The 57671-nt window shown below is 35.0% G+C and carries 38 protein-coding genes, 1 tRNA gene and 1 pseudogene (2 of these 40 running past the window's edge); 19 read left to right on the top strand and 21 right to left on the bottom strand.

Translation table 11 applies throughout. From position 1 onward, the window contains the following. The 4 genes from JF259_RS02605 to JF259_RS02620 form a co-directional block, all read left to right on the top strand. Positions 1-417, top strand: partial view of an SCO family protein gene (locus JF259_RS02605; RefSeq protein WP_199113002.1) — the 3' portion only. It extends 300 nt beyond the left edge of the window; 417 of the gene's 717 nt are visible here — the last part of the coding sequence; the start codon falls outside the window, past its left edge; it ends in the stop codon at positions 415-417. A gap of 127 nt (positions 418-544) precedes the next feature. After that, complete coding sequence (locus tag JF259_RS02610) at positions 545-943, top strand: hypothetical protein (RefSeq protein WP_199113004.1); 399 nt, start codon at positions 545-547, stop codon at positions 941-943. A gap of 325 nt (positions 944-1268) precedes the next feature. Beyond that, the gene (locus JF259_RS02615; RefSeq protein WP_199113006.1) at positions 1269-2114 is read left to right on the top strand and encodes a hypothetical protein; all 846 of its coding nucleotides are present in this window, start codon (positions 1269-1271) and stop codon (positions 2112-2114) included. 170 nt (positions 2115-2284) lie between these two features. Beyond that, positions 2285-4285: a TonB-dependent receptor plug domain-containing protein gene (locus JF259_RS02620; protein WP_199113008.1), complete on the top strand. Its 2001-nt coding sequence runs from the start codon at positions 2285-2287 to the stop codon at positions 4283-4285. On the opposite strand, the gene JF259_RS02625 is transcribed toward JF259_RS02620, so the two are convergent. The 4 genes from JF259_RS02625 to JF259_RS02640 form a co-directional block, all read right to left on the bottom strand. Beyond that, positions 4286-4747, bottom strand: a complete 462-nt coding sequence (locus JF259_RS02625; protein ID WP_199113015.1) for a hemerythrin domain-containing protein — start codon at positions 4745-4747, stop codon at positions 4286-4288. Then, complete coding sequence (locus JF259_RS02630) at positions 4719-5930, bottom strand: hypothetical protein (RefSeq protein ID WP_199113017.1); 1212 nt, start codon at positions 5928-5930, stop codon at positions 4719-4721. The genes JF259_RS02625 and JF259_RS02630 overlap by 29 nt, the downstream gene beginning before the upstream one ends. A gap of 206 nt (positions 5931-6136) precedes the next feature. After that, positions 6137-6868 (bottom strand): iron-sulfur cluster repair di-iron protein, encoded by a 732-nt coding sequence (gene ric / locus JF259_RS02635; RefSeq protein WP_199113019.1) that lies wholly within the window; start codon positions 6866-6868, stop codon positions 6137-6139. A 55-nt stretch (positions 6869-6923) separates the two neighbouring features. Continuing rightward, positions 6924-7364, bottom strand: a complete 441-nt coding sequence (locus JF259_RS02640) for an RrF2 family transcriptional regulator (RefSeq protein ID WP_199113021.1) — start codon at positions 7362-7364, stop codon at positions 6924-6926. A gap of 243 nt (positions 7365-7607) precedes the next feature. On the opposite strand from JF259_RS02640, the gene JF259_RS02645 reads away from it, so the two are divergent. After that, positions 7608-10376: a M16 family metallopeptidase gene (locus JF259_RS02645; protein WP_199113023.1), complete on the top strand. Its 2769-nt coding sequence runs from the start codon at positions 7608-7610 to the stop codon at positions 10374-10376. Between the two features lie 138 nt (positions 10377-10514). Here the strand turns inward: JF259_RS02645 and JF259_RS02650 are convergent, their stop codons facing one another. The 10 genes from JF259_RS02650 to JF259_RS02695 form a co-directional block, all read right to left on the bottom strand. Further along, positions 10515-11648: a PepSY-associated TM helix domain-containing protein gene (locus JF259_RS02650; protein WP_199113025.1), complete on the bottom strand. Its 1134-nt coding sequence runs from the start codon at positions 11646-11648 to the stop codon at positions 10515-10517. A 142-nt stretch (positions 11649-11790) separates the two neighbouring features. Further along, positions 11791-14211: a TonB-dependent receptor gene (locus tag JF259_RS02655; protein ID WP_199113026.1), complete on the bottom strand. Its 2421-nt coding sequence runs from the start codon at positions 14209-14211 to the stop codon at positions 11791-11793. Between the two features lie 250 nt (positions 14212-14461). Continuing rightward, complete coding sequence (gene scpA, locus JF259_RS02660) at positions 14462-16582, bottom strand: methylmalonyl-CoA mutase (RefSeq protein ID WP_199113028.1); 2121 nt, start codon at positions 16580-16582, stop codon at positions 14462-14464. Positions 16583-16618: 36 nt separating this feature from the next. Beyond that, the gene (locus tag JF259_RS02665) at positions 16619-17251 is read right to left on the bottom strand and encodes a hypothetical protein (protein ID WP_199113030.1); all 633 of its coding nucleotides are present in this window, start codon (positions 17249-17251) and stop codon (positions 16619-16621) included. A 1-nt stretch (position 17252) separates the two neighbouring features. Beyond that, positions 17253-18638, bottom strand: coding sequence for a methylmalonyl-CoA mutase subunit beta (locus JF259_RS02670; RefSeq protein WP_199113032.1), 1386 nt, complete (start codon positions 18636-18638; stop codon positions 17253-17255). Beyond that, a complete protein-coding gene (locus JF259_RS02675; protein WP_199113034.1) occupies positions 18631-18966 on the bottom strand; it encodes an FtsB family cell division protein in 336 nt (111 codons plus the stop codon). Before JF259_RS02675 ends, JF259_RS02670 begins: the two co-directional genes overlap by 8 nt. Continuing rightward, a complete protein-coding gene (gene udk / locus JF259_RS02680) occupies positions 18966-19571 on the bottom strand; it encodes a uridine kinase (protein WP_199113036.1) in 606 nt (201 codons plus the stop codon). The genes JF259_RS02675 and udk overlap by 1 nt, the downstream gene beginning before the upstream one ends. 66 nt (positions 19572-19637) lie before the next feature. Next, on the bottom strand, positions 19638-20042 hold the full coding sequence (locus JF259_RS02685; protein WP_199113038.1) for a c-type cytochrome: 405 nt from the start codon (positions 20040-20042) through the stop codon (positions 19638-19640). 475 nt (positions 20043-20517) lie between these two features. Further along, on the bottom strand, positions 20518-21642 hold the full coding sequence (locus JF259_RS02690; protein ID WP_199113040.1) for a PQQ-dependent sugar dehydrogenase: 1125 nt from the start codon (positions 21640-21642) through the stop codon (positions 20518-20520). A gap of 149 nt (positions 21643-21791) precedes the next feature. After that, on the bottom strand, positions 21792-24089 hold the full coding sequence (locus tag JF259_RS02695) for a TonB-dependent receptor family protein (RefSeq protein WP_317192055.1): 2298 nt from the start codon (positions 24087-24089) through the stop codon (positions 21792-21794). Positions 24090-24388: 299 nt separating this feature from the next. On the opposite strand from JF259_RS02695, the gene JF259_RS02700 reads away from it, so the two are divergent. Beyond that, positions 24389-24463, top strand: a tRNA-Pro gene (locus JF259_RS02700). A gap of 144 nt (positions 24464-24607) precedes the next feature. Here JF259_RS02700 and JF259_RS02705 read toward each other — a convergent pair. Then, positions 24608-25216, bottom strand: a complete 609-nt coding sequence (locus JF259_RS02705) for an RNA polymerase sigma factor (RefSeq protein ID WP_199113042.1) — start codon at positions 25214-25216, stop codon at positions 24608-24610. A gap of 111 nt (positions 25217-25327) precedes the next feature. On the opposite strand from JF259_RS02705, the gene JF259_RS02710 reads away from it, so the two are divergent. The 13 genes and pseudogenes from JF259_RS02710 (at position 25328) to JF259_RS02770 (ending at position 47593) form a co-directional block, all read left to right on the top strand. Continuing rightward, positions 25328-26497: a FecR family protein gene (locus JF259_RS02710; protein WP_199113044.1), complete on the top strand. Its 1170-nt coding sequence runs from the start codon at positions 25328-25330 to the stop codon at positions 26495-26497. A gap of 165 nt (positions 26498-26662) precedes the next feature. After that, positions 26663-30001: a SusC/RagA family TonB-linked outer membrane protein gene (locus JF259_RS02715; RefSeq protein ID WP_199113045.1), complete on the top strand. Its 3339-nt coding sequence runs from the start codon at positions 26663-26665 to the stop codon at positions 29999-30001. Positions 30002-30012: 11 nt separating this feature from the next. After that, positions 30013-31731, top strand: a complete 1719-nt coding sequence (locus tag JF259_RS02720; RefSeq protein ID WP_199113047.1) for a RagB/SusD family nutrient uptake outer membrane protein — start codon at positions 30013-30015, stop codon at positions 31729-31731. Between the two features lie 123 nt (positions 31732-31854). Continuing rightward, on the top strand, positions 31855-33087 hold the full coding sequence (locus JF259_RS02725) for an alpha-L-fucosidase (RefSeq protein ID WP_199113049.1): 1233 nt from the start codon (positions 31855-31857) through the stop codon (positions 33085-33087). 38 nt (positions 33088-33125) lie between these two features. Then, positions 33126-35657 (top strand): hypothetical protein, encoded by a 2532-nt coding sequence (locus JF259_RS02730; RefSeq protein WP_199113051.1) that lies wholly within the window; start codon positions 33126-33128, stop codon positions 35655-35657. Between the two features lie 10 nt (positions 35658-35667). Then, the gene (locus tag JF259_RS02735; protein WP_317192056.1) at positions 35668-37437 is read left to right on the top strand and encodes an FAD-dependent oxidoreductase; all 1770 of its coding nucleotides are present in this window, start codon (positions 35668-35670) and stop codon (positions 37435-37437) included. A 95-nt stretch (positions 37438-37532) separates the two neighbouring features. Further along, complete coding sequence (locus tag JF259_RS02740) at positions 37533-38552, top strand: hypothetical protein (RefSeq protein WP_199113053.1); 1020 nt, start codon at positions 37533-37535, stop codon at positions 38550-38552. Next, positions 38552-39994 (top strand): carbon starvation CstA family protein, encoded by a 1443-nt coding sequence (locus tag JF259_RS02745; RefSeq protein WP_199113055.1) that lies wholly within the window; start codon positions 38552-38554, stop codon positions 39992-39994. Before JF259_RS02740 ends, JF259_RS02745 begins: the two co-directional genes overlap by 1 nt. Continuing rightward, positions 39991-43347, top strand: coding sequence for a VCBS repeat-containing protein (locus tag JF259_RS02750; protein ID WP_199113057.1), 3357 nt, complete (start codon positions 39991-39993; stop codon positions 43345-43347). Before JF259_RS02745 ends, JF259_RS02750 begins: the two co-directional genes overlap by 4 nt. 158 nt (positions 43348-43505) lie before the next feature. Next, a pseudogene (locus JF259_RS02755) lies at positions 43506-43784 on the top strand (phage integrase SAM-like domain-containing protein); the annotation flags it as partial. A gap of 700 nt (positions 43785-44484) precedes the next feature. Continuing rightward, a complete protein-coding gene (locus JF259_RS02760) occupies positions 44485-44898 on the top strand; it encodes an HYC_CC_PP family protein (RefSeq protein ID WP_449618955.1) in 414 nt (137 codons plus the stop codon). Between the two features lie 77 nt (positions 44899-44975). Next, on the top strand, positions 44976-47222 hold the full coding sequence (locus JF259_RS02765; RefSeq protein WP_199113061.1) for a TonB-dependent receptor: 2247 nt from the start codon (positions 44976-44978) through the stop codon (positions 47220-47222). Between the two features lie 23 nt (positions 47223-47245). Beyond that, the gene (locus tag JF259_RS02770; RefSeq protein ID WP_199113068.1) at positions 47246-47593 is read left to right on the top strand and encodes a heavy-metal-associated domain-containing protein; all 348 of its coding nucleotides are present in this window, start codon (positions 47246-47248) and stop codon (positions 47591-47593) included. A gap of 321 nt (positions 47594-47914) precedes the next feature. Here JF259_RS02770 and JF259_RS02775 read toward each other — a convergent pair whose 3' ends face one another. The 6 genes from JF259_RS02775 to JF259_RS02800 form a co-directional block, all read right to left on the bottom strand. Continuing rightward, positions 47915-48115, bottom strand: coding sequence for a hypothetical protein (locus tag JF259_RS02775; protein ID WP_199113070.1), 201 nt, complete (start codon positions 48113-48115; stop codon positions 47915-47917). Positions 48116-48261: 146 nt separating this feature from the next. Further along, on the bottom strand, positions 48262-48699 hold the full coding sequence (locus JF259_RS02780; RefSeq protein WP_199113072.1) for a hypothetical protein: 438 nt from the start codon (positions 48697-48699) through the stop codon (positions 48262-48264). 882 nt (positions 48700-49581) lie between these two features. Further along, positions 49582-51837, bottom strand: coding sequence for a LamG-like jellyroll fold domain-containing protein (locus tag JF259_RS02785; RefSeq protein ID WP_199113080.1), 2256 nt, complete (start codon positions 51835-51837; stop codon positions 49582-49584). Between the two features lie 337 nt (positions 51838-52174). Next, entirely contained in the window at positions 52175-54094 is a 1920-nt protein-coding gene (locus JF259_RS02790; RefSeq protein ID WP_199113082.1) for a sulfatase family protein, read from the bottom strand. A 9-nt stretch (positions 54095-54103) separates the two neighbouring features. Continuing rightward, complete coding sequence (locus tag JF259_RS02795) at positions 54104-55564, bottom strand: sulfatase (protein WP_199113084.1); 1461 nt, start codon at positions 55562-55564, stop codon at positions 54104-54106. A gap of 53 nt (positions 55565-55617) precedes the next feature. After that, a protein-coding gene (locus tag JF259_RS02800; protein WP_199113086.1) for a glycoside hydrolase family 2 TIM barrel-domain containing protein crosses the window boundary here: on the bottom strand, positions 55618-57671 show its 3' portion. The gene runs 1156 nt beyond the window's last position; 2054 of the gene's 3210 nt are visible here — the last part of the coding sequence; the start codon falls outside the window, past its right edge — the gene reads right to left on this strand; its stop codon occupies positions 55618-55620.

Here is a 57671-nt window from a genome sequence, read left to right on the forward strand (position 1 = left end):
AAGGGGAAAACGTTGGTGATGGTTATGATTTATACAACATGTAAGGCGGCCTGTCCGCGTTTGGTAGCCGATATGCGAAATATTGAAGCCAAAATACCCAAGGATAAATTAAACGACCTTCAGTTTGTGTTGGTTAGTATCGATCCTAAAAATGATACACCTGCTCGTTTGAAAGCTTTTGCTAAGGAGAATTTTATGGATGGCGAACAATGGACATTTTTACAAGGCACAGAAAGTGGTGTAAGGGAATTTGCTAATGTACTTGCTGTAAAATATAAACAGATTTCACCTCTAGATTTTTCGCATTCCAATATTATTAGTGTTTTTAATTCAGGAGGCGAATTGGTTCACCAGCAGGAAGGTTTGGGAGTAGATAACAAAGAAACCGTGGATAGTATTTTAAAACTGGTACAATAGAATACCTGTAAATTAACTAGGAGTTAAATTCACAAAATACTACTTTTGCGGCTTTGTAAAAAATAAAGTTTTAGCTATAGTGACTTCCGTCATGTTTTGGAAGACCTGTTAGTTTTAAATTCGCAACATGATAAAACGTGTTTTACATAAAACAACCGTTGTTGTATTGATTATTGCATTGTTGTTCAATAACATCAATACCTTGGTTATTATGGGACACTTTTTATGGAATCAAGATTTTATTGCCGCGACACTTTGTGTTCAAAAAGATGACCAACAAGGGTGTAATGGTAAGTGTCATTTACAAGAGCAGTTGGCCCAAAACGATTCACGCTCTAATAATCAAGAAGCCCCTTTGCCAGAAAATAAACCGCAATCATTAGATGTGTTTTACATAGCTAAGTCGAGCACTATCGAAATACAGTTTATACAAACGCTATTGCCTAAAATTGTACTGTCAAGAAACGTCTTCAAAATAACAAAAACAGCTTTGGCAGTAGAAACGCCACCACCAATTTTAAGCTAATATTTATTTTTTAGAGACTGTTTAAATTTCAAAAATGGAATTTAAACAGTCTCTAAATCAGAAATGGTTTAAATCCAAATAGATTAACCTTTTCCGGCTTGCAAAAATAAGTTGGCTGGGAGGTAAATGGTATTCCTTAAAATTAATTATAAACAAGTATTCATTACTATGGGCAGTTTGTGTAACGCCTGTAAATGGATTGCTTATACCTAACTTTTTAAATTTAAATTATCGTAAAATAAAGTATATGCTTTATTCGGTGATCTCAAAAAGTTACTGGGTATATACCCATGGTATAATACAATCATACCTAAAATTTAAGCAAATGAAATTAAAATATATATTCCCAATCTTATTAGTTATTCTATTAATAACAGCATGTTCTACCGATAACGATGATACACCTGAACTAAATGAAGTTGAAGGTCTTTTAAAAATTCAAGAACTAACAAACGATAGCCATACCATAGAATTGTATACGGCATCGGGTAAATTTTATACTGGTTATAATGCGGTGAGTATCCGTATAAAAGAGCATAGTTCTGATACTTACGTATCTAATGCATCGTTAGTATGGAAGCCTATGATGCAGATGCCAAGTATGCAGCATTCATGCCCTAAATCGGTGATTGAAAAAGCGTCTGGAAAAAAGACAGTTTTCACAGGTTTTGTAATCTATCAAATGACCAATTTAGATGGTTCTGGTTGGACATTAACGATAGATTATTCTATTAACGGAGAAGATTATTCGATTAGTGAAGCCATAACAGTTGAGCAAAGTGAAAAGAAAAATGTAACTAGTTTTATGGGAACCGATGACAAACGTTATGTTGTAGCCCTAATTGAGCCTACTCAGCCTATTATTGGTGTAAATGATATTATAGTTGGAGTTTACAAAATGGAAAACATGATGTCTTTCCCTGTTGTAGAAGGCTATACATTGCATTCGGATCCTAGAATGCCAGGAATGGGTAACCATAGCTCACCCAATAATACCAATTTAACGTACAATCATGAAGAAGCCACATATCATGGAGAATTGTCATTAACAATGACAGGGTATTGGGTGTTAAACTTAAAACTTGCAAATGCAAAGGAAGAGGTACTTAAAGGCGAAGATGTAACAGAAGAGCATACGCAAAGTAGTTTGTACTTAGAACTCCAATTTTAATCGAAAAGAATTCCTTGAGGCTCTGACTCTGGGATAATTCGTTTCAAGAAATTCTTTATTAAAGGAATATTTTGTTTTATAGATTAAGGTTGTCTAAAGTATGAAGAACAGAATTTAGCTTTTTAGGCTTTAGGCAACCTCACTTCCCGTCTTATTTTAATTTTTTTATTATGCAAAAGATTGTATTAGTATACATTGGCGTTTTATTAAGTATGTCTGGTTATACCCAGCAAGGAGAGCAATTTATTAGAAAAGATACAACACAGTTAGATGAAGTCATTTTAATTGGACAGCGTAAATTAAGCAATCATCGGCAAGAAAAAACACTCTCAAGTATTGATGATTATTTAGAGAAGTCGAACAAAATTACAATGCTAAAGCGTGGTAATTATGCATGGGAAGCGACTTTAAATAATATGACGAGTGAACGTTTAAACGTGACCATTGATGGCATGCAGATTTTTGGAGCCTGTACCGATAAAATGGATCCCGTAACTTCTTATGTCGACGTTTCTAATTTAGAGAAGGTAACCGTCAATTCCGGTCAGCAGGGAGCTGAAAATGGACATAGTATCGGAGGTGCTATCGATATGAAGCGACCATCATCAAAGTTTTATGATAAAGGTTTAACGACACATATCGATATGGGGTATGAGACCAATGGAAATTATGGAACCACTGGATTGGATCTGGAATATTCAGGTGATAAGTTTTATTTGAATACTGATGGTATATTTCGAAGATCAGATAATTATAAGGCAGGAAATCAAACAGAGGTCTTCCATTCCCAATTTCAAAAGTATAACCTATCGTTACAAGGAGGCTATAAACTTTCCGATAGGCATATTCTGGAAACTAATATAATTTACGATAAGGCTACGGATATTGGATATCCAGCTTTGCCAATGGATGTGTCTTTAGCAGAGGCATTAATAAGCTCTATAACGTATCGTTATAAAGGCCATCATTCATTATTGCAATCATGGGAATCAAAGATATATTTTAATACCATAACCCATATTATGGACGATTCGCAACGTGACGATGTTGCCATTCGTATGGATATGCCTGGTTGGAGTGATACCTATGGGATTTATAGTAAAGCTGCTTTACATAAAGGGAAACATAAATTATTGATTAACCTCAGTAGTTTTTATAACAGGTCGATAGCAGAAATGACGATGTATCCCAATGACCCAAATCAACCGGATATGTTTATGTATACTTGGCCAGATATTAGAACATTTTATTCGGGAGTTTATGTTAAAGAAGCGTATGCTATTAATGCATTTGAAACGGTATCTGGGGCATTGCGTTTTGGTTATCATAACAATACCATTGCTAAGCAAACAGGTTTAGAGAGTCTTCAAATCTTTTATCCAAATATAACAGATTCTAAAAATAGAATGCTGATGAGCCTTTCTGCAGATTATAAGTTAAGTGAGGATAGTTATGATGCTTCATTTGCACTTGGTTATGGAGAACGGGCACCTTCGGTAAGTGAAGGGTATGGTTTTTTCCTGTTTAACAGCTTCGATAATTATGATTACATAGGAAACCCAAACTTGAAAAAGGAAAAAAGCTTGGAGTTCCATGTCAATTCTAATTTTCATTTCGATAAACTAAAAATAGGATTAGAGTCGTCGTGCTTTTATATTTCGGATTATATAATTGGAGATATAGATACCACTATAAATTCGATGACTATTGGTGCTGATGGCGTAAGGGTGTATAAGGCCATTGATTATGCTACAATTCTAGATGTTTATCTTGATGCCGATTATACGTTTAATAAAAGGTTTTCCATTAACAGTTCGGTTGGGTATAATTACGGAACTGGTAACGATAATATAAAGTTACCTTTAATTAGGCCCTTTTCATATTTGGCAGAGTTTAATTATAATAGCCTTGGGTTTAATGCTGCTTTGCAATTAGAAGGGAATGCTAACCAAAGTCAGTATAGTAGTTTTTATGGTGAAGATAAAACACCTGCTTATGGTATATTAAACTTGAATTTAGGAAATATGTTTTATGTTAAAACTAATAAAGTGGTTTTAAAGTATGGTGTTGAGAATATATTAGATGCCAACTATTCAACATATGCCGATTGGAATAATATAGCAAGACAAGGACGGAATTTTTATATGAACGTGTCTTTTGTAATACGTTAATTATTTCCAGAATTCATCATCAAGTTTGTCTTCAAATGTAGACGGGCTATGGATGCTTTCAATGAGTAATAGTTGAGCATCGGTTGCTTTGTTTTGTATTTCAGGAAATAGAATACGTTCTTCAAATCTTATGTGTGCCTCAAGTGTTCCCTCAATATCGTTAAGCGTTTTTTCATCATATCTAGATGTGTTAAATAAATGCTCTAAATTCCTGTGTTCGGACAAAGCACGTTTTATAAGTTGGTTTTCCTCATTTAAAATAGGAAATATGTGTTTTTCCTCCATTTCAAAGTGTGGTACTAAATGTGTTTTAAAAAACCAATTGGTGTATGCTTTAATACGTTCAACGGGAATATTTTTACTTAGCCCACTGCGTATTTTCCACGATAATAATAAACCGTGATGGTGTTCTCTACTAAGAGGTTGTAGCGCTTTATGGCGTTTTAAGGGTTTTTTGTCCATGCGTTTTAGTTTTTAAAATATTGAATAGTAAGCTCATTATACCAATGGGTAATAAAGCACTGAAAAGAAATAATAAGAGGTAGTAGTTTGGTATAAACCCTTTACCATAATAAAACATACCACCTTGTAACATTAAAAGCAATTCGGTTAAAACAAATCCAAAAATAAAGGTGTAGATGGCGAACGGTAAACTGCTATTACGGCTCACTAATTTACTTTGTAATATAAATGAAAATATAAAGCCCGATATAATACCCAATAGCGTTAAATGTATAAAACCAATAACGAAATTTCGATGTTGATAAATAACTTCCGATATATCTGGAAGTAGTGAAAGCGACCGTAAGAGTATCTTTAAAACAAAACAAAAAATTGCAAAGCTATAAAGATGTACAACAAGCTTTGAGTGTTGTTTTAGTACCAATGGTAGCTTGGGTTTAATAAGTTGTAAAAAATGAAACAAGGCGACTAACTGAATAATGACGCCAATACCATTTATCCATAACAGACTGTTGTTTTCTATAAACCAGTAAACAGGCAAAGCAAGCGTTAAGATGGTAGAGGTAACTAAAAGTTTGAAAAAGACCCTAAACCTTTTTGAGTCGCGAAGCTGCAATAGGTGAAATAAAACAGCAACAACCGCTATTATAAACCAACCGTTAAACTGGAAGTGCAAAAAGAATTGTATGGCGATTTGATAAAAGGCCGACGCTTGGCCTAACATCGATACAGCCGGTCCTAAACACCAAACACCTATAGTAGAAATCAACATAAAAATAAGCGAGGTTTTTAACAGGTACTTCGTTACCACCGATTCGGTTTTATGGTGTTTCCAGATAAGGTATACAAAATAATAACTACAAAAAATATGTAAGGTTGAGAAGCTAATGGATACAGCAGCATAACCTTGAATCGGGAAGCTTAGCATCATACCAATTACTGCAAATTCGGTAAACCAAAATAGCCGATTATATATTGGACGCTTTTCTGGTATAAAAAAATGAACAAGCAATACATATAGCATTAAATACAGCCACCCTAGCATGGCTACGTGCGAATGCGCATGCGTTAAAAAGCGATAATTAAGTCCAATGGGCTGTATATAGGTGTAGCGCAAAGCCAGACCCATAAGGGCGGCAATTAAAAAATTAATCAAGCATACAATTACTAGTCTTTTTTGCATAGCTAAATTCTTGTTCGATTAATAGTACTTTAGAAGCAAGAAGGTATAAATATAGAAGCTTTTAAATGAAGTGGTTTAAACTTTTTAGCCAATTTATAAAAGTTTAAATCACTTCAATATAAAATTCCAGAAAGTAACAAGGACTTTCTGGAATTTTTAAACCAATTAAATTAGAGGGCACTATTAATCAATTCTTAAGCTTCCAATTATGTAAACTGTTTTTCTAATTTAATGGCTTTGGGAAATAAAATGTTATTCTCTAAATGAATATGTAAATGCAAATCCTTTTCAAATTCTTCTAGCATTGCAAACGTTACGCGGTATGTATTACAGGCATCAGCTGGAGGCGTATAATTATTTGTTAGTTCTGCAATTTTTCTAAAACGCTCTCCTTCATTGTCATGTTCCTGCATCATCATGGTAATTGGATTTTCAACCGTTCCAAATTGAGGTGCTTGTATTGGATTTTGATCTAAAGTTGCTTGCACCATTTTTTTTACGAAAGGGAATAATATCAATTCTTCTTTTTTCATATGGGCAGCTAATTCCCTGGAAGATGCCACGAATAAAGCGTTTATTTCTAATAGTTCCCGATGCCTTTCACCATGAACACGGCATAATTTATCTAAAAATTGTCTCAGTACGGGAACTTTTTCTTCTACATACCTATGATGTTTCTTTTCTATATATTCTGTAAGCAGATCTAAAGGCCATGACTTGTAATCAATAGACTGGTTTGCTGAGGTATTTATAACACTGTTTAGTTTATCTAATAGTTCGTCGCTGTCTATTCCTTTTTTTTCGCAAACCTCTTCAATGGTTCTCTGGCCTTTACAGCAAAAATCAATACCATAGTTACTAAATATGGCAGCTGTTCTATAATCTTCGGCTACAAATTGTCCGATTTGTTTTTGTGAATTGTTGTTTAATACTTCCATAATGCTATTTATTTAGGATAAAATTGTCTTATTTGTGATTAAATTTTTTTGTTCTTTACGTAATAGTTTTTAAAAAGGAAGCTCCAGATTTTATATTAAGTGCTAATTCTTCAAGACTTGTGTGTTCTAACATGTGTTTGAGTTCGTCTCGTACAACTTTAAATTTATCATGTACAGGGCAGGGTCTGTTTTCATCGCAGGTATGAAGCCCTAAACCACAACCATTATAAATCTTGTCGCCATCAATTGCATTCACAATCTGTGATAATTTAATTAAAGCAATGTCCTTTTTGTCTATTTCAAAACCACCATAAGCGCCTTTTACCGAATTAATGACACCGTGCCTTACTAAGGCTTGCAAAATTTTGGCAGTAAAAGCTTGGGGGGAATCAATTTCTTCGGCTATTTCTTTAGGACTAACACGTTTACCTTCAAAAGAGTTTATCGCTATAAAAATAGACGCCTTAATTCCATATTCACAAGCTTTTGAAAACATTCTTATTGGTTTTGTTTGGTCAAATGTAGAAAATAATTTTAATTAAGACAAATTTATCTTAATTTAAATTAATTTTTAAAGAAGATAGCCATTAATGAGGTCTGTTGATGTGGTATTGTAGATGGATTTGCTGTATCGAAGCGGCAAATTGGTTGTATAGGGCTTTTGTGTAGTATTTTTAACATGCTTTTAAGGAAACAATCATTATATTTACTTAGCTTATATTTATTAAATTTTAGACACATGACAAACATCAATCAAAACATCAAAGTATTAATGCTTTTTGTAATGCTAGTGGTTAGTCCACTGGTTTCCAAAGCACAAATTAAACAGACTGCCAGTGTTGAAGGTATTTCTGAGTACGTTTTAGGAAATGGTATGAAAGTATTATTGTTTCCCGATAATTCTTCACAAACTATTACGGTTAATATAACTTATAAGGTGGGATCACGCCATGAAGGATATGGCGAAAAAGGGATGGCCCACCTATTAGAGCATATGGTATTTAAAGGAACGCCGAACCATCCGGATATTCCCAAGGAATTAACAGCTCGCGGAGCTAGACCTAATGGAACGACTTGGTACGATAGAACAAATTATTTTGAAACCTTTAATGCAACCGATGAAAACTTGGACTGGGCTCTAGACTTGGAAGCCGATAGAATGGTTAATTCTTATATAGCTAAAGAAGATTTAGAATCGGAGTTTTCAGTAGTGAGAAATGAATTTGAAAGTGGTGAAAATTCGCCCTCCAGTGTGCTTATGCAAAAAGTGATAAGTAGTGCTTATTTGTGGCATAATTACGGAAAGTCAACCATTGGTAACCGATCGGATATAGAACGTGTTCCCATAGAAAACTTAAAGGCTTTTTATAAAAAATATTACCGTCCAGACAATGCTGTACTTATGGTTACTGGAAAGTTTGAAACAGAAAAGACATTGGCTCTTATTGAGAAAAAGTTTGGAGCAATCAAAAATCCAGAACACCCTTTAAGGGATATCCCCACCATAGAGCCTCCTCAAGATGGAGAAAAAAGAGTGACTTTAAGTAGGGTGGGAGACTTACAAATTGTTTCGGCATTATACCATACACCAGCGGGATCTCATGAAGATTATGCCGCTATGGCAGTTGCAGAAAATGTACTTACAGATCAACCTTCGGGACGTTTATACAAAGCTTTAGTTGATAGTCAGAAAGCATCATCGGTATGGTCTTTTTCGCCTTTTACCAAAGAACCTTCCTTCATGTATTTTAATGTTAATGTGCCTTCCGATAAATCTTTAAATGAAGCCGAAAATACACTATTAACTGTTTTGGATGATCTGAGTAGTAATCCAATAACAGAAGAGGAGCTAAATAGAGCAAAGGCCAATTTACTTAAGCGATACGATCAAATTTTTAGAAATTCAGCCTATTTAGGTACTTACATGAGCGAGTTTATAGGTGCAGGTGATTGGCGATTATCCTTTATACACAGAGATAGGATCGAGAGTATGACTGTTGAAAAGATTAACCAAGCCAGTCAAAGATATTTTATAAATACCAATAGAACGGTTGGTAATTTTATCCCAACAAAAAAGCCAATTAGGGTAGAAATTGAGCATACAGAAGGTTTAGAAGATTTAGTGTCGAACTATAAGGGAAAGGAAGGTTATGGTACAGGAGAAGCGTTTGACGTGTCTTATGAAAATATTCAGGAAAGATTGGATGCTGGCATCTTAAAAAATACACCTATAGAATATGGGTTTATTAAAAAGGACAACAGAGGAAAAACGGTCACCTTATCATTTACTTTTAGAAACGGTAATGTAAACGACTTTATGAATAAAGGACGTTTAGCAAGTTATACGGCAAGAATGCTTAATAAAGGAACGGTAAATAATACGCGGCAAGATATTGAAGATAAACTAAGTGCCATAAAATCATCTATAAGTTTTGGAGGCTCTAATGGACGTGTAACAGCGAATATAAGTACCAAGGAAGAACATATTATGGAGGCTTTGTCGTTAATGACCGATATGCTAAAAAATCCTAAGTTCGATGAAGCAGAACTTGAAAAACTTAAAACCCAAGAGTTGGCAAGTATTGAGCAAAACAAAACTGAACCACAGTACCTAGCAAGTAAGACATTAGGATTGCTTAATCAGAATTACCCTAAAGGACACCCGCTTCACGCGAATACCATAGAGGAAGATATTGTAGATATTAAAGCGGTTAATGTAGAAGCTATACAGGCGTATTACGATGCGTTTTATGGCATATCCGATAATGCAACCTTAGTAGCTATAGGTAATATTAATGAGCAAGAGTTGAAGGACTATTTTGAAAAAGAATATGCCGATTTTAAATCGGATAAACCTTATGTGCCAATTTCGGATGTATTTATACCAAATGCCGTTGCTAACGAAAAAATTAAAACGCCAGATAAAAAGAACGCAATAAGCATAGGGCTTTTGTCTTTTGAAGGGAGTCAGGTCGATGAGGACTATGCTGCATTGCAAATAGCAAGCACTATTTTTGGTGGTGGCGTTTTAAGTTCAAGGATAACAACCAGATTACGCCAGAACGATGGGGTTAGCTATGGAGCCGGAGGTTACGTAAATGTTGATGCCGATGAAAAAGGTAAAAAGTCTTCTATAGTAGTTTATGCTATTTATGCTCCGGAAAATGCTTCAAAAGTACAAACAGGGTTTCAAGAGGAAATAGCTCGTTTTATTAATGATGGTATTACTGAAGAAGAATTAGAGGTCGCTGTTACCAGTTGGGTACAAGGACGTAACGTATCCAGGGCTAAGGATAATGAATTATCAGGTTTAATTAACAATAACCTCTACTACGATAGAGATATGATGTTTCATAAAAGTATTGAAGACCGTGTTGAAAAATTAACTGTAGCAAAGGTAAATGAAGTCATAAAAAAATATTTTAAAACTTTCGATAAATGGACTGTTGTAAATGCAGGTGATTTTGAAGATTTTGAAATTAAGAATTCTAATAAAAAGGTGGATTAATCGAAAAGAATCCCTCGAGGCTCTGCCTCGGGGATAGTTCGTTTCAAGAAACTCATTATTTAAAGAAGAAGAAGAAGAAACTAAAGCCAATTTGCCATCTCACAAATTGGCTTTTTTTTTGAAATCTGTCAATTTTTGTCAGACACCAATTTGTTTTTTCCTTTTGTAGGTACGACCATACCATAAAAGGATTCCTGTAACGGGCAATGATGCTGTAAGGAGACTAATTAAAAAGGCAATTATTTTTCCAGCTAGCCCACCGATTGCGCCAATGTGAATATCATAGTTCATACGTAAAATCTTGTCAGCCACTTTAGCATCACTATATTTTCCATAGATACCAGGGGTTTCAATTTCTTCTAAAGTGTACTGGTCAAAAAAGCGAAAGTCGGAATCATAATATAAGCCTTTACTGTTGGAAACTTCTATATCTATACTTGATGAATCCGATTTGGGGTAATGGAGTTCAAAGCTTTTTGCATTAGGTGATTCTTTTTGAAGCATTACTATCAAACGATCAATAGGAGCTGTATTGGTATCGGTAACTAAGCTTTTGTTAATGTTATTAGGGATAATGAACTGAGGTACTTTGTCGCCTCCCGCCGATTTGTATACAACATATTTTAACCAGTTATACGATATTACCGACCCCGTAAAGGCAAGTGCCAAGGCAAGTGAACATATATAGAAACCTATAACACTATGTAGGTCAAAGTTCTTGCGCTTCCATCTTGTGCTAGGCTTCCATTCAAAAGTTAAACGTTGTTTTAAGTTTTTACGCCTTTTTGGTAGCCATAGAATAAAACCAGAGATGATGATAAGAATAAACACGAGTATAGAGATACCTACTACCTGTTCGCCAATTTTTTTAGGTAACCATAGGCGCATGTGCCCTTTTAGAATAAAAGCAAAGAAGCCTGAAAGGTGGTTGTCTACCTTAATGACTGCGCCTGAGTAAGGATTTAAAAACACACTTTGATAAAATTCAGGTTGTCTGTTATAAAATATAACTTCAATGGCATCATCTGGTTGCTTAAACACAGTACCATGAATGCTGTTGTTTGGGAAAACGGACTTGGCATAAATTTGAGCTTCTGTAGGGGTTAAGATAGGTTTGTTTTGTGGGATTATTTTTTTATAATCATTATATGTGTTTTCTATTTCTTCTTTAAAAGCCCAGCAACAACCCGTTATAGCGACTATAAAAACTACAAAACCAGTTGTAAGCCCTAATATTTTATGAAGTGTAAGGATACTTTTTTTGAATGTCATATTTTGGGAAATGAGGAGTGAAAAGTAAATTAGACGTTACGTTGAACACCGTCGAAATGTTTTAGTGCTTGGTGATCAAACATAGGTTTCGACGGTACTCAACCAGACAAATCATTAACAGGTCTTTAATTGTTAAGCAGGTTTAAAATTTATAAGTAAAGTTTGCTAATAAGGTTCTTGGGGATTGCGGATTTATAGTTGTCCAGCCTTTATAATATTCTTTATTAAAAGCATTGTTAAGTTTTAGGCTTATGCGATAGTTTTGGGTTTGGTAAAACAATGAAGCATTCACAATCGTATAGCTAGGGAGTATAAATTCCCCTGTAGATTCATAATTAATTGCAAAACGTTCGCTTGCACCATTGGCACCTAGTCCAAATCCAAATCCTTTTAATGTGCCTTCTTGAAGTTGGTAGTTTGCCCATAGATTGTAAAGTGTTTTCGGTCCAGATTCAAGAGGTCTGCGGTTTAATATTTGGATGTTATCCGATTTTGTTGTTTCACTATCATTGTTACTGTACCCTGCTTTTATGTTTAGTCCTTTTATTGGGTTTGTATTGATATCAATTTCAAAGCCTTTACTAATTACTTCTCCGCCTTGTATTTTGTTAAAAGGTGAATCGGGATCTGTGATGACGCGATCGGTTACTTTAATGTTGTAATAGCTTATTGTTGTATTTAAACGGTTGTTGAACAGGTTTGTTTTTATACCAAACTCGAACTGATTTGCTTGTTCAGGGTCAAAAGATTTTAAGGTTTGGGGACCGTTATCGGGATTACCAACTAGAATGGGAGCTACATTGGTAAATCCATTTTGGTAATTTGCAAATATTGATAATTTGTTTATTATGGGTTGGAACAAAAGCCCAAATTTAGGAGATAGGGTAGTTTGGTCAAAATCATCTTCTGTATTCACCAAGCTTCCTTTGTTGTCGAATCTGTCTAAACGTAAACCAATCATTGCCGATAGCTTGTTCGTGATATTTAAAATATTAGAAGCATATAAGCTGTAAATATGGTATTTAGATTTAATGTTGCCAATAGACTTGGTCGCAAGGACAGCATCGACACCTGTAGTTGATAGGGGGTATGTGTCGTTTTCTACCTCGGTAGTAAAAGGATTATCTCCATTAACGTTCCCATTTGGCATCACATTTCCATAAAAAGCATAGCCACTATTATTACTTGTTTCTGTAACGTTTAAATAATCAATCCCAATAACCACTCTATTTCTTAACGTTGCAATTTTAAAATCACCAATAAAGTTTTGTTGTATATCTGTTGTTTGTGTATTGGCATTTTGTTTGCTAATAAAGCGTGTAAATGTATTATTACCCAATATACCGTAATCGTATAAATACGAATAGTAGCCTTTGGTTGAGGTAGAACTTTTGGATAGTAGGGTTTGCGACTGCCATGCATCCGATAGTTTGTAATGCATTTCAATTCTATAGTTTTGTGTCGGATTTTTTAAGGATAGATCATTACTCGTAAACGATAACTTATTGTTATACCCTAGCTCCTTAAGGTTTTTGGCATCGGAGGGAGCACTTCTGTTAAGGAATAAGAATGTTGGGTTTGTTTGTTCAGTTTGTGTAATTTCTCCATAGAAAGAAAAGGAGAGCTTATCGTTCACTTTATAAGAAAGTGATGGGGCAGCAAAAAATGATTTTCTAAAACCAGCATCTTGAAAACTTTGTTCTGTAGCATATGAGGTATTTAGTCTAAAATAGATATTTTTTTCTTTGTTTAAAGCAGTATTGAAATCGCCTGTAACTTGATTTAACCCATACGTTCCAGATGTAAAGGACAATTCTCCTCCAGTTCCAACAAAGGGTTTTTTGGTAACAACATTTATTAACCCGCCATAAGATGTTACAGCATTACCAAATAAGGTGGCAGATGGTCCTTTTATAACTTCTATGCGCTCTATGTTAGCTGGGTTTATTGTACCGTTTGTTATTCCCGGTAATCCATTTACTAGTTTGGGTTGTACAGAAAAGCCACGCAACGCATAGTAACCTGCACCATCACCACCGCGACCGGTAGATGCCCAAAGGTTTTCTACACCAACAGCATTTTTTAGGGCATCGTTAAAAGTGGTAATGACTTGAGATTCGAGTAGATCATGGGTAATCGTACTATAAACCTGCGTGTTTTCAATATCTTTTATGGGAAACTTAGAAACATAAGCTGTTTCCTTTCGGGAAAACTTGTTGGTTCGTTCGCCATTGATAACAACTTCATTTAAAATTTCATTGCCTTCGTAAAGGTGTATTGTTTTTAAGTTTAAGGATTCATTGTTTGATATGTTGATTTGTAACGTTTTGGTTTTGAAGCCTAGATAGGAAATGACCAGTATGTAGTTCCCTTGTTTAATATTGGTTATTTTAAAATACCCATTTTCATTTGTTTGTGCACCTTTGGCTGTATTCTTCAAAGAAATGTTTACACCAAGTAAAGCACTTTGGCTGTTATCTTTTATAGTTCCCGTAATTGTTCCGTTTTGGGAAAACCCAACCATGCTTAATGTTAAAAAGAGTAGAATGCTTGTTTGTTTCATTTTATTTTTATTTAGACTAATTATAAATAATAGATTTGTGATGCAAACATAAGTCCTACATTTCTTTCGTGCAACTTATTTATAATAATTCTAAATAATGATTTTTGACGCTTTTGATTTTATAGATATTATGTTTTTGAAAATCAATTTTTTAACACACAATTAGGTGTGACAGAAAATGAAGAAATTTGTTTAGCCGAAGTGTTTTTTTAAAAAAATCAGGATTTTATTGGGAAGTTGAAGTGTGGGGCTAATCGATTAAGATATCAAGAATTTTAATTGCTGCTTCGCTTATTTTAGTGCCAGGACCGAAGATTGCTACAGCACCTGCATCAAATAAAAAGGGATAATCCTGTTTTGGTATTACGCCCCCTACAACAACCATAATATCGTCCCTTCCGTATTCTTTTAGAGCTTTAATAACTTGGGGTACTAAGGTTTTGTGGCCAGCTGCCTGAGACGATATACCTAATACATGCACGTCGTTTTCTACAGCTTGTTTTGCAGCTTCTTGAGGTGTTTGGAACAGCGGCCCTATATCTACATCAAAGCCAACATCGGCATAGCCTGTAGCAACTACTTTAGCGCCACGGTCGTGTCCATCTTGCCCCATTTTAGCAATCATAATACGTGGTCTTCTACCATCTTGTTCTGCAAAAATATCGGCTAGTTCCCTTGCTTTTTTAAAGGAATCGTCGTCTTTTATTTCGTTACTGTACACACCTGAAAATGATTTTATTTGTGCTTTATATCTTCCGTACACCGTTTCAAGGGCATCGCTTATTTCACCAAGGGTAGCACGCTCGCGTGCAGCTTCAATAGCTAAAGCTAATAAATTATTTTGACCAGTACGGGCTGCCTCGGTTAAATTCGTTAAGGTTATATTAACCTTTTTAGAATTTCTATTTGCTTTAATTTTGTTTAGTCTTGCTATTTGTTGAGAACGTACCGTTTTGTTGTCTATTTCTAGTGTTGTTATTGGAGCTTCTTCTTCTAATTTGTATTTGTTAACACCAACAATAATATCTTTTCCAGAATCAATCCGGGCTTGTTTTCTGGCAGCAGCTTCTTCAATGCGTATTTTAGGGATGCCGGCCTCAATGGCTTTTGTCATGCCTCCTAAAGCTTCAATTTCTTGAATGAGCTCCCATGCTTTATGGGATATGTCATGTGTTAATTTCTCTAGGTAATAGCTTCCCGCCCAAGGATCAACGGTTTTGGTTATTTTGGTTTCTTCTTGTAAATAGATTTGGGTGTTTCTGGCAATTCTAGCAGAAAAATCGGTTGGAAGGGCAATCGCTTCATCTAGGGCATTGGTATGTAAGCTTTGTGTGCCACCAAAGGCTGCTGCAGAAGCTTCAATACAAGTTCGGGCAACATTGTTAAATGGGTCTTGCTCGGTTAAACTCCATCCAGAAGTCTGGCAATGGGTTCTTAAAACTAGTGATTTTTCATTTTTCGGATTAAACTGCTTTACCAATTTGGCCCAAAGCATACGTGCTGCCCGCATTTTAGCAATTTCCATAAAATGATTCATTCCTATAGCCCAAAAGAAAGACAAACGGGGTGCGAAGGTATCTATATCCATACCAGCTTCAAGACCTTTGCGAATGTATTCCAAACCGTCTGCCAATGTATAGGCTAATTCAATATCACAAGTAGCACCTGCTTCCTGCATGTGATATCCTGAAATACTAATACTATTGAATTTAGGCATGTGCTTGCTTGTAAATTCAAAAATATCCGAAATGATTTTCATGGAAGGCGTAGGAGGGTAGATATAAGTATTGCGTACCATGAACTCTTTTAAAATATCATTTTGAATGGTGCCAGAGAGCTGATGGAGCTGTACACCTTGTTCTTCGGCCGCCACAATGTAAAAGGCCATAATTGGTAAAACAGCACCGTTCATGGTCATGGAAACACTCATTTTGTCCAGTGGGATTTCATCGAAGAGTATTTTCATATCTTCTACACTATCAATGGCTACTCCGGCCATCCCTACGTCACCAACGACACGCTCATGGTCGGAGTCATAACCACGGTGGGTCGCCAAATCGAAAGCAACCGATAGCCCTTTTTGCCCCGCCTTTAGGTTACGACGGTAAAAGGCATTACTGTCTTCGGCTGTTGAAAATCCGGCATATTGCCTTATAGTCCATGGCCTGCGTACGTACATCGTACTATAGGGGCCACGTAAATTAGGGGTGATGCCAGCCACAAAATTGAGGTGTTCTAAGGATTCTAGATCCTTTTTAGAATAGGTAGCTTTAATGCCAATACCTTCAGCAGTTACAAAGCCATGCTCAGCAGTTGCATTTTGGCTTTCAGGCTCATGTAAGTTAATATGTTGAAGGTTTTTTCTTTGCATTATGTACCTTATTTTATAATTTGTTAAAGTTTACCGTTATTTGGCAGGTGTTTTATTGAAATCAACACCTTGACTTTGTGTTTTTACGACAGTTAGATCTACATCAAAAAGTTTAGCATAAAATAAATCGAAGGCAATATATGCCGCTAAATACTTATCCTTAATAGCGAATCTATAGTTGGACTGTAGTGGGGGAGCAAAAAGTTTGGGACTCATACTATTGGTCTCAAGAAGAGCGTTAAGTGTGGTTTTTAAATCTTTGTTTTCAATGTTGCTAGCGATACATTTAAATAACGGACTATAGTAGTTTAAATTACTTTTGGTATTACCAACCTGCCATAAATCTGTATCTTCTTTTAGGATGTTAAATACTTCTAGGGTGTGATCAGAGACCAGTTCATTAAATTTTACCCTGTTGTATTGCGAGTTACGAACAAATTGAGCGTAAGCAGTTGTTAAGCTTTGCTTATTGTTGTTTTTACCATAAAAGCTTAGGATATCATTTTCGAAGGAAAATAAAGCTTCATTATATAATTTAGATTTGGTGTCACCACAGCTAAGTACGGTACTTTTATCGGCATATTTGTATTCCGATAATGTGTTTTGTTGTTTACAATTAAATAGTGTGAAAATTAATAAAGCTGCAATAAATTTAATTTTTGTGTTCATTTTAATGTTCTTTTTTTAATCGTTCTTGTTCAAGCTTTTCTGCTAAGCGTTTTTCTATAATAGGTTCAATTAAGGTTTTTCGTCGATGTATCTTCACAAACGGATAGAGTTCCAATGTTTCTTTTACTTTATCTTGTTTGTTAGGGTGTTTATTGGTGCCTAGTAATATCTCTTCACCAGCATCAAACAGTTGTTGTTCTTTAGCTGCACTTTCTTTTATTTTCCGTTGAATGGTGCCAGATTTAAGCTGTTTTAAAAAACCGCCATTAGCCTCTATTTCCTTAAATAAATCCAATGCTTTTTCTGCTAATTGCCGAGTTATGGTTTCTATATAATAGGCTCCGTCAGGCGGATTGTTAACTTTGTCGAAATAACTTTCGTGTTTTAAAATGAGCAGTTGATTACGGGCAATACGTTCACTAAATATATTGTCTTTGCGATATATGGTATCGTAAGGTAAATTACATATAGTATTAGCACCACCTAGTATGGCACTCATACTTTCCGTTGTGGTACGCAGCATATTGGTGTTAGAGTCGTAGAGCGTTTTGTTTCGTTTTGTTGGATAGGCAATAATATGGCAATCTGAAACTATGCTGTACTCTCTAGCCAGTGTCTTCCACAAGAGGCGTAATGCCCTTAGCTTAGCTATTTCGAAGAAATAATTAGAGCCTATCGACACATTAAATAGCATTGCAGTAGATCGTAAAGCCTTTTTAGCTTTACTGTCCAACTGGTTTAGGTATTCGTTAGCATGGGCCAAAGCGTAAGCCAGTTGCTGTACTATATTTGCACCCGCATTCTGATAAAGCGTTGTGTCTACAGTAATATAGGTTTGTGACTTTGAAATATTATTTAAAAAGTAATTAGTAAATAGTTCAAAATCTTTATTCAAATTATAAAACCAATTGCCATTTCTAGCCAAATGACCAATACTATCCGTTAAGATATAGATACCAGCTTTTGCAGGGATTGCATGAATTGTTTTAATGTATGCTTCCGACAAAAATTGGAGTTGAAGGTAGATTCGAGTGGTATCAAGGTTTATGTCTTTAAGAAGCTCTTTAATAGCAATCTCCTTAGACGGAACTATAAATTTAATACTTTCGACACCATCTTTAATGGCATTAACGGCTTTAAGGTTTGATGCGGAAGTATTGGCGACAAAGATAGACTGACAAACAAGCCATTGTGTTGCTTTTGTACTGGAAACCTTTGGGAGGTCATGAAGGTCATCGGCGTGATAAAACGGTTTTACGGCAATGCCTTCATTCGATTCCCAAACAAGGGTACTATTGTAATCGGCACCGTCGAGATCGAACTGGATTTTTTGTTTCCATTGCTTGGACGAAACAGGATTAAATTCTTTGAACAAAAGTTTAGTCATCTAGTTTGTTTTTTAAACTGTCTTCGTATTCGATGATGTATATTTCTTCGTTATCCCTTTTCATATAATATTCTTCACGCGCAAACTTTTCCAGGCCTTCTTCTGTACTTAATTTTTTTATGGCCTTATTGTCTTTTTCAATTTCACGTTTGTAATATTCCTTTTCGGCTTCAAGTGCTTCAATTTCATTATTTAATTCATTGTGAATGAGCCAGGAATTAGCATCAAAAAACAACATCCAAATAATAAAAATAACCAGGATAATAACAAATATGTTTTTAAATGGTTTTAAAAAATTACGCTTATTTTTTATTTTAAACAATGTCATTATAATCTTTCATTTATGATGGTACGAACAATATCAATGGCAACGGTATTGTATTTGTTATTGGGTATAATTATATCGGCATACTGTTTCATTGGTTCAATGAACTGATCGTGCATGGGTTTTAATGTTGTTTGATAGCGTGTAAGCACTTCGTTAACATCTCTTCCGCGTTCTGAAATATCCCTTTTTAATCTTCTTATCAAGCGCTCATCGGTATCGGCATGAACGAATATTTTAATATCGAATAAGGCTCTTAATTCCGGATTTGTAAGGATTAAAATACCTTCGACAATCATAACTTTCCTAGGTTTTGTTAGTAAGGTGTCGCCCGTTCTGTTGTGATCTATAAAAGAATAAACCGGTTGTTGGATTGGGGTATTGTTTCTTAAGTCTTTTAGGTGTGTGGTTAGCAGGTCAAAATCAATGGATCTGGGGTGGTCAAAATTAATATTAGTACGTTCTTCCTTGGTTAAGTGTGTTGTGTCTTTGTAATAGGAATCTTGGGAAATAACACCCACTTCGCCATCGGGAAGTTCGTTTAAAATTTGATTAACAACGGTTGTTTTACCACAACCGGTACCTCCAGCAATTCCAATAATGAGCATGCGTGTTAAGTTTAGTTCATCATACAAATTTAGTTAAAATGAGGCATCCAGTTAAGAACGATTAAATTATTTCTTGATTTTTGCTACTTCTTCTTTAGTAACGATCGAATCATTTTTATTACCCCAACTGTTATTGATATAGTTCATAACGTCGGCTATTTCGTCATCATAGAGACCTAATGGAGCCATTAAACCATTATAGGTTTTACCATTAACAACAATTTCTCCTTTTAAACCGTATTTAAGCCCTTTTATACTAGTAGTTCTATTTTTAATTAGATAATCTGATTTTGCGAGAGGGGGATAAATGTTTTCTACACCTTCACCCGAAGGTAAATGACAGGTAACACAAAAATCGGTGTAGATGTCTTTCCCTCTTTCAATACTTTCTTTTAAAGGATCTTGTTGGTCAATATTTATAAAACTTAACGTTATTAAAGAAACAAGCAGGACTAATAATGGAGGTTTCATATGTTTAAATTTTAGTAATTAATTGATTTTATTGTAATTATAAAATTAAGAACGTGTGCAACCACTCCTTACACTCGTTCTCTCATTAAAAAAATTAAACATTTCCTTTTGTGAAGTAATTTTTAAAATTTCTTAATGTTCGTTTCATACGTTTAAATTTTGATAATTCATTTGATTTTATATTAATTATAAAATTGAGAACGTATGCAATCGCTACGCTCTCACATTAAAAATTTTAAACATTCACTATTGTGAAAAGATGCTTAAATTTTATTAATGTTCGTTTCATGTGTTTGTATTGAACTCATCTTCATGAGTTCATTTATTGTTTTTAAACGGTTTCATGTAGCCCCCATAAAATCATATCGTTGTGTGCCGATATTTTTAATCAGGGGTGTTTCATTTGTTTATAAATGGATTTATGGTTTTATATGCGGTTTTTAAATTATACTTAAAAAGATGAAGAGAATGCGTATTAATTGTTAGGGACAATTTTTACAATACCTTTTCCTTCTACCCCTACATAAATATACCCATCAGGGCCTTGCACAACATTTCTAACGCGCCCTATATCCTCTAACAGCTTTTCACGCTTCACCACCTTATTATCTTTAAGTACGAGTCGTTCAAGATATTTAAATTTTAAGGAGCCCACTAAGAGGTTGCCTTTCCATTGCGGGTATTTGTCAGATGCTACGAACGTCATGCCGCAAGGCGCGATTGAAGGTGTCCAGTGAAAAAGCGGTTGTTCCATACCTTCTTTTTCTGTAATATCAGTAAAAGAGGTGCCATTGTAATTGATGCCATAAGAGATAACGGGCCATCCAAAATTTTTAGCTTTTTGAATAATATTAATTTCATCGCCTCCTTGGGGACCATGTTCGTGTTCCCACATTTCTCCTGTTTCAGGGTGTTTAATTAAACCTTGCGGATTACGATGACCATAGCTGTAGATCGCTTTTTTTGCATTGGGCATATTAACAAAAGGATTGTCTTTGGGTATGCTGCCATCGTCATGAAGTCTGTATATTTTTCCACAATCTTTTGTGATGTCCTGCGGATTTTCGTCTCGGTTACCTCTATCGCCTATAGAAAAGTATAAGTAACCTTGGTTATCGAATTCAATACGCGATCCAAAATGTTGGCCTTTTCTTGTATTGGGAGTGCCTTTATAAATTATTTGTTGCTCTTTTAAGGTGGTATCTTTTAGTTTAGCACGCATAATTGCCGTGTTGGCACCTTCACCTTCGCCCTCAGGAGAAGAAAACGATAGGTAAAGCCATCCGTTGTTTGTATAGTCGGGATGTAACTCGATATCCAATAGACCTCCTTGTCCGCGATTAACAATGGTAGGAGTGCCTGCGATATTGATTTTCTTGCCATTTTTAAAATGAATGATCTCACCCGATTTTTCTGTAATAAGCATACTGCCATCGGGAAGAAATACCAAGCCCCAGGGAATGTTAAGGTCGGGGACAATCATTTCGGTAGTGTAGTCTATTGCATTTGGCGTCTCTGCTTTTATCTCAGACTCCGACTGCTGGGCACAAGAAAAGCATGCTAAAAGTATGGCTGTTAAAAAGGATACCGTCTGTTTCATTATTTCCGTATGTTATTTATAAAAATGTTGTAAATCTTGTTCGATAATCGAGAGTTAAATGCTCTTAGGTTTGTTTCCAAATCAAAAGTTTTTACTATAAGTACCTTGTAGCTTACCGTGAGGTAGTTTATTTCAGATTTAAAGATATATCAAAAGATGTAATTAATTTCAATTCCTGTATAATAATTTCGGGGATTTCCAGGATAGTAGTATCTGGGAGCGTTTCCGTTAAACCCTTGTGCATTGATTAAAATTTGTGATGCATACTTTGTATTGAACAGGTTGTTGATCCCAAAAAACGTATTCAGTTTTAAAGATTTGTTTATAGCTTTATTATAACTGAATTTTAAATGGGTAAGGTTGTATTTTTTTGTAAATATGCTGTTGCTATCTGTGATTGGCATGGAGCCAACGTGTTGAAAATTGATAGTGCCGTAAAAGTTGGTATTAACTTTTGTATCCATGCCGAGGTTTAGAATATTAGAAGGAACCCCTGTTAGTTTATTTCCTGAATAGTCGTTAGTGTCGTCTATAAATTGTTTAAAGTTAAAATCGTTGTATGTATAGTTTAAGAAGGTTTGTAGTAATAGGGTCTTGCTAACTAATAATTTATAGTTAAGGTTTAATTCGAGGCCGTCATGTTGTGTACGGCCAGCATTAACCCCAATATATTCGTCTTCACTGGTTCTTTTAGCTACCAATAGGTTTTTAACATCCAATCGATAAATCGCGAGATTATAAAATAATCGATTGTTTAATAATTGACCTCGTGAACCTAGCTCGAAGTTCCATCCGGTTTCAGGTTTCAACTGCGTGTTTATTTGTCCGTTGGGTAGAAGGGCTTCGTTAAGGGAGATAGGAGAGAAGCCATGATTTATGTTGGCATAAATGCTAATATGTTTTGAAAGTTGGTGGATAACCCCGAATTTGGGAGACCACATATCTTTGAATTTGAAAGTTCCGGATTGATCTGGATTGGTTTCTGAAGCTTTAAACCTGTCATTTAAATCATACGATGTTTTATTGTAATTAATCCCAGCCGATAGGTTTGTCTTGTTGGAAAGTTCATAGTTGGTTTCAACGAAGATGTTATAATATTGTCGTTTTTCCTTGAAATCGGATAAACGATTGCCTTGCACACTGCCTGTTCCTTCTGGAAAGTCTTTATACAAATTTTCGAAGGTGCCCGATTTATGGGTGTCTCTAAAGAATTCGCTTCCTAATGTCCAATTAAGCGTGTTTTTAAATAGTTTGTTGTTGCCTATAAGTCGAAATCGGGAACCGAGGGCAAACGAGTTTTCGGTTAAGATGTTAAAGGGTCTGGGTTCGTAGGCTTTTTTATAGGTAGTAAAGATGCTAGTGATAAGTTTTAGGTTCTTATTTGATTGATGGTTCCAAGTAGTTCCAAAAAGGCCTCTTTGAGTGTCTTCATAACCTTTAGACTGTTCCCAAGTATAGGCAGCAGATTGTGGGGTGTTATTATATGATGTTTCGTCTATGGAGCTAGGAATGAACGCCTTTAAATCAATATAACTTGCAAGGAACAATAAGTCATTTTTTTTGTTAAAATGGTGATTGGAATTTATAGTAATAGTTTGTTTGTTGTAGTCGTTATTTTCACGGTAACCGTCACTATGGGTATGACTGTAAACAGCTCTGAAACCATTTTTGGAGGTTCCATGATTAATATTGACCATTTCTTTTGCTAACCTAAACGAACCTACTGAAAACTGGCTTTTAATGCTTGATTGGTTAAGATACGTGCTTTGCGGTACAATATTAATAGTCCCTCCTAATCCAGAACCATAAATGGTTGAAGCCCCTTTTAGGATATGGATGCGGGCCATAGCTCCAAGTTCAAAATCCTCTATATTTGTTTCACCTGTGCCAGTAGTTAATGGTATATCCTTATAGTAGGCTTTTATTTTTGCAGTACCAAATAAGTTCCTGGAGCCAATACCTCTTATAGTAATTCTGTTCGTATTTAAAGCACCAGATTGCATAAAAATACCTGGGGCCCTATTTAATACCGAAGCTATGTTTATATCATTTCCCCGTGTTATATCCTGGTTTGAAATAATGCTTATCGTCGAACTCGCCTTTTTTAAGGTTTTTGGAAGTTGGTTTGTATTGACTATAACTTCAGAGAGATTGGAAGGGCTAATGCTTAACTGTATTACATGATATTTGTTGTTAGCTAAATTCAAAATTCTTTTGGAGTAGCCTTCTTTTTCAAATAAATATGTGCCAGCTTTAAGGAGTTCAAATATACCGTAGGTGTTAGAAGTAAATTCGCTTTTATCACTAACATTTGTAATGGAGACATTTGTAATAGGAATTCCACTGTCACTATCTATAACTTTTCCCTTTATTGTTGATTGTCCGAAGCTTGAAAAAACAAGACATACACTAAATAAAAAGAGGTAACTGATTTTTATAATGAGCACTTGATTTAAGATGTATTTTTAAAGGTCTAAATTAATTGTTTTTAATGTCTTATTGAGTGTTTAAAATAATAAATGAAATTTTTAGGATTAATTTAAATTGAAAAAGAAAAAAAAGGTATATTTGCAGCCTGTTACAGTAGGCTATATTTTGTTTAGTTTAATAAAGTAAGTTATACTGTTTATGGGGTGTAGCACCTCGATTTCGCTCGGTATAAACTCCGCTCGGGCGGGCTACTAAGGTAGTTTAATGTTGGAGTTTGTTAATTTTTTATTGAATATTGCAGTATTTATACTGTCTTCGGGGTGTAGCGTAGCCCGGTCATCGCGCCTGCTTTGGGAGCAGGAGGTCGCAGGTTCGAATCCTGCCACCCCGACTTTTTAAGAAATCAATTAGTAATAAAAACTTGGTAATCGTATGATTATCAAGTTTTTGTCGTTTTAAGACTATCATTTAAATTGAATAAACCCTTTATGTGTTCAACTATAGGTGCTACCTAAAATAACTAATCTTATCATCCTTATCTAAATGATGATTGTCGGTTTTTTAGCTGCATTCCAAATAGTAAAAATAGAATGACATCGGTTTTGTCTCCTATTTTTTTGCGAATAATTTCGAAGGCTCTACTCATATGCATTTCTACCGTTCTCACAGTAATTTTTTGATATTCAGCTATCTCTATATAAGTTAATCCTTCTAGCTTACCCATGGTAAAAACCGATTTACATTTTGGAGGGAGATTTTCAATTTCTTGTTTTACCAGTTCAATTAGGTTATTTATTTCTGAAACTCTATCTTCCTGTACTATTGCTTTAAGCTGCTTTATATGTTCTTCTTCCAGAGGCGTTAAGAGTTTAATTTTTCTATAATGATCTATAAACTCATTATATACAGATCGATATAGAAAATTATTGATGTTATAACCTGAATTCAATTTTTGGCGTTGCTCCCAAACTTTAAAAAAAACATTTTGAACTATATCTTGAGCAGTATAGTGGTCCTTAGTCAGGCCTCTGGCATAGACACATAACTTATTATGGTAAGTATTCATTAAATAAACAAAGGCACTTTCCTCTCCTTTTTTAAGGTTTTTAATAAGATTTTCATTGTTTAAATAAGAACTGTTCAACTGTAAATAGAATTAATATGAGTTAAAAGATGTGGTAAACTTAAAAAAAATATCGTAAAATATATGTGGTATTAAAAAAATCATACGTATTAATTAGTAACAGATATAATTATGAACGAGAAAATAAAAACTATTTGTATAAAATATTTGATGTATGACGCCGATATTGAAGAATTGGAAATTTTAGAAAACTGGCTCAAAAAATCGAAAAACAAACAACTGTTTGCTAATTATTTAAAGATTAATTATGCTATGGATATAAATATAAATCCATTTGATACAGAAAAATCTATAAATGACTTTTTAGAAAGCATAAGAAATGAACAGAGAAATTCTAAAAAGCTTAGATTAATGAGGGTTTTTAGGTATGCCGCTGCAGCAATTGTCATTGGAATATTCGCTACAGCTTATTTCTTTAATGATGATTTGTTTGGCAAATCCAATGAAGATATTCCAAAAATCACAAATCAAGATATTATCTTACCTGGGACGGATAGGGCAACATTAACCTTAGAAGACGGATCTCAAATTGTATTGCAAAAAGGGAAGTCTATTCAAACCGATAATGCCAATAGTAATGGTGAAACACTAATATATGAAGCCAGATCAAGTATAACAGATGAGATCGTATATCATGATTTAAATATTCCGAGAGGCGGACAGTATTATGTTGAATTATCAGATGGAACAAAAGTTTGGCTCAATTCCGAAACACATTTAAAGTACCCAACTAGTTTTATTAAAGGAAAATCCCGTGAGGTTCAACTTGTATATGGAGAAGCCTATTTTGAAGTGTCACCAAGTACGGAGCATAATGGCTCAAAATTCAAAGTTCACAGCCCTTCACAAGAAGTGGAGGTCTATGGTACGGAGTTCAATATAAAAGCTTATAAGGACGAATCTGTTACCTATACCACTTTGGTAGGCGGAAAGGTAGGTGTTAACGTTAATGGTGTTAAACAAAATTTAGTTCCAAGCCAGCAACTAAGTTATGATACAGGCACAGAGCAGGTAAAAGTATCCGTTGTAGATGTTTATAGTGAAATATCATGGAAAGACGGTATTTTTAGCTTTGAAGACAAATCACTTCAAGACATTATGAAAGTTTTATCCAGATGGTACGATATGGAAGTTGTTTTTGAAAATGAAAAAATCAAAAATGAAGAGTTTTTTGGTCTATTAAGAAAAGATCAAAAGATTGAGAAAATAATAGCCACAATTAAGGAATATGGAATTATAAAAGATTATGAATTTAAAGATAAAATACTTATGATTAAATAAACCAAAAATATAAAAGGGACCGAAGTCAAACATTTGACGGTGCGTAAACTTCGTCCCTTCTACCATATTAATTAAATCAATGTCTAACTAATACAACGCTAAATTATGAAATTTAATTTTACTATTTATCGTTTTCTACTACGAAAACGGCTTTTACTCATTATTATGAGAACCTTTATCATTCTATTTTGTACTACTGTTTTTAGTTTTACAACTAATAGTTCCTTTTCTCAAACCTTAATATCTATTGAGAAGGACCAGTATGCTTCAGTTAATCAGGTTTTTAGGATTATTAAAAAGCAAACGCATTATGCTTTTATCATTCCTAAGAAACTGTTTAAAAACACGCCAAAGATTCAATTAAAAAAAGGAGAAATTGAATTAGGCAAACTGTTAAAACAGAGTCTTGGGTCGAATAGCTTGAATTTTGATATTTCGGATGATATGACAATTACTATTAGGGAAAATCAACCGATAAACAATGAAGCGACAAAAGCACAAAAAACGGAGGTTAATGGCATAGTGACCGATCAAAATGGACAACCCTTACCTGGAGCGAATATTTTAGAAAAGGGAACTACAAATGGTACGCAGACAGATTTTGATGGGAAGTTTTCTATTAAAGTTAACAGTGAAAATGCAACATTAGTGGTGTCCTACCTTGGTTTTGCCACTGATGAGATAAGTTTGAATGGACAAACAACACTCACAGTTGCCTTACAAGAAGACACTTCTTCATTAGAAGAGGTGGTAGTCGTGGGGTATGGTACCATTGCAAAGAAGGATATAACAGGATCTATAGCAACAATCAAATCAGATGCTATTACAGAAAGGAGTACAACAAATGTTTCGAATGCATTACAAGGATCTGTTGCGGGACTTAGAGTAACGAGATCAAGTTCTTCTCCAGGAGCAGGGAATACTATTCGAATAAGAGGAAATACAACACTTCAAGGGAGCAATGATCCATTAGTGCTTATCGATGATGTTCCAGGAAGCATTAATGACGTAACCCCCGATCAGGTTGAAAGTATATCGGTATTAAAAGACGCAGCTGCGGCTGCTATTTATGGATCTAGAGCGGCAGCAGGTGTTATTATTATAACAACAAAGCGAGCTAAAGAAGGTGTTTTCAGGTTTAGTTATAGTGGCGATTATTTTATTAATACACCTACTAAAGAACGTGAATATGTGGGGGCTCTGCAATACTTGCAAATGGATAATGAGAAGTCCTGGAACGATGATGGAAATGGCAGTGATTTATACCCTATTTGGTCTGAAGACAGAATAAATAAATACATTACAGGAGAGGCAGCACAAGATAGAAATGAATATCCGGACACCGATTGGGCAGGTCTTATTTTAAAGAAAAATTCAACAGGATACAGGCATAATATTAACATTTCTGGAGGTACTGAAAAATTAAAATCAAATGTTTTTGTAGGTTATGAATATCAAAATGCATTATATAACCATAGAGATTGGAGCCGTGTATCAGCAAGGATAAATAATGATTTTAAAATTACGGATAAATTTGGTGCTGTTGCTGATATCAATTTTAGATTGCAGAAAACGAATAATCCTATTGTTAATCCAATTGGAGAAGCTTTGCAATCAGGACCTATTTATCCTGCTTTATGGGAAGACGGAAGATATGCAGAAGGAAAGAGTGGGGCTAACATTTATCTGCGTTATAAAGAAGGTGGGTTTTCAAAAAGTAACCAGTACCTTTTTACCGGGCGAATAGGACTATATTACAAACCAATAGAGGATTTAAAATTCACATTAAATGTAACCCCCACGGCATCCTTCAATAAAGGAAAATCATTTTCAAAAGAGGTTAGGTATTGGGATGTAGACGATCCAGATCAGTTAGGGTCTGGAACTCTTATACCTGGGCAAACTGTAAATAGGCTATCTGAATCCAGATCTGATTTTACGGCTGTAACATTACAAGCCTTAGTAAATTATGATAAGTCTTTTGGTAAGCACGGAGTAAAAGTTCTTGGTGGTTTTGAAGAAAGAGGATCAAAAAGTGAAAATTTAGGAGTGCTAGGGGACCGGTTTGTAAGTCCAGATTTCCCATATTTAAACCAAGCTACCACGGGCGAAATATTTAATAATGGTACTAGTATATCTGAACTGGCCTATTCTTCTCTCTTCGGAAGAGTTAATTATAGCTTTGATAATAAATATTATGTGTCAGCAGCGATAAGGCGAGATGGCTCTTCCAGGTTTGGAAGTGATTATAGATGGGGTACTTTTCCTTCTGTCTCTGCCGCATGGACGGTTTCCAACGAAGAATTTATGAAATCCTTTGCATCGCCTATCTCTTATTTAAAACTGAAAGGCTCTTATGGCGAGCTAGGAAATGACAGGTTGGGTAATTACTTGTATTTAACCTTGTTGCAAATTCAAAATACGTTAATCGCCAATGGGTCAAGTGTAGAGGAAGTTAGGGCTTTGTCTCAGCTTTATCTTACAACTCCTAATGTTAGATGGGAAACAACAGCGACTAAGAATATTGGATTAGATCTTGGGCTATTTAATGACAAATTATCTATAGAAGCCGAATATTTTGTTAAAGAAACAAAAGATATGTTGCTAAGTCTTAGTGTTCCAGATTTAGTGGGTTTTGAAGACCCGGTGGTGAATGTAGGAAGTATGACAACTAAAGGTTGGGAATTAACAACATCATGGAGTGATACTATCGGAGATGATTTTAATTATGCTATTTCGTTTAATATCTCAGATGCTGAGTCTATTATTGGTGATATTAATGGTAAACGCCTTTTTAGCGGCGCTACATTGTCAGAAGAAGGTCACGAATTTCAAGAATTTTATGGTTTGCAATCAGACGGCTTTTTTCAAACCCAAGAAGAAGTAGACAATTCGCCAGTTACAAATGCTTCTGTTAGGCCTGGAGATGTTAAATATAAAGACCTAAGTGGGCCTGATGGTGAACCCGATGGTGTTATTAACGATTTGGATAGAACATTTTTAGGAAGCTCTGCACCAAGGTACATTTATGGCGGAAGAATTAACATGGCATATAAAGGATTCGATCTAGGCGTAGCCTTTCAAGGCGTTGGCAAACAAAATTTTTATTTATCCCAAACTTTTGTTCAACCATTTCGTGCCTCTTGGCTTTCACCTAGCAAGGAATATGCTAGTAGTTACTGGAGTGTAAATAATACGGCAGAAGTTAATCAAAATGTAAAATATCCAAGACTTTCCGAAACCTCTGCCGGCAATAATTATAGGTTTTCAGATTTTTGGTTAAAAAATGGGGCCTATTTAAGAATTAAAACCATAGCACTAGGTTATACTTTGCCTAAAAGTCCTCTTGAAAAAGTAGGGTTAACAAACCTTAGGTTATCTATTACAGGTAATGATTTATTTACTTTTGATAAGCTTCCTAATGGTGTAGACCCAGAACAATCTTCAGGAACAGGTTATTTTTTAACGAAATCTTTCGTTGTAGGGTTAAAAGCTAATTTTTAAAGATTAAAAATATGAAAAAACAGATATATAAAATAGCGTTTTTACTACTACTAATAGTAAATTCTTGTACAGAGTTAGATTTAGTGCCATTAGATGCACCAACAACAGCTCCTTTTATTAGTAAAATCCAGTTTAGAGAAGGGTTGAATGAAGGTTACAGGTTGTTTCAGTGGGAAAAGGATGAGTCTGCCAACGGCGTCGATGACGATTTTCAACGAAGAGATGCTTTAGATGGTATAAAAGCAGGAACCATAAGTGCTGAAGATGGTCGGGCTGCAGGAAGGTGGAAAGATAAATACAAAGGTATTTCAAGACTAATATCAGTTAAAAAGCAAATTGAAAACCAAAATGGGACTTTATCAGATAGTGAGGCCAAGACTTTTTTAGGAGAAGCTAACTTTTTTATCGCCTCTTTTTGGAGTTATTTAATAACGCATTATGGTGATGTGCCCTTTTTTGAAGAAGAATTAACAGTAGATGAAGCTTTTGAAATTGGTAGAACAAACAAAACAGAGATTCTACAAAAAATATACGCATATTACGATAACGCTATAGCAAATCTGCCAGTATCTTATTCTGGATTTCAATATGCTACTAAAGGAGCGGCTATGGCTATGAAGGCTAGAATTGCACTGTATATGGGAGATCATGAAATTGCGGCAGAAGCCGCTCAAGATTGTATGGATTTAAATGAGTATGCATTGCATCCAGACTATGGAGAATTATTCCTTTCTGGGACCAAAACATCTGATGAATTGATATTCTATATTCCTAGAAGTGATGCCTTAGGTGTAAACAGAAATGACAATTTACCAGATTTTATACCAAGAATTCATGGTGGTTGGGGAGCTAAACAACCTACTTGGGAGCTGCTAGCATCTTATGAGTGTGTTGACGGATTGCCTATAGATGAGTCTCCTTTATTTGATCCTCGAAATCCTTTCAAAAATAGAGATCCAAGATGTTTGGCGACTATTGTGCCATTTGGTTCTTTAGAAGACGGCGACGGATTGTTGCCAAGTGATGGTTCTAATTTTATGAGTATAGAATATACACCGCATCCAGAAAGATTAGAAGTATTTGATTATAATACAGGGCAAATGAGGTATAATCACGATACAAGAAGTAATAAAACTTTTGCTTCTTATAATGGATTGCTATGGAAAAAATTTATTGATGAAACATGGAAAGCGCCGAGAACAGCAGAAAACAATCATATAGTTATAAGATATGCCGATGTGTTGTTAATGTACGCCGAGTCAAAAATAGAGTTAGACGAGATTGACGCCAGTGTGCTTGCTGCTATTAATGAAGTTAGGGACAGAGCTTATGCCGGTTCAAATTATTCTAATCCGGCAGTTACAACAACAGATCAGGCAAAGCTAAGGTATATAGTAAGAAATGAAAGACGCGCAGAGTTTGCAAACGAAGGGCTAAGGTATATGGACCTTATAAGATGGAGGCTAGCAGAGAAAGCTTTAACGGGACATACTTATGGAATGGCAAATATAGGCACTATCATTGAAGACGTGGTAGAACCCGGATTATGGTTTTGGGGCATGACACCGCAACTGGACGAAGACGGTATAGCCAATTTTGATCCTTTGGTGGAAGCTGGTTTGGCAAGAACCTTAAACGAAACAAATTTTCCGGTACGTCAATACTTATGGCCGATTCCCTCTTCAGATGCACTTTTAAATCCAAATTTAGGGCAGAACGAAGGGTATTAAAATAGTTAAAATTTTGAGTTAGTTATTTGATCTTTTTAATGTTGAAAATTTCCCGAAAAGTAATTTTTGGGAAATTTTTGTTAGAAATTAAGGAATCTTCAAAAATCACATAAAAGAAAGTTCATGAAGTATATGTTTGGATTAGCAAGGATGTTTTTTTTAGCAATGTTTTTTTTAATAGTAAGCTGTAATGAACCAAAGCAAGATATCCCCTATTTTTTAAAAGATTATAAAGAAACTTTCCAAAATAACCCACGTGAAGCGGCTCTACAATGGTTTGATGATGCACGTTTGGGAATGTTTATACATTGGGGAGTTTGGGGGCTTAAACATGCTGAGTGGGCTATGTTTAATCAAAGCATTCCGCTTTCAGAATATAAAATATTAGCAAAAAATTTTAAAGGCAATAGCTTCGATGCAGAAGCCATTGTTACCTTGGCCAAATCAAGTGGGATGAATTACATTACATTTGTAGCCAAGCACCATGATGGTTTTTCGTTATGGGATAGTAACTATACCAACTGGGATAGTATGGACTATCCAGCAAAGCGAGATTTTTTAAAAGAATTATCAGATGCCTGTCGCAAAAATAATATACCGCTATTCATCTATTATTCTATAGGAATCGATTGGACACACCCTTTTTTTATTCCTCGTGAAAATTATGTGTATGCAAGACCTAATTACAAGGAAACACCCGACTATTTTTTATATAAATCTCCAAAAGATTTTGAAAAATACCGTGAATTCTGTAAAAATCAATTAAAAGAACTATCTACAAATTATGGCGATGTTGCTGGCTTTTGGTTTGATACTTTAGGAGGTGTATTGGCTAATGACGAGTTATTCAATATGCAGGAATTTTACGATGTTATTCATCAATATCAACCACATGCATTAATACATTTCAAAACAGGAGCTACAGGTACCGAAGATGTTCTTGTAGGAGAACGCGAGTTAAAATCGATTAGCATTCACTACCAAGGTGATGAGCCAGAAAAGATAAAAATACGACAACTTTCGGATAAGGTATGGAAAGAAAATAAATTTAAAAAAGCAGAAATAGCTGTTACCAGTCAAGGGAGTTGGGCCTGGACTCCAACGAATAATTGTAGAGCCTCTGATGAGCTTTATGCCATGTTAGCGCATGCATCAAACAACAATGCAAACCTATTACTTAATGTAGGCCTAAAACCAGATGGAGCTATTCCAAAAGATGTAGAAAAAGAATTTCGTTTATTGGGCAAGCGAATTCAAGAAGATGGGTACCCTATTTTAAATAAAAAAAACTGGAAAACCCTAAGGGGGGAAGATGTGTCGGTTGATTCGACAGAGATTAATAAAACAGCTCGTTAAGAATAAAAGAATCTAAATTTTAAATACCATAAATAATTATGTTTAAAAAACACGCACTTATCGCTTTATGTTTTTTTGTGTTTATCGTTGTTTCATGTGGCAAGATTAAGCATGAGGAAAAATCAAAAATTGAGGTAATGACCAAGAATGGTGAAATTACGTCAATACATGATAACCGAAAAATTAGTGGCATTTATCCACATTTAACAACCTATGCCCATGGAAGAATAGATGGGACATACGGTTTTGGTAATGAATGTGGCATAGGAGCTTTGGCGGTATGGAACAATAAACTTTATATGCTTAATTATGCGGCACACCAGCCTAAAGGGAGTGAGCATAAACTTTATATTGTTGATGAGGATATGAACATGCAAATTTTTGAGGGAAGTATTGGAGGTACACCAGCTGCAAGAATGGTGCATCAGGAGTCTAATCAATTGTTTATTGGGCCTTATGCAATAGATAGTATTGGTCAAGTTAGAGTTATACCATATACAGATATGGAAGGAAGGCTCACAGCTATTGGCAGACATTTAAAAGATCCTGAAAATATGGTGTATTATTACGATATGGAAGGAATGCTATATGAGGTTAACGTCCATACATTAGAAGTTAATAAATTATTTCATGACCCCTTACCAGGTTGGCATGGTAAAGGCGGTTATACCAGTCAGGGACGATTTGTGGTTTCAAATAATGGAGAACATGCCAGTGAAGGGCGTGTAACCCATGATGATGATAATTGGGAGAGTGAACACTATAAGTGGATGGATAGTTGGAAGATTGAAAAAGATAATGTTTTTGGCCCTGAAAACTTGGGTATTTTGGCAGAATTTGATGGGGATAATTTTAAAGTAGTGGAAAGAAGACAATATACCGATGTAACCACCAAGCATGGTATTTATGCCATTCCAAATGATCAATCTCCTCTTTGGGCAATGGGGTGGGATAATAAATCGGTTAGACTAAAAGTGTTAGATCAAGGAGAATGGTATACCTATTTATTGCCTAAAGCCACATATAATAACGATCCGCCACATGGTTGGTTTACAGAATGGCCACGTATAAGATCAGTTGGGAATGGTAAAATGATGATGGATATGCATGGTATGTTCTTTGATTTTCCAGAGACATTTTCAGCAGCCAATACGGCAGGGATTAAGCCCATGGGTTCACATTTACGATACATCCCAGATTTTGTAAACTGGAACGGTCAAATTGTTTTGGCCACAGATGAGACTAGTATCCATGGCAACCCTTTGTCAGGACAGCCACAATCAAATTTATGGTTTGGTAGTTATGAACAACTATCTAATTGGGGGCCAGCATCGGGGTATGGAGCCATTTGGTTAAAAGAAGAGGTTTCTGCAAATAAACCTTCAGACCAATTTTTAATATCAGGATTTCATAACAGAATGGTTCATTTTAAAAATCATACAGATAAACCTGTTAAAATTACCATGGAAATTGATAAAAATGGAGATAATAATTGGATCAAGCTTAAAGATATAGATCTAGAAGCAGGAAACTATAAGTATTACATTTTCGATACATCTTTGAAAGCAGAATGGTTAAGGTTGATTCCTGAGACATCATTAAAAGTGACGGCCTCAGTTCATTTAACAGATTCAAATTTAAAAGATGCGTCAGAGGGGAAGGAATTATTTTCAGCTTTAGCAGATATAGATTATTCAGGAAAGGTAAATCATGCCAAGCTCTATACTAATAAAACCAATTTCAATTTAAGTGTTTATAACGGAACTATTGAAAATGGTCAATTTAATAAGACAAATGAGCTTGAATTTACCAAATTCAATTTTAATTTCATTGAAAATATTACCGATAGTAACTCGGTAAAAGCTTTAAAGATGAAAAATATTTGGTCTGAGGATGAAGCATCAATTATTCTTAACGCCAAAAACTATAGACTGCGACTGCCAAAGGGCAATGGGAATTATTCTGAAATCATGCCTTCTGGTACTGCAAGGGTAGTGCGTGAAATTGAATCTGAACGTGAATTAGCCAATATAGGAGGTACTTTTTACGAGTTGCCGTTGTTTAAAGTGGGACAGGAACCACGATATAAAATGATGCGCCCGGTCTCGACCCATGGCAAGCAAATTTCAGAGTTTAATACTTGGAATGGTCTTTTGGTATTAAGTGGTGTTAAAAAAGAAGCAAAAGCTTCCGAAAATGTTTATGTCTCTGAAGATGGAGAAGCTAGTCTTTGGTTTGGAGGCATTGATGATATTTGGAGTTTTGGCAAACCAATTGGTGAAGGCGGTCCATGGAAGAACTCCAAAGTAAAGGCTAATGAATTGTCTGATATGTATTTAATGACCGGCTATGATAAGAAGGCCTTAACATTAAAAGTTGATAAGGATGCTGAAATAACATTACTTATTCATATCAATCATTATTTAGATGAGCCAGTAGAGTACAAAACATTTAGTTTAAAAGCCGGGGAAACTTTTGAGCATAAATTCCCAGATGGATTTAGTGCACATTGGATACAGTTAAAAACGAATAAAGACTGTACTGCTACCGCTTGGTTTGTTTACGAATAATAGACGTAATGTGAATAAAGTAAATCTAATACTGCTTATAGGTTTATATCTTATATGTGCTAATAGTAAGGCACAAAATTTATTGATAGAAGCCGAAAGCTTTATTAATAAAGGAGGGTGGGTTGTAGATCCTCAGTTTGTAGAACAAATGGGATCTCCATATCTAATGGCACATGGTATGGGGATTCCAGTAACAAATGCCTCTACGAGAATAGCATTCAATGAAAAAGGAATGTATCATGTTTGGGCTCGAACTAAAAATTGGGTTCCTGGAAATTGGGATGCTCCCGGACAATTTAAAATAATTGTTAATGGGAAGGCTTTAAAAAAGACATTAGGTGTTACCACGGGATGGTCATGGGAGTATGCTGGAAAAGTAAAAATAAAATCTAACGATGTCGACATACAACTATCCGATTTGACGGGATTTAACGGTAGGTGCGACGCTCTCTATTTCAGTACGTCAAAAAAAATACCAAGCGATGCGGAAACAAACTTGGATGCGTGGAGAAAGGCAAAGTTAGGAGAGACCATAGCTCCAAAAGAGCAAAAAGCATACGATCTGGTGATAACAGGAGGCGGCCTGGCGGGTTGTGCAGCTGCAATTGCTGCCGCCGAACAAGGGTTAAAAGTAGCTTTAATTCACGATAGGCCAGTATTAGGGGGTAATGCGAGTGAAGAAATACGCGTACACACCTTGGGTATTTATGGAAAGTATGAACGTATCTTAAAAATGATTGATACTAAACACTATCCCAATGGTTCATTTGAGGCCAGATATGATCAGGAAAAACGTGATAGAAATGTTAAGAGCTTTAAAAATATTGATCTCTTTTTAGATTGGAGAGCTTACGATGCTGTTGCACACAATAATACCATAAAGCATGTTGATGCAAGGCATACCGCTACAGGAGAGCGAATTCGCTTTACTGCACCACGATTTGTTGATTCTACAGGCGATGGATGGATTGGTTTTTGGGCAGGAGCTGAGTTTTCTTATGGAAGGGAAAGTGCCAGTACTTACGGAGAAGCTTGGGATGAATGGGGAGAGTTGTGGAGTCCTGAAGAAGCAGACAATTTTGTGATGGGATCCTCTGTGCTTTGGCAAAATGAAAAAACAAATGAAGTGCATGCTTTTCCCCAATTACCTTGGGCTTCAAGTATAGCTAAAGACCATAAGGCTATTGCTGGTGAATGGTATTGGGAGTTTTCTAGAAATGATTTACATCAAATTCATGATGCAGAAGAAATAAGAGACCATATGTTACGTGCTATATTCGGATCATTTTCTAATGCGAAAAAATTGGAAGAAAATAAGAATTACAAACTACAATGGGTGTCTTATTTAGTGGGGAAAAGAGAATCCAGAAGATTAATAGGAGACTATATATATACTTTTAATGATGTAAAAACACACACAAAATTTAAAGATGCTGTAGTTGAAGAGGTAAGAGAAGTAGATGTTCATTACCAAAGAAATTTAAAAGATAGTAAAGAACCAGATTTTCTTTCGGAAGCTATCTTTTATGAAACAGAAAAATATTATATCCCTTATAGAAGTTTATATTCTAAAAATATAGATAATTTGTTTATGGCAGGGCGAAATTTTAGCTGCTCCCATATTGGCTTGGGAGGGCCAAGGGTAATGTTAACAACTGGGCAAATGGGGGCTGCTGTAGGACTTGCAGCCGCAATATGTAATAAGCACAATGCTACCCCAAGAGAAGTTTATACCATGCACCTTGAAGAATATCTGGATTTAATAGAAAAGCAACAATAATAATGTATAAGTCTTTAGCATTCATAGCTCTTTTTTTTATTGTCATGGGGTTTCGAAATCAAAAAAAAAGGGATTATAACCCCATGTTTTTTAACATGACCAATGAATTAAAAGACATTGCCAAAGATGAACCCGTTTTTAAATTTGAAGTAAAGAGTTTAGACACTGCTTATAGTGCTCAAATAAATCATGATGTTAGATTGTTGTCTAATAGTAATGGAGAGCCAAGGGTATTTTTCTCGGACATAGAAACTTCAGTATGTGCAGATGGAGAGTGCAAATTAGCCAATATCAAAGTTTATTGGAATTTACTAGGCAATTATGTAGGTTACGGTATACACCCAGAACTTCCTCTTACTAAGTATGAACATGATACCTTTGAAAGAGAAGACTATGCAAAGCTTCATCAATTGTTATTGGATGAAAACTCTATTCTCAAAAGAAGGAAAATAACTGATTTAATTGATAAAATACCTGTTTCTCCTTCTAATATTGATTCAAAAGATCTTGATGGAATTTCTGGAGCCACCAAAAAGGAAATAAAAGAATCGGTAGTTAAAGGTGGGTTGTATTCATGTTATACCTTGTGGCATATTGTACATGGTGAGGCTAAAGAAAAAATAAAGACGTACTTGCAATCGATAAACACTCCAGCCCTTAATACATACTTTTTATATGCCCCCTATAGAGATTACCAAATTTATGCTCTGAAGCAATTAAATAAAGCAGAATTTAAAGAGCATTCAAAACAAATTGCCAGTATATTTCAATCAACAGATGCTTTAACGAGAACTTATGTCTTAAAAAAGATACCAGAAGACGTTTTGTCTGAACAAAGAACAACATCACAGTTCTATGATGTCTTTCCACATATAGACATTAATTCCAGGACCCTCTTGATTAAAAAATTAAAAGATGCAAATTCAACTGCAGTAGAAATAGTGTCGAAACATGTAGGTTACATGACAAAGAATCAACTAAGCATGTATTTAAAATATTTAGAAGAAACCTATGAAAGCTTAAACGGGGGAGTTAAATATAATTTGATAAAAGCAAGTAATTCTAAGAGGTATGCTTATAGCTATTTAATAAAAGAATATTTAAAAAACAGATAATGATATCATTTGTAATTTCAATTTCAGTATTAATTATTGGGTATTATACTTATGGCAAGTTTATTGAAAAAGTCTTTGGAGTGCAAAAGGATCGAAAGACTCCAGCATTTAGGCTTCAAGATAATGTAGACTATATGCCTCTGTCCGCATGGCGTATTTTTATGATTCAATTTTTAAATATTGCTGGGCTGGGGCCTATTTTTGGTGCTATAGCTGGTGCCATGTACGGCCCGTCAGCATTTTTATGGATAGTGTTGGGTAGTATATTCGCTGGGGCGGTTCATGATTATTTTTCAGGAATGCTTTCAGTACGCCATGATGGGTTAAGCATCAGTGAAGTAGTAGGGGTTTATTTAGGCCCTAAGACAAAGCATGTCATGCGATTTTTTACCGTCATACTTTTAATTTTTGTTGGAACCGTATTCTTAGTGGGGCCAGCAAAGATAATTGATGGGATGACGAGTAATCAATGGGGTGTTTGGGGTTGGGTAACCATTATTTTAGTGTACTATATTTTGTCTACTTTATTACCTATAGATAAGCTTATTAGTAAACTATATCCAATTTTCGGAATTGCTATGCTATTAATGGCTCTAGGACTTTTAGGAGCGCTCTTTTTTGGTAACTATCAAATTCCTGAGCTTGTTCCAGGAAACTTAATTAATATGACAACCAATCCAGAAGAGACGCCTATTTTCCCTATGCTTTTCGTAACTATTGCCTGCGGAGCCATATCTGGCTTTCACGCCACGCAGTCTCCCTTAATGGCTCGTTGTATAAAGAATGAAAAGAATGGAAGGAAAATTTTCTTTGGAACGATGATTACTGAAGGGATTGTAGCCTTGATTTGGGCAGCAGCAGCCATGACATTTTTTGGAAATGTAGAAGGTTTAAATATAGCCATGCTTGAAAATAATAATAATGCTGCCTGGGCAGCAAACGAAATATCCTTAAACATGCTTGGAGGTGTTGGTGGGTTTTTAGCATTATTAGGTATAGTGGCAGCACCAATTACGTCTGGAGATACGGCATTTCGTTCTGCCAGACTTATATTATCAGATGTCTTTAAGTCTAACCAAAAGAAAATTAAAAACCGATTATATATTAGTTTCCCTCTTTTTATAATTGCCTTTATATTAACTCAAATCGACTTCGGGGTTATATGGCGCTATTTTGCATGGAGCAATCAAACATTGGCAACAGTAGTACTTTGGACAATTACAGCGTATTTGATTTTTGAAAATAAAACCTATTGGGTAACCATGATACCTGCAATGTTTATGACCATGGTTTGTAGTACATATATCTTAATTGCCCCAGAAGGTTTTGAATTAGCTAATGATGTAGCATACATTGGAGGTTGTATAATCACATTATTAATAACCTTCTTTTTCTGGAGCTATACAGTAAAGGAAAAAAGATATTTAATTAATGAAATATGATAATAAAGAATAGAAATTCACAGATGGTATTCATGCTTATACTGTCTATATTGTTACTTATAAGGTGTAAGGATGAAAAGCTTCCAGAACATAAAATTGAGACTCAATCATTGTTCACGGTTTTAGGATTTGAAGACACTGGCATTAATTTTAACAATAAGTTAAATGAAACCACCTCAATGAATAGTTTCTATTACGAATATTTTTATAATGGAGCTGGAGTAGCAGTTGCCGATTTCAATAATGATGGCTTGCAAGATATTTATTTTACCAGCAATCTTCGTAGCAATAGACTATACCTTAATCAAGGAGGATTAAAATTTAAAAACGTAAGTATTAAAGCCAATGCTCAAGGGAATAAAGGTTTTGCAACAGGGGTAGCTATTGTCGACATAAACAATGACGGGTTAAAAGATATTTATATTTTGAAATCGGGTAGGTTTGAAACCGATGAGCCTTTAAGAAATGAATTACTTATTAATAAAGGTGTGGATGAAAATAAGATTCCAATATTTGAAGAAAATGCCAAGGCATATAACTTAGACTTACCGCATCACTCTACACAAGCCTCTTTTTTTGATTATGACCGAGACGGCGATTTAGACATGTTTCTTATTAACCATAACATTGACGTTTATGAAATGCTTGAGACTAAAACAGTAATGAAGGGTCAATCTGAAAAAATTGGAGAAAAGCTATACCGAAACGATAACGGAACATTTGTTAATGTTACTAAAGAAGCTGGAATTATTAGTAATAACTTAGGTTTTGGCTTAGGTGTTGCTATTGGAGATGTAAATAATGATGGATGGCCTGATGTGTATATAGGTAATGATTACTACGAAAAAGATCATCTTTATTTAAATAATCAAGATGGAACATTTACAGAAGCATCAAAAACGGCTTTTGGCCATATCTCAACCTTTTCAATGGGAAATGATATAGCCGATATAAATAATGATGGCTTTTTAGACATCATTTCATTAGATATGATGGCCGATGATAATTATGGTCAAAAAGCAAGTATGAGTGGAATGAATGTAGCTGGCTTTAGTTTGATTGAAGAGCTAGGGCTCCACAGGCAATATATGTATAATGCACTTCAAGTAAATAACGGCACAATTCCAGATACTAATATTCCTGTATTTTCAGATATAGCTCAATTGGCAAATATTTCAAGTACCGACTGGAGTTGGGCGCCTTTACTAATGGATATGAATAATGATGGGCTTCGCGATATTTTTATTTCTAATGGTATAAAAAGAGATTTTAGAAATAACGATTTTTTAATTTACCTAGAAAAGAAATATCAAGAAGGAATAAAAAAAGAAGAGGTGAACTTAAAAGACCATGTAGAAGACCTGTTAAGTAAACTGCCAGAACGTAAAAAGAGAAATCACTTTTATTTGAATGGAAATAACTTAATGTTTCATAAACAACATTTTGATCAACCCTTATCTTCTTCGAATGGTGCAGCCTATGCAGATTTTGATAATGATGGTGACTTAGATATTATTGTTAACAACACAGACGATTTTGCACATTTATATCGAAATAACCAAAAGGAAAATAATTTCCTAAAAGTAAATCTAAGAGGAACTAAAAATAATATTGATGCCATTGGTGCGCGCATAGAAATTATAGCGGGAGGACAATCTTATATGGCTGAAAACTATTATACACGAGGTTATCAGTCTTCCATGGCTTCGGCAATACACTTTGGGATCGGAAAAGCAAAAAAGATAGAATCACTAAAAGTAATTTGGCCAGATGGTAAATCGCAAAAGTTATCAGATATCAATATTAATAAAGAGATAACAATCTCTTACGCTCCGAACATCAATAATAGTATTGAAGACACAGATAAAAAATTTATATTTCAGAATATAACTGCTAAAAACACACCTATTAAACATCAAGAGAATATATTCAACGATTTTAATAGAGAAAGTTTATTGCCTCATAAAATGTCTGAAGAAGGTCCGGCTTTAGCTGTAGGAGATGTGAATTCTGATGGCTTGGACGATTTTTATATTGGAGGTGCAAAAGGTTTTCCAGGCGCATTATATGTTCAAAATACCAATGGAGGCTTTGCTAATTCAAATTCAATATTATTTCAAAAAGAAAAAGGATATGAGGATGTAGACGCAGAATTTTTTGATGTAGATTCTGACGGCGATTTAGATTTGTATGTAGTGAGTGGTAGCAATGAGTTTAAAGAAAACTCAAAGTATTACTCAGACCGCATATATCTCAATACAAATGGGGAATTTACTAAAGTTGTTGCTCCGTTCAAAAATAGTAATGCTATTAGCGGATCTGTCGTAAGACCATATGATTATGATTTAGATGGTGATTTAGATCTTTTTATTGGAGGAAGACAAGTACCTGGAAAATATCCCTATCCGGCAACAAGTGTTATCCTAAGAAATGATTCTAAGGATGGAAATATTCAATTTGTTGATATCAGGGCAGAAGCGTTATATGAAATTGGAATGGTAACTGATGCACATTGGGCAGATATTGATGGCGATAAAATAAAAGATTTAATAGTCGTTGGCGAATGGATGTCAATTAGAATATTAAAATATATTAATGGAACATTTTCTGATATTACTGAAACAGCGGGTCTAAATAATGACATTGGTTGGTGGTTTGGTGTTGAAATAGCAGATTTTGATAATGACGGAGATATAGACATTATTGCTGGAAATTTGGGGTTAAATAGCAAGTATAAAGCTTCAGAAAAAGAGCCTTTCGAAATTTTCGCTAAGGACTTCGATCAAACAGGATCTATAGACATCGTGTTGGGGTATCATCAAGAAGGGGAATTGTACCCTTTAAGGGGAAGGGAATGTAGCTCTAACCAAATGCCTTTTATTAAAAAGAAATTCCCGACATATCATGATTTTGCTTCAGCTAAATTAGTTGATGTCTATGGTGAGGAAAAAATACAATCAGCACTTCATTATAAGGCTACATCTTTTGCTACGAGTTATTTTGAGAATAAAGGAAATGGAACATTTATAAAAAAACAATTGCCAAATCAAGTACAGACAACGGCCATAACAAATATTATTAGCGAAGACATTGATGAAGACGGAAATTTAGATCTTGTTTTACTGGGGAATATGTATGGTTTTGAAGTTGAAACCCCTAGACAAGATGCTGGCTATGGTCTTTATATGAAGGGAGGTGGAAAAGGCAATTTTAATCCAATTGCACCTTTTGATAGTGGACTATATGTTTTTGGAAATGTTTCAGATGCCAAGTTTATTAAGATGATAGGCGGTAAAAAAACAATCATTATTGCAAAGAATAATGAGGCTGTTCAATTTGTACAAATAAATTAGATTTAGCAGAAGGTTTAACTGCTTTAATGTCAAAATACTCTAAAATCCCTTCTGGTAAAAAGTAGCTAAGTAAGTCTGTTGATTCCAATCCTTTTTTTAACAAGAATCTTAAAATCTAGTTTGAGCCCCAACTTTTTGTTTGATCCAAAAAGAACTATTTCACTACCCATAAATACATTTTCCTTTTCCTAAAGCAAGAACACAGGATAACGGATATATTCCTTTGTGAATTTAATTATAAGTTCATCATTGATTTTGAGCGCTTTTTGCGCCATCAAAAAGACATGGGTAACAATACCGTCATGAAACATATAGAACGTATAAGGAAGATGGTCACTCTGGCTTATAATATGGAATCGCTAGATAAAGACCCGTTTGTAAAGTTTGAAGCCAAATATGAAAAGGAGGAACGTTGTTTTTTACAGTGGAGGAACTAACCCTTATAGAGAACAAGGTTTTTGGAATAGGCATGCTCCAACTGATCAAGGATTTGTTCATTTTCAGTTGCTATATCGGGCTTTTCTATGGGGGTGTCATGGGGTTGACAACCTATGACTTGCGCAAGGAAATAGATGGCAAGCTTTGGATACATTCAAGTAGGGAAAAGATCAAGGTTCCTATAAAACTCCATTGCTTTTGAAGGTATTGGAGATTATAGATAAGTATAAAGCACATTCAAATTCCCAAACAAGGCATACCTTGTTTCATACCATTTCTAATCAAAAACTTAATTTCTATTTAAAGGAGATAACCGATGTTTGTCGAATAAAAAAAAACTAACCTTCCATATTACGCGCCACACTTTTGCTACAACGGTTATACTTTCCAATGGTGCTCCTATTGAAACGAAAGAACAATGGGAATATGGACAAGTTAAAAATAATACTTTTTAAGCCTAAAAATACAGTTCCCTTTCGACATGCTCCTGAAAAAATGATAGTAGTGCGTGGAAAGGGAATCAAATTACTATTTCTATAAACATGGTCTTTATGAGATAATAAAATTGAGAATAATAATTTGTCAGGAACATTAATATATTAAGAGCTTTGTCCAATTTACAATATTTAATAGCATAAACTTTGTGTTTTTAATGTTTTTAGAGAAGGCTACAATAACCTTTTTTCATATTTTTGAGTTGTGATAAAACAAATTTTACATCAAACGTGTTCAATAGCATTAACAATTTTAATGTTAATTACAACAGCTTCTTTTACTGTTCAAAAGCGCTATTGTCATGATGATTTAATAGGTGTTACGGTTTTTAGTCACATGGATGAATGCAACGAAAAAACAGTAGGTGTTACGTCAAGTCATTCAGAACGTGTAAAGTGCTGTAAGGACGAAATAGATTTTTTTAAAGGTCAGGATACCATTAAGAATCCTTCTGATAATGACTATCAATATGTACAAAAGTTAGTTGTGACAGCTTTTGTATATGTTTATGAAAACCTTTTTACGAGCTTACCACAACAAATAACGTTGTTTAGGGACTATGCACCGCCCGACATAATTTTAGACAGACAAGCCTTGCATCAGGTTTTTCTTATTTGATTTTTAAGTTATTCATTTATCGTCAACTAATGCTGTTGGTTGATGCACTATTGTATTAACTTAAAATTTAACTCTCTGTGAAAAAAATAATAACACTTCTACTATTTATACCGTTTATAAGTGTTGCACAAGAACAATTAAACGGACGAATATTTATAGCCAATGAAGAAGATCCCATGCCTCTTGCAGGAGCAAATGTATATTGGCTCCATACCACAATTGGTACAGTGACCGACTTAGATGGAAATTTTTCGATTCCTAGCAGTAAAGATTCCAAAGAATTAATCATAAGCTATGTGGGCTTTAAAACCGATACTTTGAAGATAAACGCTATAAAGCCTATTCATCACTATTTGCATCCAACGAATAATTTAGATGAGGTTGAAGTAACTACAAGGAAAAAATCAACATTGATATCTTTTTTAAACTCTCAAAACCTTGTCACTATGAATAGTGAGGAATTGCTAAAATCGGCTTGCTGTAATCTATGTGAAAGTTTTGAAACCAATCCTTCTATTGATGTAAACTATGCCGATGCCCTAACAGGAACCAGACAAATAAAGATGTTAGGATTGACGAGCCCGTATATACTAACTGCCATAGAAAGCGTACCCACAGTTAGGGGAGCTGCACAAATGTATGGTCTGAGTTTCGTTCCTGGTACCTGGGTAGAGAGTATTCAGATTACTAAGGGTACCGGCAGTGTTATTAGTGGTTTTGAAAGCATCGCAGGTCAAATCAACGCTAAACTTCAAAAGCCTGTGGAAGACAGTAAAGTGTTCGTTAATATTTATGGTGCGGGAAATGGCAGGTTCGAACTAAATACCCATTTAAATACCAAGATTACGGATAAACTGTACACCGGACTTTTTCTTCATGGGAATATCAGGGATACTGGGTTTGATAGGAATAAAGATTCTTTTTTGGATATACCATTGGCAAAACAGGTTAACCTGATGAACCGCTGGCAATATGTAGATTTAGATAAAGGAGTTGTAAGCTTTTTAAACGTTCGGTATTTAAACGATGCCAAGCAAGCAGGGCAAACAAGTTATAACCCCGAAGCAGATAAGTTCTCTACTAATTATTGGGGAAGTGACATAGATACCAAACGTCTTGATGTATCAGGAAAGCTTAGTTATGCCAATCAGGACTTAACCTATCAGAATGTAGATATTCAGGTTAACTTTAGCACCCATAATCAGCAATCGTATTTTGGGAGAAATGTGTACAATATAAATCATAATAATTTTTATACAAGAGCTATTTACAGTTCAATTTTGGGAAGTTCGCTGCATAAATTTAAAGCTGGGCTAAATTTTTCATATGACCATTACGATGAAACAGTAGGTGTGTACACAAATACTATGGACTATGAACGAAACGAAAATAGTATAGGCGTTTTTTTTGAATATAATTATGACGATCTGGAAAATATAAACCTTACAGCAGGTATACGGATAGATAACAGCAATCTTCTGGGAACATTTTTAACCCCTAGATTGAATATGCGATACACACCTTGGGAACAAGCATCTTTTAAAACTTCCATAGGAAGCGGTAGGCGCAGTTCCAATATATTTGCAGAAAATCAAAATATGTTTGCGAGTTCAAGGTTGGTTAATCTATTGAATAGCGGTGGTAAAATTTATGGATTGGATCCAGAAATCGCTTGGAATTACGGTATATCGTTTTTACAAGGATTTAATTTGTTTGGTAGAGAAGCTGACTTGGCAGTAGATTTTTATAGAACGGACTTTAAAAACCAAGTGGTAGTAGATTGGGAGAATCCATCAGAGGTAAGCTTCTATAACCTAGATGGGGAAAGTTATGCAAATAGTTTTCAAACAGAATTAAATTATAATTTTTTGGAAGGTGTAGATTTAAGATTGGCATACAAATACTACGATGTTAAGACCCAATATACATCTGGAAAACTTACTAAGCCATTAACACCAAAACATCGTTTTTTTGCCAACGCTGCTTATAAAACAAAAATGAATGCCAAGGGCGGGCACTGGAAATTCGACACTACATATAACTGGTTGGGTGAGCAACGATTTCCTTCTACCGCCGGTAACCCTGAGCAATATAGGCTAACGGACTACACCCCTACTGTAGGAACGTTGAATGTACAAATTACAAAGGTGTTTGCTAAAAGTTTTGAAGTTTATGTAGGTGGGGAGAATATTACCAATGAAAGGATAAAGAGCCCTATTATGGGAGCTGATGATCCTTTTGGAAACTATTTTGATACTACATTTGTATATGGTCCTATTTTTGGAAGTACTTATTATGCTGGATTACGATATAGATTAAATTAACAAACAATTAAAACATAAATCTTATGAAAAAGTTATTGATTTTATTAGTGTTATTAACAGGAACGACTTCTTTTGCTCAAAATAAAAATGCGAAAGCATCCTTTGAAGTAAAAGGTGTATGCGAAATGTGTCAAACAAGAATTGAAAAAGCGTGTTTGAAAACCAAAGGAGTTAAAATAGCGAGTTGGGATGTAAAAACCCACCAATTAAAATTGGTATATAACGAGAAAAAGACCGATTTGAAAACCATTAAAAAAGCTATACTTAATGTTGGTCATGATTTAAAAGATGTTATGGCGCCAGATGAAGCATATAATAGCCTTCATGGATGCTGTAAGTATAGGGACGAAGAGGTCTTAAAAGCTCATTAAAAGAAGGACACATTAAAGTCCGAATATTGATTCGGGCTTATTTATGATAGTTTGAGAAACATGGTGTTGTGAACTTACCTTGCGATATGAATTTTTATACAAATAAAAATGAGATTAATAGTGCTGAGAGAGAGTCTAGAAGACGTTGGGGATGAATTAAAAAAACAGTTTTAGTCACAAAAATGAGTTGTTGTACATGAATGTTGTAACTAATAAATAATTAGATTAAGGTTTAGTTATTGCTAATAAGCGAAGTGAAATCAAAATAAGAATCCACGCGTTGTATATGCTGTTTGCATTTAGTGAGTGTGATTATCGGTCTCATCTTGTGGGTGCAGAAGCACCCTCATAAGCTGATTGGTTATCCATAATAAGTTCAATATCCGCTTTTTCGGTCTTGTATTTTTTTTTTGACATTAAACCGTAATAGCTCCAGTTTCTAAATATAAATGCTTTTCTTTTGCTATCCCAACTTTGTCTTCCTAGTTTAACAGAACGGGGGCAGCCTGATGCTTGGCGCAAAAACTGATCAATTTTCTACTGTACACATGGATGTGATGGGACACATAATTGCTTTCGGTTTTGTAAAGCCGGTCCATTGCTTTTAGTTTCCGTTTTCTCCCTTGGCCCGATTTATTAGCAATAGGTGTTTTTAGACATTGACTAGACTAATAAACGGCTGATGCGTGTTTTATAATCTCGTCTAATTCTTTTGAAACCTCGTAAGCCATTGCTCTTAAATTTGGAATACGTCGTTCGTCCTTTGAAAAGCTATTATAATTGTCTTTCATAATTGATATCTGTTTTAATAAATTATTTTCAGGGTTTAACAGTGTTCTTTTGGCTTCAATCTTTAGATTGATTTCTTTTATATGATCCTCTATGTCTATCAATTCCTGACGTAGTTTAGCCCGTTTTGCTTTTTCGATTTCACAATTCTGCTTTTTATGTACAAGACTATTTAAGGATTTTTTTAGATCTGTTACCTCCTTTTGTTTTTTGAGTTTAACTTCAACATATTCGAGTTTGGTGATCTTTAATTCGGCTATTGTTCGTTTAATGTTTTCTTTTATTATTGTAGAGGGGATTAATTTTTTGCTGCTCATATTTTTTGTACAAATTTAATAAGTTCGAAGGTCAGCTTTTTATTACAATTTTAATCTTAAAAAACCGTTAATTTTAGTAGCCTATTAGTAGTGTTTTGAATAGAAAATATTACCAAATAAGTGAGGAAATTGGTTGTAGAAAAGTTTAATCAATAATTTGTAAATAAACTGAAATTATTTTTGGCTCTACATGGTATAAATAAATTCTGGTAATTCAATTAATATTGTCTATAATTTCACTCCTAAAGAAAAAACAACGTTACTACAATTCCCCCTTATCAAATGTTCTTATCAAATAAGTTACCTATTCGGTTAACAAAGAAACCAGCTAAAATGTAACTTTTTGATGTTTAAAACATATAGTTGCGGTTGGTGGAATCCTGCCACCACAACGAACCTAGTAACAACTAGAATCAAAAACACTTTTAATCGTATGGTTTTCAGTGTTTTTTGTTTTTATGCATTTTATTTGATTCCAAATAAAAGCGGATCTATTCACAACAAAAAGGTGTGTAATTGTCTAATAAATAAATATTTGGGAATTAGATACATCTGAAAAACTGTTTAATGTGCTAATTATAAAAACAGATTTAGCCATTCCTTATACATCTGTATTTTTTCAATTAGAATGTGGCTATTGGAATGGGGTAGCTGAAGAAAACTTAAGAATGACATTAATAAACAAATAAAAGCAACAGAACTAAACCATATAAAAAACATAAAAACGGCTTTTTATATCTGTGTTCTTATTTTAAAAACAAGCAGGTATAAAAGTTGAATATTCTCTTATCGTTGCTAAATTATTAACTAGTAAATGTAGGCTCTAAATTTAAGTTCAAGCTAAGCATCATGAACATTTTTTTTATTAAGGAACAGTTATGTTTAATTACTTATAACAAGCTTGTTCATATATGAATTAGTTCCTATCACTGTTTGTAACAAATATATATTGGGAGCTAAATTTTTATGAAAATCTATGCGGTTTTTATAATCCATAATTTCAGAGGATATTAATTGACCCGAAATGTTAAACAGATTCACTTGAACCGTATTTACGTTATTTTTTTGAGGCAACATTAATGTAAACCTTCCATTTTTTGCAGGGTTGGGAAATAGCTTAAGGTTTTGTCCTTGTAAGGATTGTACATTATCTTCTTTTTCTATAGATAGAGCTGCATTATTGTTGCCTTTATTGTTTGCTTGTTTTGCTGCACTCATATTCAAAGAAATTTTTAGGTGCGAATAGGATCCTGCAGGTGCGGTGATATTCCATTTGTTTATTCCGTTTAAGCTGTAAGTGTTTACCGCGGCGGTGTCAATGGCTGTCCAAATGGTTCTTTTTATGGTCCCATTGGTCGTGTACCCGCCAGACAGTTGTAATTTAACGGTTTGACTAATGGTATCTTTATTGATTATATGGACATCTAAAGTGTCTTGATTGGCAAAAGCAACTACCTTAATATTCTTGTTATCTGTAGTGCTTGGTCTTACGCTGCCTTCGGAGTTATTCACAATATTTTGGAATCCTGTATATTTTATAGGTTGTGTGCCTCCATTTGCCCAAACAAACCGCTTACAAACTTGATAGAATGTAATAGACTCGACACCACCTCTTAAAGCTGGAAATATGTTTTCCATTCCGTTTACAAGTTTGGTTATGCCATCATTGGTTTTATAACGGGTAGATTCGGTATACCAAACTGGATTAGCTGATTTATTCACCAAAGATGCCCAAACATCATCACGTTCTTCTTCAGGAATAGGGCTAGAGCCTTCTACATCATCGTAAAAATGAGATCCCGTGATATCTATTTGGTCTTCCACATCGTCCACATCGCTTACAGAGGTTCGTAATGCCCAACGTTCTAGACCAACGCGTTGTGTCGTTCCTAATTTGGTCATTTGGTCAAACACTTTAAAGTGATCGGAATCATCTGCAGCATCTTCATTCCAAGGGCCTAAGTAATCAATTGTGATTCCAGCTGCCGTCATCCTATCCATAAAACTATCAAGATAAGCGGCATAAGTAGTAAGATTTAAGTTATAAACATTGTACGGGCAGCATCCTTGCCATGAGGATGGGAATTTATGGGAACCATGATAATCTGTTCCATAACCATCACCATTGGCAATACTGGCAAATATCTTAACATTTGGATTCACACTTTTCACTGAATTTATTACAGTAATAACATTATCGTAAATGGGGTCTGTTATAGGCTGTAATGCAAAAATGGGAACCCGCAATATTTTTAAATTCATATCGCCATAAAGCTTTTGGGAAATAGCACTTGTATTACCTTCGGCCCATGCTTTTATAGTTAGTTTTGCATCTCCCCCAAAAGTAACAGTTTGCTTACTTTGCTCTGGGAATACCGTAATGTGGTTTAAGTTTAGTTCGCCATTGTAAACATCGGTAACTTCTGTTGAAGATAAGGCCCTGTTGAATATGGCCACTTGGTCTAAATAAGCTTTAGTGTTTTTAGAATTGCCACTACCATCAACAAATGGGGTTACTGCTCCTGTAGAAGCGTTAACATTGGTTTTTAGTCCTAAATAAAGGCTTAGGTTGGTTAGGTTGTGTATGGTTTGCCCTGTACTGGTTGCAACCTGTGTCCCATCTATATACAATACAATGGTACCTGCATTATAAGTTAGAGCAATGTGATGGTATTGGTCTTGGAGTAGTACGTCTATTGCAGAAAGCCCCAACCCGTTAATTTCGCCTGTAGGTTTTTTAATTTGTATATGCTGGTCAACATAGTTGGTTCCATCGTTCCCTACAAAGCTTATTAATCCAAGCCACCAAGCATTGGTGCCTGACCATTTATATTTAGCCGTTAAGCTAAACTCATTTTTATTCAAAATAGTTTCATCAAACTTTAAATAGCCCTCAAAATCTTTAAATAAGACATTTTCACCAGCATCATTTACAATAGCATTATTAGTTTGTGAGTAGATTCCGGCAGGATTAGCAAGGTTTACTGTGCCACTGGCATTTACGTTAGTAATTCCTGTTACACCATAAGGAATTATAGTATTGTCCTCGAATGTTAAATAGGCTTGGGGCGTAATAAATTGGGAAAAAGAGTAATAGCTAGAAATAAGTAATACAAAGAAGAGAAATTTTGTTTTCATAATTATTATGTTGATTAATAGGTTGTTATAAAATTATCAAGCATAACTCGTTTTTATGTATCACGAATAGCACAATTATTGGGTAATTTTGTTGCGAATCCCAAAAATAATGAGATACATTATTATGAAAACATCAATTTTATTACAAAGAATGTTTACTTCTTGTAATGTTAAGAGAATTATTATTTTGACAATACTAAAAAAGCAAATGATGATTGGGGGAAAGGAAAAGTTGTGTAATATAAAAATTGGCACTTCTAAAATTAATTAGAAAGTGCCAATAGCCTGTATAAAGTCAATAATACCGGAAAATGATTCCCCTTATATTATTTCAATGTTATTCATGATGATTGTAACCTTTTTCAGACTTATCTGTATCGTTCCACAAATCCTGATAAGCTAATTGCCCGGTATTTATTAAAGCAGATTTTATATAGAACTGGTTTAGTTTTTTATTTCCCCTAAGCTTTATCAATTCTTCCTCTATAGGTTTTGCCAGTGCCCCTAAGTTTTGTAAGGTAGCGTAAGCTATAAAATAATCGTTCTTAACTTGATCTAATATATAGTTCAAAGCATTTTTATTGGCTTCAGACTTTACTAATATTTCAGCACTTAACAATCGTATTTCCGTATTTTCATTGTCGTTATTGAAGTTTTTGTTGACTTCATCAGGAACATCATTAATAAGCTGTCTTTCTAAAAGCTGCAAAACACCTACCGAGCCCCAAAACCGTATGGCTGGCTCATCAGAATTTAAGAACCCTTTTATGGTTTCAATATCAGAAACTTTGGCTGTACTTGCAAAAGCAGCAGCATCTATAATGGCCTCTACGGGTTGATTGGTTTGTTTTACATAACTGTAAAAAGGTAAGGTATCCTTTTGTTTTCTCATAGACCATGGATAGAGTCCCAAATCCTTCTTTTGTTTCATGAAAGCAATTAAATCTTGTTTCATTTGTGAAACCTTTGCTTGATATTTTGGATCATTAGCAAGATTATTTACTTCAAAGCTATCTGTTTGGGTGTCATAAAATTCTATAGCGGTAGTTGGTTTCCAAAAAACACTTTGTAAACTGTCTGTTTTACCTTCTATGTGAGCTTTGTCCCAACCTTGGTAAGAGGGCATTTGCCATTGGTAAGATTGTCTGGTTCCATTAGGATAAGCCGTATTAAAATTCCATATTAATTTATATCTACCATCTGTCAAGGCACGGGAAGGAATATAACTTTGTTCTTGATTGGCTCTATAAAGAAACAGTTCCGATTTTGGTTCTGGTACTTGCTTGCCCAAAAAAGGCTGTCCCATCATAAAATCTGGTGTTTCAATACCAATTAGGTTTAAAACAGTTGGAGCAAAATCTATAAAGCCAACTAAATTGTCATTTTTGTTCTCTGATGTGGTTTGTGCTAAATGTTTATATTTCTCAGGTAAGTGAACGATTAAAGGAACGCGTGTACCTGTGTCATAAACATAGGCTTTTCCACGAGGCAAACATCCCCCGTGGTCTGAATAGAAAAACACAATGGTATTGTCTGCTTCACCCGAAGCTTCCAATTCATCAAGGCGTTTTTTAACCCATATATCCATTTTATTTACTGCATCATAATACCAAGCAATATCATTTTTAATTTCTTCAACATTTGGTAAATATGGAGGTACTGCAACACTATCAAGAGCAATTGTTCTTGGCGTTCTTCCCTTCGTGTTTCTAGTCGCTACCCGTTTTGTATGTGTGCCATTATAGTTAAAAACCGAAAAAAATGGTTGCGTTTTGTTTGGTCTGTTAAGGTAGCTTGCCTTTTGGTTCGATTCATTCCATAATTTTTTAGGGACGTTTTTGGCATTGTAATCTGTTTTACTGTTGTTAGTGCAATAATAACCTGCTTCTTGTAAATATTTTGTATAATAAAAATCTTGAGGTACAGCCCTAGCTTCCCTATGCCAATCTGTAGCCAACATTGGTGCATAAATGCCCGACATTAATGTGGACCTAGCTGGAGAGCATTGGGCTCCATTTGAAAAGGCATTAGTAAAAACAACGCCGTTATCGGCCAAAGCATTTAAAGTAGGTGTAGTGGTATATTTATTGCCATAAGAAGCTAAAAATGGACTCATATCTTCAACAACCAACCATAAAATATTTGGTTTTTCTGTTGGAACATCTGAATTTTTACATGAATTAAAAGAGGATACAACCAGGATAAGCGATACGCTTACTATAAGTGTAATATAAATGGATAGTCTTTTGGTAACCATAGTATGTTTTTAATTTTTTATAATGATTTCTTTTTGTTCAAACGCTAAATCGTAATCGGGATTTATTTCAGTTGGAATAGGAGCATTGGTATCATTTCTCCATTGTTCTAATTTGTTCAATAATTCATTTACTTTATCAGGGTTTGACTCTGCGATATTTTCAGCTTCTTCTAAGTCTGTTTTCAAATTGTATAACTCTACTGCTCCATCTTCGAAATATTGGTGTAATTTCCAATCTCCAGAAATAATTACAGATCCTGGACGTGTTCTAAACAGAGGGTCTCTACTACCATCTTTTCCTTTTTTGTAGACTTGAAGGTAAATTGGGAAATGGAAAAATAAATCTCTTTCTACAATGTTTTGATTATTATTAATTACAGGATTTAAATCAATCCCATCCAATACCTCTGCTTTTCTTACAGGAGCAGCAATAGTTTGAAGCGTAGGGTAGAAGTCCAAATTAGAAACTACTTGGGTTGAGGTGCTCTTTGGTTGAATGTGGTTAGGCCATTTCATAAGGAGCGGTACCCTAATACCGCCTTCGTAATAGGATCCTTTGCCTGCCCTTAAAGGATCTTGATGTGAAATTGCACGAATGCCTCCATTATCAGAAGTGAAAATAACTAACGTGTTTTCTTCTAGTCCATTAGTTTTTAGTGTCTTTAATAGTTTGCCAACGTTTTCATCCATAGAAGCCACCATGGCCGCATATGCTGCATTATCTTGCCCTTTTATTCCTTTTTTGTTTTTAAACTTTTCTACCAAAGCTTTTTTCCCCATGATTGGTGTATGTACCGTATAAAATGGCATATAAATAAAGAATGTGGTGTCCTTATGTTTTTCTATGAAAGAGACAGCTTCATTAGTTAATCTATCTGTTAAGTATTCGCCTTCCGGACCATCTTCAATAAAATCGATGTTGTATGGTGAAAAGTATCCATTAGCGCCAGGGTTGCCTTTAGCACTCCCCCCAACATTATAATCTATACCTTGCTTAGTAGGGTTGTTGCCTACATGCCATTTACCAAAGTTAGCCGTCATATAGCCCGCAGATTTTAGCATTTGAGGCAAAGTGTAAATAGAATCGTGTAAATTCTTTGTGTTTTTTATAGGTATAAGTTTTCTGGTTTTTTTATGGCCTCTATCGGATGGGCTTACAGTGTAAACACCATGTCTTGGTGTATTTAAACCAGAAATAAGACAAGCTCTACTTGGTGCGCAATTAGCAGCTCCAGCATAAGCATTGGTAAAAACCATGCCCTCTTGGGCGAGTTTGTCTAAGTTGGGTGTTTCGTAATATGGGCTTCCCATGAAGCCTAAATCTTTCCAACCTAAATCATCTATGTTAATTAAGACTATATTTGGTTTTTTAGGATTTACTTCAACAGCAGTAGTTTTGTTTTCCGATTTACATCCTATTAGTACTAGTAGAAAAAAGAAAGTTATTATTTGTTTGTATTTAGAAATCATTGCATTATTTTTTTGTTTTTCAAAGGGATAGGTTGTAATATCCGAAATATTATTTACTCTTCATTATAGTTGATTCGCCCAATTTCCTTAACAGATTTAATAGGTTTTATGAGAAAAGAATAATTATAAGCCTTTGCAGGTATTCTAAACTCCGGATGCGGTAAGGCCTTATTAGACCAACTATCATCACCGCCAACGCCCATTTGTTTGTGGTCTATATTAAGGGTTATAAAGTCTTGTTCTTCTAAATCGTAGGTATGTAAGGCCTCTTCAATGTTCCATGTTGTGTAGGGCCATGCACTCATGCTTAAGTGTTGGTCTGTAGCATTGACCAAAAGACCATAGCCTTGGTTATTGGTTAAGGCGAACCATCGTACGCCTGTTTTGTTACTACTTTCCTGTGGACGAATATAGTGGTAGTAGTCTTTAGAAACTTTACTAGAGAAAATACCTATATCGGCACTAAGTTTCCTGTCCCAATAACTTTCATGAGGGCCACGGCCAAGATATTTTAAATTGTCAAAGGTGTTAGGTACTTGTAACTGTACACCTAATTTAGGCAACATTGGTAGGGCTTCATCGGCTTGGAATTCAACAGCTACTTTTATGCTGCCATCGCCATAAATAAAATGCTTTACTAAAAGTGAAGCTTGGTTATCTGCAAATATAAAGCTTGAAGTAGCCAGAGCAGTATTAGCGGTTAGCTGTTTTAATTCGAATGAAGCGGCAGTTGAGTTTTGAGAAGCTGCTCTCCATACGGCAAGGTGTTTTTTAGTTTTTGCACCAGCTCGGTCGTTGTCTGTTACAGGTCGCCAAAAACTGGGTTGAAGTCCTGTAGTAATTAAGTTCTGGTCATTGTACACAAATTGTGATATGGTTCCTTTTGAAGCATTAAAATCGATTTGAAAATGTTTCCCTGAAACCGAATTGTTGTTTACGGTAATAGTGTTTAATGAGCCTATCGACTTGTTGGGTAAAGTTTTCTTAAAAGGCAATTGAATCTGTTCCCAAGCTATTTCATGGTTTTTATTGGCCCATAAGGTGTTTTCCTTTAGCACAGCTGAAATTCTTATAAAGTATTCGGCACCTGCTTTTAGTCTTGGTTCTTTAAAAGGAAAAGTAATAGTTTTCGTCTGATTGGGAGCAAGAACGATGGTTTCCAGTGCACCTTGTTTTATGGTTTTGCCATCTTCTTGTAGTTCCCACAAAAACTGAAACTGATTTAGATTGGTGAAATTATGATGGTTGGTAACTTTTATTTCTCCAGAGGCAAGGTCGCCACCCTCAAATTCTATAGGCTGAAACACTTTTTTTACCTCCCAAGTGGCTGGTTTTAGCTCTCTATTGGGACCAACAATACCGTTAAGACAAAAGTTGCCACTATTAATTTTAGTGTCTCCCATATCGCCACCAAAGGCATAATAGGCTTCCCCTTCGGCAGTTTTTTGCGATAGGCCTTGGTCGCACCAATCCCATATATAACCCCCTATAATTTGCTTGTTGTTTCTAAAAAGGTCGCGGTATTTAAATAGATTCCCTGTAGAATTTCCCATAGAATGTGCATACTCGCACCAAATAATAGGTCTAGGTTCGTTTTCAAACTCCGACATTTTAACCATGTATTCAATAGGACTGTACATACGGCTAACTATATCTACATAAAGTGGGTCTTTTAATATTTTATCCTCAATTTTAGCTTTGCCCTCGGTAGTTTGTGCGCCTTCATAATGTACAGGGCGTGTGGTGTCGTAACTTCTTATCCAATTGGCCATGGTTACATGGTTAAAACCTGAACCCGATTCATTTCCTAAGGACCAGAAAACAATACTTGGGTGGTTTTTGTCGCGTTCAACCATTCGTATAACGCGCTCTAAAAAAGCACTTGACCATGACGCATCATTACTTAATTTGCCACCAACACCGTGCGTTTCTAAATTGGCTTCGTCCATGACATAAATGCCATATTCATCGCATAGGTCGTACCAACGTTCGTCATTGGGGTAATGCGATGTACGTACGGCATTAAGGTTGAATTGTTTCATAAGTTTAATGTCCTTTAGCATAGACGCTTCGCTTATTACCTTACCATGTATAGGGTCGTGGTCGT

Source organism: Snuella sedimenti, assembly GCF_016428595.1.
GTDB lineage: Bacteria > Bacteroidota > Bacteroidia > Flavobacteriales > Flavobacteriaceae > Snuella > Snuella sedimenti.

Coding starts and splice junctions, on each gene's coding strand:
- JF259_RS02610 (WP_199113004.1), top strand. CDS start 545: ATGATAAAACGTGTTTTACATAAAACAACCGTTGTTGTATTGATTATT.
- JF259_RS02615 (WP_199113006.1), top strand. CDS start 1,269: ATGAAATTAAAATATATATTCCCAATCTTATTAGTTATTCTATTAATA.
- JF259_RS02620 (WP_199113008.1), top strand. CDS start 2,285: ATGCAAAAGATTGTATTAGTATACATTGGCGTTTTATTAAGTATGTCT.
- JF259_RS02625 (WP_199113015.1), bottom strand. CDS start 4,747: ATGGACAAAAAACCCTTAAAACGCCATAAAGCGCTACAACCTCTTAGT.
- JF259_RS02630 (WP_199113017.1), bottom strand. CDS start 5,930: ATGCAAAAAAGACTAGTAATTGTATGCTTGATTAATTTTTTAATTGCC.
- ric (WP_199113019.1), bottom strand. CDS start 6,868: ATGGAAGTATTAAACAACAATTCACAAAAACAAATCGGACAATTTGTA.
- JF259_RS02640 (WP_199113021.1), bottom strand. CDS start 7,364: ATGTTTTCAAAAGCTTGTGAATATGGAATTAAGGCGTCTATTTTTATA.
- JF259_RS02645 (WP_199113023.1), top strand. CDS start 7,608: ATGACAAACATCAATCAAAACATCAAAGTATTAATGCTTTTTGTAATG.
- JF259_RS02650 (WP_199113025.1), bottom strand. CDS start 11,648: ATGACATTCAAAAAAAGTATCCTTACACTTCATAAAATATTAGGGCTT.
- JF259_RS02655 (WP_199113026.1), bottom strand. CDS start 14,211: ATGAAACAAACAAGCATTCTACTCTTTTTAACATTAAGCATGGTTGGG.
- scpA (WP_199113028.1), bottom strand. CDS start 16,582: ATGCAAAGAAAAAACCTTCAACATATTAACTTACATGAGCCTGAAAGC.
- JF259_RS02665 (WP_199113030.1), bottom strand. CDS start 17,251: ATGAACACAAAAATTAAATTTATTGCAGCTTTATTAATTTTCACACTA.
- JF259_RS02670 (WP_199113032.1), bottom strand. CDS start 18,638: ATGACTAAACTTTTGTTCAAAGAATTTAATCCTGTTTCGTCCAAGCAA.
- JF259_RS02675 (WP_199113034.1), bottom strand. CDS start 18,966: ATGACATTGTTTAAAATAAAAAATAAGCGTAATTTTTTAAAACCATTT.
- udk (WP_199113036.1), bottom strand. CDS start 19,571: ATGCTCATTATTGGAATTGCTGGAGGTACCGGTTGTGGTAAAACAACC.
- JF259_RS02685 (WP_199113038.1), bottom strand. CDS start 20,042: ATGAAACCTCCATTATTAGTCCTGCTTGTTTCTTTAATAACGTTAAGT.
- JF259_RS02690 (WP_199113040.1), bottom strand. CDS start 21,642: ATGAAACAGACGGTATCCTTTTTAACAGCCATACTTTTAGCATGCTTT.
- JF259_RS02710 (WP_199113044.1), top strand. CDS start 25,328: ATGAACGAGAAAATAAAAACTATTTGTATAAAATATTTGATGTATGAC.
- JF259_RS02715 (WP_199113045.1), top strand. CDS start 26,663: ATGAGAACCTTTATCATTCTATTTTGTACTACTGTTTTTAGTTTTACA.
- JF259_RS02720 (WP_199113047.1), top strand. CDS start 30,013: ATGAAAAAACAGATATATAAAATAGCGTTTTTACTACTACTAATAGTA.
- JF259_RS02725 (WP_199113049.1), top strand. CDS start 31,855: ATGAAGTATATGTTTGGATTAGCAAGGATGTTTTTTTTAGCAATGTTT.
- JF259_RS02730 (WP_199113051.1), top strand. CDS start 33,126: ATGTTTAAAAAACACGCACTTATCGCTTTATGTTTTTTTGTGTTTATC.
- JF259_RS02740 (WP_199113053.1), top strand. CDS start 37,533: ATGACCAATGAATTAAAAGACATTGCCAAAGATGAACCCGTTTTTAAA.
- JF259_RS02745 (WP_199113055.1), top strand. CDS start 38,552: ATGATATCATTTGTAATTTCAATTTCAGTATTAATTATTGGGTATTAT.
- JF259_RS02750 (WP_199113057.1), top strand. CDS start 39,991: ATGATAATAAAGAATAGAAATTCACAGATGGTATTCATGCTTATACTG.
- JF259_RS02770 (WP_199113068.1), top strand. CDS start 47,246: ATGAAAAAGTTATTGATTTTATTAGTGTTATTAACAGGAACGACTTCT.
- JF259_RS02780 (WP_199113072.1), bottom strand. CDS start 48,699: ATGAGCAGCAAAAAATTAATCCCCTCTACAATAATAAAAGAAAACATT.
- JF259_RS02785 (WP_199113080.1), bottom strand. CDS start 51,837: ATGAAAACAAAATTTCTCTTCTTTGTATTACTTATTTCTAGCTATTAC.
- JF259_RS02790 (WP_199113082.1), bottom strand. CDS start 54,094: ATGGTTACCAAAAGACTATCCATTTATATTACACTTATAGTAAGCGTA.
- JF259_RS02795 (WP_199113084.1), bottom strand. CDS start 55,564: ATGATTTCTAAATACAAACAAATAATAACTTTCTTTTTTCTACTAGTA.